Here is a 57671-nt window from a genome sequence, read left to right on the forward strand (position 1 = left end):
CGTATTTTTTGTATTCCAAACATCATTACACCCCTATTTTCTCCACCGTTTTTTCATGCTGACAATAGGCAATGACCGTAAAACCGGACAATGTACTTTTGCTATGCCCTGTATAAAAAAATCCGGTCACTGACCGGATTTCGTAATGTCTATGATTTCTTCATACTGGCTTTGATCGTGTCTACTTCAGCTTTTAGCTCCTTGTTTTCCTTGTCAAGCTGAATAAGGTACAATGTCAATTCTTCCACTTTTCGGAGGAGTTTGCTGTTCATCTCTTCCAGGTCAATGCCTTTCTCTTTCACCGCTTCCGCAGAGGGCATATCAGGCAAATGCTGATGCTGACTGATATATGCGTCCAGTTCCTGCAACGACGGCAGGCTGTAGTCTTTAGCAAATACATAATCCGGCCAGCGTTGCTGGTTCTTTACCACGATCCTTTCCGCTATCATATTACCGGCCACGGCCAACCGGTATCCTTTGGTATCGTGTACGCCTACCCCGACGTTACCTCCGTTAGGATTCAGGTATATGTTGCCTTGTTCTGCCGTAGGTGAAAAAGCCTGGATAAAACCACTGTTATCCTGGCCTACAGAAATCCCCAGCCCGCCCTGGAAATTAGGAGAGACGCAGGTGATATGATGGCCGCCGGAAAAGAGGTTCTGCTGGCTGGTGGGAACACGGATGGTCATACCGCCGGTCCTCCCTGTGCTGACAATTAGCGCATCCGATGTTGCCGGATAAATGGCCGGATACAAACTGGCGTCTCCCACCACCATACCGCCGGGCGCTGCTACCGGATCATATTGTTTAAAGGGTTGTACTTCCGTCACCTCTGTCGCTTTCGCCAGCTGTAACACAGGGTTTTGAACGTATCCTGTAAAGGAAAATTCAGTCAGCATAGAGTTATTGTCGATCATGACAGCCAGGTACTTCTGGCCGTTATAACGGAGTGTCACCAGAGAGGCCAGCTCATTGTAGCTGATAAGGCTTCCCCTGTCTGAATTATAGGCTGATGCGGTATTTACCTCTATGGTCCATTTCCGGTTCCACGACCCCATGTGGCCGCGTATACCGGTGATCTTTCCCATCACAAAACAGCCGTCCATAAGAGCACTGTCATAGGATTTATGTAGCAGGACGTAATTAAACCCCTGGCTGTCATCTGTACTGCCCGGGATTTCCGCATTCATCCAATAGGTCCTGGTGGGGGATGGCTGCCTGTCCTGTGTGATCGTATAGGTTGTTTGTGCATAGGTAGCAACCGAAAAAACTGCCATTAGCAGTAACGTACATGCAATTCTCTTCATGAAGTATAGGTTTGAAACAAAGAATAAAAACGGGTTTATCAGTTGTTGTTGGGTACTTTTATTTGCTGAACGGGTAACACAATAATAAAGGCAGTCCCTTCTCCTTCCACACTGGTAGCGGTAATAATCCCCTGGTGTTTGTCAATTACCTTCTTGGCAATGGCCAGTCCGATACCGGTGCCTTCGTAATGGTCTGCATTATGCAGGCGCTGAAAGATGGTGAATATTTTGGACAGGTACTTTTCATTAAACCCAATGCCATTATCGCGAATGGTTATACGGCAATAGTCGCCATCGGCCTGTGACAGACCGTCGACTGAACTTCCGGCTATGGTTTCAGCGGAGATATGAATTTCCGGGGCCAGGTCTTTCCGGGAAAATTTAAGGGCGTTACTGATGATGTTCTGGAACACCTGACGGATCTGCCCAGGAACAGCTTCAATATGGGGCAATTTTTCCACACGCACCACAGCTTGTTTCTCTGTAATGGTCAATTCAAGGTCGCTGATAATTTCCTGTACGACCACATTCAGGTCGGTTACTTCGTATATGCTTGCTGCCGACAACCGGGAATAGTTCAGGAGATCATTGATCAGCCGGGCCATTCTCTCCGATGAGCCTACGATCCTTTCCATATAGGACATAGCGCCGGGATCGGTTTTCAGGAAGCGGTCCCGCACAATGGCGCCAAACAGCTGTATTTTACGCAACGGCTCTTTAAGATCATGAGAGGCCACAGAGGCAAACTGTTGCAGATCGTGGTTACTGGCTTCGAGCGATTTGTTGATCTCCACCAGCTCTTCGGTCCTTTCCTTTACTTTCTGCTCTAATATTTCGTTGGTCTGTTTCTGATGGGCAATATCGGTGAAGGTGCCGATCCATTTGCTGATACCGGTATTTTCCCTCACAGGGATAATACGCAGCAGGTGACAGCGGAAACTATTGTCTGCCCTGTCTTTCAGGTAAACTTCCTTTTCCAGCGGCAGGCCGGCATACAATGTATCATCGAGGCATTGCCGCAGGCTTTTGTCCATTGGCAGGGTTTCCGGCAACAGCTGCAGGCTGTCGGCGTATTTAAACCAGTTGCGGTTGGCATATTCTATCTGTCCATCGGGGGTAACGGTAAAGGCTATCTGAGGCAGTACTTCGAGCATGGTATGCAGCTCGTTCACCTTTTCGCTGAGGGCGGCCTGCGCCAGCTTACGGACTTCCACTTCCTCCTGGAGCGATTGATGTATCTGCTTGAGCTCCTGCGACTGCTGGTAAAGGCGGGAGAACGTTTTTACTTTCATCAACAGGACGTCCGGATCTACCGGCTTGGTGAGATAATCGATACCACCGGAGTCGTAGCCTTTTACGATGAAACGCTTTTCTTTATTGACCGCAGACAGAAATATGATAGGAATATCCTTTGCCTTGCTGTAGCCGGAAATAGCTTCCGCCACCTCAAATCCGTCCATACTGGGCATCTGCACGTCCAGGATGATCAGGGTGTAGCTGTTTTTCAGTATTTTTTTTAACGCCTCTTCACCAGACAACGCCGTATCCACTTCAAACTGGTATAACTCAAGCGTTTTCCGGATGGATAAAATATTCTCAGGCTTATCATCAACAATCAAAATCATACATGAATTATTGGGCTGGAATTTTTTTTTCAATAACCATACCTCAACCGACCATCAGGCCGGCAAAACTATTAATAAAAGGCGCCATGTCGGCCGCTGCCAGCACGTAATCCACCGGCACAGCCTGTATGGCATGGCGTGGCATAAAATCCACGATGGCGGTGTCCGGGTCCTGTACGATGGTGATACCGCCGGCTTCATGCACATCTGCCAATCCTTCCACACCGTCGTCATTGGCGCCGGACAGCAACACGGCCATTGTTTGCGGGCCAAATACTTCCACTGCAGAAGTAAACGTAACGTCTATACTGGGACGGCTGAAATTTACTTTCTCGGAATAATCCAGGCTCAGCGTGCGATCTGTTTCTATCAACAAATGATAGTCACCCGGCGCAATGTAAATAGTGCCGGGCAGGAGCAGCTCTTTCTCTTCCGCCTCGCGGACAGGCAATGAGGTTTTGACGGCCAGTAACTCCGCCAGCACAGAATCTGAGCTGCTTTGCCTGTGCAGGACAATGATCACCGCTGCATTCAAACGTACCGACAGCCCCGGCAATAATGTCAGGATAGCCTGTAAACCACCGGCGGAACCGCCGATCAACACCACGCGGGAAGCTGTGTCCATAGTTATTTTGTTGATTACAGATGATGTTTCCGCCAGATCTTCTCTTTACCGTCCAACTGCCTGAACTGCCCTGACACAGTGGTAAAGTTAAGCGATTCCTTGCTGCCCAGCGCCAGGAAGCCCAGTGGCTCCAGGCTGTCGCAAAACAGCCGCAGCACTTTATCCTGCAGCATTTTATTAAAATAGATCAACACGTTCCGGCAGATGATCAACTGGAATTCATTGAACGAACCATCTGTGACCAGGTTATGGGGAGAAAAAATAATTTTCCCTCCAAGGTCCTGCCTGAACTTAGCATATTCGTAGTTGGCCGTATAGTACGATGAAAAATCCTGTACTCCGCCGGCTTCCATGTAATTGCGCGAATATTGCTGCATCTGTGAAAGCGGGAAAATACCGGTCCTCCCTTTTTCCAGCACACTGGTATTAATGTCTGTTGCATAAATCACTGATTTATGCAACAGGTTAGCCTCATGCAGCAAAATAGCGAAAGAATACACTTCTTCCCCTGTAGAGCAGCCGGCATGCCATATCCGGATAAGCGGATATGTGGCCAGCACCGGCAGTACCTGTTGACGAAGCGCATAATAAAACTGCGGATCACGGAACATCTCCGTTACATTTACCGTGATCTCCTCCACAAAACGCGACGCATAATCTGCGTCAGTAATAATACGATAGCGGAATTCTGCAAAGCTCGGGAAACGGTCCAGCTGAAAAAGATGATTCACCCGCCTGTTAATGGAGGCATGTGCGTACTCGGTAAAGTCATACCCATAACGCTCCAGCACATCGTTGAGTAACATGCTCACTTCCTGTTCACTAATATGATTCCTGTTCACAGCTTATACAGATAAGTATTGTTGTAGCTGCGAGAGCAACACATCTACATCAACTGGTTTTGAAATATAGTCGTCAGCACCCGCTTCAAGGCATTTCTCCCGGTCACCCACCATTGCTTTGGCTGTTACCGCAATAATGGGCAGATGCTTTACCCCTTCTTTGGCCCGCAGCGCCGCAATGGTTTCATAGCCGTCCATGTCGGGCATCATAATGTCCATCAGCACCACGCCTACCTGATGCCCACCGTTCAGCAGCGCCAGTCCTTCTGCGCCGGTAGAAGCAGCAATACAGGGTATCCCGCGGGAGCGCAACACAGCCTTTAACGCAAAAATATTGCGGGCGTCATCATCTATGATCAGTACTTTTTTCTGCTCCATATTATTTCATGCCTTTATCGTATAGCCATACACGTAATAACGAAATCAACTGGTCTACGTCCACGGGTTTGGAGATATAGTCTGACGCGCCTGCTTTCAGGCATTTCTCCCGGTCACCCATCATGGCTTTGGCCGTGACGGCGATGATCGGCAGATGGGCCATTGAAGGCTGCTTGCGAATAGCGGCAATAGCGTCGTAGCCATCCATTTCCGGCATCATCATATCCATCAGCACAATATCCACGGTATGTTCATTGAGTTGCTGCAGCGCCTCTTTTCCGTCTACCGCGGAAAGCACTTTCATCTGGTGCATCTCCAGCGCTTTCGTGAGCGAGAAAATATTGCGTACATCATCATCGGCCACCAGTACGGTCTTGCCTTTCAGCACTTCGTTGAGCAGCGACATTTTGCTGTTGCCGGTTTGTGCGGCCGCATTGTTTTCTGATACCAGGTGCAGGAACAGTGACACCTCGTCCAGCATGCGCTGATAGGAATGTGCCGTTTTTACGACGATGGAATCTGCGTACTGCCGTATCCGTTGTTCTTCCGCCCGCGAAAGGCTTTTGCCGGTAAATATAATGATGGGCAGGTTTTCCAGCCCTTTGATTTCTTTTACCGTTTCCAGTGTTTCATAGGCCTGCTGGTCAGGAATACCCATGTCCAGTATCACGCAGTCCACATCTTTCTGCTGCAGTAATTGTACACCGTCGGTAACAGTACTGCTGATTTCTGAATTCACCTGGTAGTTGCCCAGGAAATAGGCTAGCGCTTTGGCGTGTTTGGCATTCTCCTCCAGTATCAGCACCTTTTTGGTGGAACGTTGCAGAACAAATTCCAGCTTCTCAAAGATGTGCTGCATGCTTTCCATGGTGACCGGCTTGCTCACAAAGTCAACCGCGCCTTTCATCAGGCTTTCCTTTTTCGCTTCCAGCGAAGAGATGATGTGTACGGGTATCGGGCGGGTGACCGGATCATTTTTCAATTCTTCCATTACCTGCCAGCCGTCTTTCACCGGCAACTGGATATCGAGCAGGATGCCGACAGGCCGGTATTTGCGGGCCAGTTCACCGGCCATGTCGCCTCTGACAGTAACAACGCCTTTATATCCCCGCTGACGGGTAAATTCAAGCAGTGCTTTGGCAAAGTAAGTATCGTCTTCCACAATCAGCACAATGGAGTCCCCTGGTTGAATATGGTCACGGTCATCAGGGATATCACCGGGAATCAGTGGCGCCAGGTAAGACATGCCTCCTTTGGCAGCCAGCCCTTCGTCCACTACAGTAGGCTCTTTGATGGTTGTTGGTGAAGCTACCGGGGCTGAAGTGGTCTGTTCATATTTTCGTGCTACCGGTACCGTTACTGAGAATTCGCTGCCGTCTTCGCCGTTGCTTTCAAGGGAAATGTGGCCGCCCAGCAGCTTGGCCAGTTCGCGGCTGATAGACAGCCCCAGTCCGGTTCCACCGTATTTGCGACGGGTAGAGCCGTCAGCCTGCTGGAACGCTTCGAAGATCACCTGTTGTTTTTCCACCGGAATACCGATGCCTGTGTCTTTTACCACAAAGCGGATAGTACCGGCTATATCGCCCCGCTGTACTGATAGCGTAACAGAACCTTTGGCGGTAAATTTCAGGGCATTGGAGAGGAAATTTTTGAGTATCTGCTCCAGCCTTATCTGGTCTGTCTCTATTGATGCCGGCGCACCAGGCATGGCAGCCAGGTGCAGCGCCAGTCCTTTGTCCCGTGCAATCGGCTCAAACAGCGCCTGCATATTGGAGAGGATATTTTCAATGTATACCTGGCCATATTCCAGTTCCATCTTACCGGATTCTATCTTGGAGAGGTCCAGTATTTCATCTATCAGCGTCAGCAATCCTTTACCGGAGGAATTGATGACCTGCGCGTATTCCACCTGGTCGGCATTCAGGTTATGGTCATGGTTTTCAGACAATAACCGTGACAGCAGCAGGATGGAATTGAGCGGCGTGCGCAGCTCATGTGACATATTGGCGAGGAACTCTGACTTATACTTGGTGCTGAGTGCCAGCTCTTCTGCTTTTTTGTGGATATCGAGGTTTCGTTCCACGATGATCTGGTTTTTCTCTTCCAGCATGCGGCTTCTCTCTTCCAGTTCAGCATTGGACTGCATCAGTTCTTCCTGTTGCACTTTAAGTTCTTCTTCCGATACCTGCAGTTTCTGTGTTTGTGCTTCCAGTTCCGCGTTGAGGCTTTCCAGCTCGCTGTGTTGCACCTGTAGTTCTTCTGCCTGTGACTGTGTTTCCTCCAGCAGTTCCTGCAGACGTATGCGGCTGCGGGTGCTTTGAATGGCCACAGCTATACTGTGGGATGCCCGTGTCATATATTGCATGGCGCTTTCGCTGAAAGGAAACAGCGAACCGATTTCCACCACGCCTTCCGCTATGCCGGCGTGTATCAGTGGTATAATAAACACATGTCCGGGTTGTGCGGAGACTGACCCTCCGGCGATGTGCAGGAAATTATCAGGGGTGTCACGGAGGTGTATCGGCTTACGTTGAAGCAATGCCTGCCCCATCAGTGTTTTGCCGGCTGCCACTACGGGGGGAGCCGGATATTGGTCCGACAGCGCGTGCCCGGCGGAGAAATGCAGGTCGCCATTCTGGCGGATGTAGAGCACGCCTGTTTGCGCGCCGGTATATTGTACCAGATCGGACAAAGCGTCTTTGGTGAGGGACTGCATGTCCCTTTCAGTCAGCAGCGTTTCACTCATTTTGTTAAGCCCTGCCTGTACCCATATCTCCTGTTCATTTTCCTCGCGGAAGGCTTTCAGATCAGCCGCCATTTGTACTACGGCGTTACCGAGCGTATCTTCATTACTGCGGGGTTTCACGGCGATATTAAAATCTCCCTTGCCGATGCTGTCCGCTGCCATGGCCAGCTCCTGGCCGGTCAGATCAATAGCGGCGAGTGATTTTGACAAGCTGCCGATGGCATCCCTTGTACGGATATCGGGCGCTTCCCCGCTCATGCCTTTGGCTATTTTATCGGCCGCAGAACGCAGTATGTTCAGGCTTTCGGTAATCGTCTTGGCAGTGTAGGTAACGAACGCTATCACTAACACTACAATAAGCACCAGGAAAACAAGATAGCGTGTTTTGAGGTCATTTTCTTTCTGTGCAATGGTACGCGCCTCTTTGCTGACCTTGTCCACAATACTGCGTTGCAGCTGTTTGAGCTGGTCTACCGCCGCGCTGGAATTGTCCCACCATGAGTCTGCATTGAAAAGGGTATCTATCTTCCGGTTTTTGATAGTATTGCTGATAAAATCGGAGGTGATCACGTATTCGTTGCTTTTCTCTACTTTCAGCAGGGCAGCAGCATTGGCGGGGGATGATTTATCAAGGAATTCGGCCCGCAGCGAAGCATACATGTCGTTGTTGTTTTCGATGCGGGAGAAGTCGTCCGGCCACACTTCCTTTTTCAGGATGAAGTAGTAGAGGTCCATCCGTATGAGGCCCTGGTAGGCGGCCATCTGCGCCAGCAGGTACTGTGAATTAAGGTCCTGCTGCAGGGGCTTCAACACACTGATATCCGGTGTACTGGCGTGCGCCAGGTTGTTGAGCCGGAAGATCAGATTGGAATAATAATCCAGCACTTCCCGTTGTGGCATGCTCTTATTGTCGATCTCTTTTCTTTTTTTCGGGAGCGTATTGAGCAGCGAATAGGTAAAAAAACGGCTATCGGCCGCCAGCAGCCTGGATTTCACGGCATCGATGGCGAGGTCTGTTTTGGCCCGCTGCATCAGCAGGTCGTTCTGGGAGTAGTTGCCCAGCACGTAATTCACGCTGGAACGGCGTTCCATATGTATTTCATCGGCCACCTTCATCACGGTGGCGGCTGTACTTACGTCCTGTAGCAGGTTTTCGATGCTGCGGATATCCTCACTCTGTTTGTTGAATATCTGGATACCCAGATAAATAAGGCATATCAAGGGAACAATAGCAATCAGGAATAACTTCCTGGGCAGTGGCAGCTGCATAAAAAATTTCTTCATCCGCCTGAGCTCGTTTAATTTTTTTTCAGGAAAATATAAATGTTGGGTAATGGCATCACAAACCGTATACCTAACTAAACCAGTGCTATGAAAATACCAACAAAATCATAAATTTGTCTTTATTCTAAATCTCATATGGTGAGCAGCTGTAAATATTCCTCTGTACTTTTAATTGATGATGACGTGGACGACAGGATGATATTTGGCGACGTATTGAAAGAGTTGGTGCCGGATATTATTTACAACGAAGCTATCAACGGTGAAGATGCCCTTGCGCGGCTGGAAGAAGGTTTAGTACCTGATCTGATCTTCCTGGACCTCAATATGCCGCGGGTAGACGGTAAGCAGTTCCTGGCAGAACTACGGCAGATTGAACATCTTCGTCACATTCCTGTTATCATCTATACTACATCTTCCCATGAATCGGATAAAAAGGAAACCCGTGCGTTGGGCGCCTCCTATTTTATCACCAAACCGAATAGTCTGCACGAACTGAGTCAGCTGCTGAAGGGTATCCTGGAACAGACGATCCAGTATTCCCTGTAGCCGTACCGCATTAAAAAAGGCCTTGCAAGGAATTGCATGGCCGGATATTTATTATTGTTAAGATATTCGATTTTTTGTCGCAGGACAACCTGACAGGACCTTGGAAAGTTCACCCCAAAACACACACCCATGGCCCATCTCCTGTACAGGCAGTGTTGTATTACAGCATCCTGGTCAATCCAATAAATATATATAAACGATTTTAATATCCAGAAATTATTTATGAAGCTGGACAACCTGCTTCAAACTTAATAAATTGCACGTTCTAATCTAATGGTATTATGAATCTGGAAGAACTGGAAAGGTTATATCAGGAACAGGCATACACGGTAGCGACGATTGAACTGGAAACATATCTGGAAGAGCATCCGGCCGAAGCCGCCGCGTGGTACCTGATGGGCAAGTGCAGGCTTGAAATAGCCAAATCCGCCGAGGACAGGGAGGAAATGACCACTGCATACCAAACCGCATACGAAGCATTCAGCAAAGCATTGGAATACAACCCTCAACATGTCCAGGCGAGGGTCCACCGCGCTTATATGGGCGCCAATGTTATCAACGATAAAGTAGCAGAAACACTGGAAGATTGCCAGTTTATCCTTGATCAGGGTGATGAGGAACTGATCACCAAAGCGCTCCTGTACCGCTTTCAGATATGGGTGCTGCAAAATGAAACAGACAAAGCCCTGGCAGATATGCACCGCAATCTGGAAATCTACCAGTCGCTCTACCACGATGACCTCCCGCAGCTCAATGTGGCGCGGTTCCAGTGCTACACCCGCATAGGCGACGTATACTATCACAACGACAATAAACCTACCGCACTGGATTATTACCGGCAGGCATTCCAATGCACCGTATACAATAACCGCACCCTCTCCACCCTGCATTTTGCCCTCGAAATGGCAGACTACGACTTCGCCGCGGAAATGCTGCACATCGCCAGCACTTCGGGAGAACAGGAAGAGGAAGACATGCTGAAAATACTCCACCAGGTAAAAGCCCTGCTGGACCAGGGTGTACGGCACCCCGCACTGGCCAGGGAATTCTGCTGGGGCACCATCGACTTCTGGCACCAGTTCTACGGTGAAGATGAAGCGGAAGGCACGCTGGAACAGATATCCACCGGCAAACGCTTTATCTCCCTGTACCCGGAGGAGAGTTATTTTTATCACTTCACCGCTACCGCCCTCTTTAATATCGGCAGCTACAGCGAATCACTGCCGTATTATGAAAAGGCGATAGCCATGCGGCCTTACCCGTCCACCATTATCCGGTGGTACTATGCCCATTACAAAACACATGGGGAGTTCCCGGACAACTGGACCGATCTCGATTACCCTATTGCGTACGACTGGTATTCGGCCGGCGTGGTATGTAATGAACTGCTGCAGGAAGAGCAAGCCTCAGGGCCCCGTCAGATACTGACGCAACTGAAAAAATACCTCTACCAGAAAGCATACGCCCTGTATTATCCCTACTGGTACGAAAATACCGGTTCGTCTTACGCCGGCCATCCGCACCATTTTGCCATGTGCTGCAACAACTACGGCATCACGCTGTTTGAACTGGGCGCATATGAAGAAGCTATTCATATCCACAGCGTAGGGTATAACATGTCCCCCTTCTGGGAGCAGCTGGAATCCCGCGCCGACGCGTTTCATCAGCTGGGGAAATATGCCGAAGCCGTGGCCGACCGGCAGATGATCCTCAACACTTTTATCTCCAGCCTGCCGCTGGTATATTACGTGTCTATCCATGAACGGATCATTGAAGACCTCACCGCACTGGAACGCTATGACGATGCCATGGCCCTCTATAATAAGATCCTGACGGAATATGAAGAGTGGATTACCAACGATATGGACGAACTGGAAGAAGAAGAAAAAGAAATCATCATCTATAACATAGACCGCATCAAAACCGGCCGCGCCTTTATCAAAACAGACAGTCAGGACGACCTGCACGAAAGGATACAGGCCCTCGAAAAACATCTCGAGGAAAAACCCGACGACAGTGACGCCTACTTCAACCTGATGTACCTGTATTATGACAATGGCCAGTACGAACACTGCATCGGCGCTGTCAATAATCGTATATCCATTGGCGGTATAGCCAAACTGCCGCTGGTATCGCAGATGAAAATCTTCTACTTCAGAGGTAAAGCCGCACTTAAACTGAACAGGCACGAAGCTGCCATCCAGGATATGCTGCAAACCCTGGAAATCATGTCCCGTGGTGATGAATCAGACAATTCACCGAACAACCGCTGCGGCGTATATGCTTTCCTCGCAGAAGCGTACCTGGGACTGGAAGACTACGACAACAGCCTGCAATACGCCAATCAATGCGTGCAGACCTATAAAGACATGAACTGGAGCTGGGACGCAGAATCGTCCGCTTTCTATTACACGATGGCTTTGGCACAGGAAGGCAAGGGAGACCTGAGCGCCTGCCGCAAAACCATTGACCGTATCCTGGAAAAAGACCCGGGCTTTCAACCGGCAGTTAGTAAAAAGGCCGGATTGAAAAACGGCAGCGGGCTGTTTTCGTTTCTGAGGAAGAAGAAAGATTAATTAATCGTAATAAAAAAGAAAAAGCGCAGAGTTGACCTCCGCGCTTTTTCTTTCTATCGTGATTTGTTAATTGATCAGAACTTTATTCCGTACCAGCAGACACGCGCCGATGATACCAGACTTTTCGCCGAGGCCGGAGATACGCAGCTTGGTATCGTTGTTCACCAGACTGAGGGAGTATTTATTCACCGCGCTTTTAATAGGCAGCCGGATATAATCCTGTGTGGCTGCCAGGCTTCCGCCCAGGATCACCAGTTCAGGGTTGAAGATATTGATCAGCAGGGCGATGCCGCGGCCGAGGTTTTCTCCTATTTTAGCTATCAGCTCGATCGCGAGCACATCATCATGTATAGCAGCGTCAATAATATCTTCCAGCTGGATGTTGTCCGGCGCGCCGGGTTTGCGGCTCAGCATGGAGGAAGAGCCTTCCCGTAATTTGTCCTGGAACATGCGGGTAAGCGCCCATCCGGAGGCTTCTGTTTCCAGGCATCCTTTTTTCCCACAATGGCAGATGATTTCATTATCAAACAGCGGGATATGCCCCACTTCACCACTATAGCCTGATTTACCGTAATACAGCTGGCCGTCTATCAGCACGCCCATCCCAATGCCATAGTCGAGGTTCAGAAAAAGAACATTCCGTTCCCCATGTACCGCATCGGAGCTGAATTCGCCGTAAGCCATAGCACGGGAGTCGTTTTCCAGGAAAACACGGATACCGATTTTCGACTCGATAATTTTACTCAGCGGCTCTTCATCAAAATAGAAAAAGCTGTAACTATAGCCGGTGGCGTAATTGATACGACCCGAGAGATTGATGCCGATGCCCAGTATTTTTTCCCGCGGCACAGGCAGACCGTCGATAAAATTGCTGATAAGCGTACAAAGTTCTTCCAGGGAAGCTTTGTTGTTATCCAGTTTATAGGGAATATTCTCTTCCGTGCAGACCAGGTTCTTCTGCAGGTCAGACAGTCCCAGGTTAAGATGATGTTGTTTTACATCTACTCCTATAAAAAATGCGGAATCAGGTACCAGGCCGTACAGGTTGGGTTTCCGGCCGCCGGTAGATTCCACTTTTCCGTAATCTTTTACCAGGCCGTCCTGGATCAGGTCATTGAGCAGGGTGGTTACTTTGGGTGCGCTAAGGTTGAGCTGTTTGCACATATCGGCAATGGTGGCATTGCCGATGTTGGCGAAGTAGGCCAGTGCGGCCTTCTTCAGGTGAATGTTCTTATAGGCTACCCCGGTAAGATTTTCATTGTTCAATTCCTCGAAAAAGGTTTTAGCCATATAGTGTGCTTTACTTGATTGAGGGGCCAAGTTAATAACGTTATTCTTAATAATTATTAAAAGCAGGCGCGATCAAATCGATTATTTACATAAACGGACAATATTTCAAAAATTATTTTATTATTTAACAAGAATAAATAAAATTTATTAATTAGTATTAGCAGTTAGTAATTAATTTTTTTATTTTAGTCGTCTATCCAGCTCTTTTATGATTGATATCAGACGAATTATTATCAGCCAACTTCTTTGTCTTTTCGCCTGGCAGCTCAATGCCCAGTCGCTGCAAACCGACCTGCTCATTATCGGCGGCGGGGCCAGTGGCACCACAGCCGGCATACAGGCTGCCCGTATGGGCGCCCGCGTAACGATTCTGGAAGAAACCACCTGGCTGGGAGGCATGCTCACCTCCGCCGGCGTTTCCGCCATAGACGGCAACAATACCCTGCCATCAGGCCTCTGGGGCGAATTCCGGGAACAGCTGCACCAACATTACGGCGGCCCCCAGGCCGTAGCCACCGGCTGGGTAAGCAACACCCTCTTTGAACCATCGGTAGGCAATAGTATCCTGCAACAGCTGGCTGCCAAAGAAAAACAGCTGCAAATATTTTTTAACACCAGCTGGACAAGCGTCAAAAAAATCAACGGCCGCTGGCAGGTCAGCTTCATCCGCAACAACCAGCCAGGCACTATAGAAGCGCTACTGATCATAGACGCCACCGAACTGGGCGATATCATGGCCGCCACCCACACCGCCTACCGCACCGGCATGGACAGCCGTATGGAAACCGGTGAAGCCGTGGCACCGCTCAAAGCCAACAACTATATCCAGGTACTTACCTATGTGGCCACGCTTAAAGATTATGGCGCCGGCGCCAACAAAACCATTCCCCGCCCGGCAGGATATAATCCCGGTATCTTCCGCTGCTGCTGCGCCAATGATGATCCCTATAGCAGCAACGGTGGTAAAATGAACTGCGACCATATGATGCAGTACGGCAAACTGCCCAATCACAAATACATGATCAACTGGCCCGGCTGCGGCAACGACTACCCGCTCAACGTCATCGAAATGACCCGCGAAGCCCGCACCCAAGCCCTGCAACAAGCCAAACTACATACGCTCCGTTATGTCTACTACCTGCAAACAGAACTGGGCTACAAACATCTCGGTATCGCTGATGATGAATATCCTACTGCCGACAAACTGCCCATGATCCCCTACTACCGGGAGGCCCGCCGCCTCAAAGGCATCGCCACGCTTAGTTTTAACCATTTGGCTAATCCTTTCGGGCAACCGGAAGCCTATTATCGTACAGGCATTGCCGTAGGAGATTACCCGATTGATCACCATCAGGAAAAAGATCCGGCAGTACCGAAAATAGATTTCTCCAAAGCCAAAGTGCCCTCCTACAATATTCCGCTCGGCTCCCTGATACCCGCTACCACAGACGGACTGATCGTGGCTGAAAAAAGCATCAGCGTCACCAATATCGTTAACGGCGCCACCCGCCTGCAACCGGTCGTACTGCAGCTGGGCCAGGCCGCCGGCGCGTTGGCGGTCATCTCCCTGCAACAAAAAATACAACCACGGCAGGTAGCCGTCAGGCAGGTGCAGCAGGCCCTGCTGAAAGCAGGCGTATATCTCATGCCTTACATCGATGTGCCGAAAGAACACCCGCACTTCGCCGCCATACAACGTATAGGCGCTACCGGTATACTTCGCGGCACCGGCATACCGCATACCTGGGCCAATCAAACCTGGTTCTATCCACAGCGGCCCATCAGTGAATATGAATTTACACAGGGACTGCTCACCTACTACCCGGATGCGCGGAAGCTGACGCCCACCGGGCAGGACCTCACCCCTGCCTTTCTGATAAAAGCCTGGCAGACTGCCGGCATTACCGTCACCTACGACCAAATAGCGGCTGCATGGCATGAGCTGCAGCTCAGCACTGTCCTGCACGAAAGTCTGCCGCTTAACCGCGAAATGGCCGCCGTACTGACCGACCATTTCCTTCACCCTTTTGATATTCCTGTGTCCTTTACCGGCGCTGTTCAACCATAAAACCACCACATCATGAAAATAACAGGCACTTTCCTCGACGAGATCAGTCACGATATCCCGCACCAGAACTGGGGCCGGGCAGAATGGGACGCCGATTTCTCCCATATGAAAGCCGTTGGCATAGACACGGTATTTCTTATCCGCAGCGGGTTTCAACGCTGGCTCACCTATCCTTCCAAAGTTGTGATGCAGGAAGAAGGGGGCTATGAGCCTCCCGTAGACCTGGTAAAAATGTTCCTCGAACTGGCCGACAAACACCATATGAAATTCTACTTCGGCCTGTACGACTCCGGTAAATACTGGTGGAAAGGCGATTTCCAGAAAGAGGTCGACATCAACCTGAAAGTCATTGATGAAGTATGGAAAAATTACGGTCATTATAAATCCTTCCAAGGCTGGTACCTTACACAGGAAGTAAGCCGCCGCACCGGTAAGGTAATTGACCTCTACGCCAAACTGGGCAAGCATTGCAAGGATATCTCCAATAATCTGCCCACCCTCATATCCCCCTGGATAGATGGCAAAAAAGCGGTGATGGCCGCATCTTCCACTATCACCAGAGAAGAGGCGGTGTCACTAAAACAACATGAAAGCGAGTGGAGCGAAATATTCGATGGCATCAAGGGCGTAGTGGACGCTGTCGCCTTCCAGGATGGCCATATCGAATTCCATGAGCTGCCCGATTTCTTTGCCGTTAACAAAAGGATGGCCGACCGCTACGGCATACAATGCTGGACCAACGCCGAATCCTTCGACCGCGACATGCCCATCAAATTCATGCCCATCAAGTTTGAAAAACTGCGCATGAAGCTGGAAGCCGCACGTAAAGCGGGTTACGACAAAGCTATTACCTTCGAGTTCTCACATTTTATGAGCCCGCAGTCAGCTTACCTGCAGGCCGGGCACCTCTATAACCGCTATAAAGAATACCTCAAAACCCTCTGATCAATGAACAGAACAATGGAATTTCACGATTATGCCACGTTGTACCGCAACAACCTGTTGAACGATGTCATCCCCTTCTGGATGCAGCATTCACCAGATACACAATATGGCGGCTATTTTACCTGCCTCGACCGCGACGGTAAAGTGTTCGATACAGACAAGTTCATCTGGCTGCAATGCCGGGAAGTATGGTGTTTCGCGATGCTGTACAATAAAGTGGAACAAAAACAGGAGTGGCTGGACATGGCCGTCCAGGGTGCGGAATTTCTCCGGAAACACGGGCGCGACAAAGACGGGAACTGGTATTTCTCCCTTACCCGTACCGGCGAACCGCTGATAGCGCCTTATAATATTTTCTCTGACTGTTTTGCCGCCATGGCTTTCGGGCAACTGTACCAGGCCACCGGCAATGCAGACTACAGCGATATTGCCATCAGCACTTTCCACAATATCCTTCGCCGCCAGGACAATCCGAAAGGGCATTATTCCAAAGCTGTCCCTGGTACCCGGCCATTGCAGAACTTCGCGCTGCCCATGATACTCTGCAACCTGGTGCTGGAAATGGAGTCACTGCTTGATAAACAGCTGGTGGAAGATACCATCCGACAGGGCGTCCATACCGTGATGGATATTTTTTATCAGCCCGATGAAGGCCTCATCATGGAAAACATTACACCGGAAGGCCAGCTCTCCGATTCCTTTGAAGGCCGCCTGATCAACCCCGGCCATGGGCTGGAGGCCATGTGGTTTGTGATGGACCTCGCCACCCGCAACAACGATTCCGCGCTGATCACCAAAGCCAAAGACATTGCGCTCTCACTGCTGGAATATGGATGGGACCAGGAATACGGTGGCATCTTCTATTTCCTGGATGTAAAGGGATACCCGCCCCAGCAGCTGGAATGGGACCAGAAACTGTGGTGGGTGCACATAGAAACCATCATCAGCCTGTTGAAAGGTTACCTGCATACCGGTGATGAAAAATGCTGGCAGTGGTTTAAAAAAGTACACGATTATACCTGGAAACATTTCCCGGATCCTGAAAATGGTGAATGGTTTGGTTATCTTAACAGGCAGGGGCAGCCGCTGCTTCCGCTCAAAGGCGGTAAATGGAAGGGCTGTTTCCACGTGCCAAGAGGACTTTACCAGAGCTGGAACACGCTGCAGCAACTGGCAGCCAAACAAGCATTATCTACTCAACCTAAATAGCTATGGCGGTAATATCCACAACCAACCAGCCACAGGTCACCGTCTCCGGCAGCCGGCAATCTTATATGCCGGCCCTCGTTTCGCTGGCCGTACTGTATTTCATGATGGGTTTCATCACCTGTCTGAATGATACGCTGGTACCTTTTTTCAAGAAAGGGTTCACACTTACTTATTCCCAGTCGTCGCTGGTACAGTTTTATTTCTTCCTCACCTACGGCATCATGTCGGTGCCTGCCGGCAGGATCGTAAGCCGTACCGGCTACAAGAAGGGAATGGTGCTGGGTTTTGCCATTGCGGCCATAGGCGGGCTACTGTTTTATCCGGCATCCGTGTATCATCAGTATGTGCTGTTTCTGGCGGCGCTGTTTGTCATCGCCATCGGCATTGTACTGTTGCAGGTGGCCGCCAATCCCTACATTACAGCACTGGGGCCTGCCCATACCGCCTCTGCGCGGTTAACGCTGATACAGGGCGTAGGCTCTGCAGGCACCACTGTGGCGCCGTTGTTCGGCGCCCACTTCATCCTGGCCAGACTGGCAGAATCGCACGCCTCCAGCGAGGCCGTAAGATATCCGTACCTCGGCATAGCAGCGTTGTTGCTGCTGATCGCTTTTGTTGTTTCGCGTTTATCCCTTCCCGTTATCAGTACTACCGGAAGTGCCGGTAAAGCCGGGCATGATGACGGCAAAGGTGTCTTCTCTTACAGGAACCTGCGTTTCGGCATTATAGGCATTTTCGTGTATGTAGGGGCGGAGGTGGCTATCGGTACTTTCCTGACCAACTATATCACCGACCTGCTGGGTGTTCCGGAGAATGTGGCCAACAATTATGTGGCCTTTTACTGGGGAGGCATGCTGGTGGGCCGTTTGCTGGGCGCCGGCCTGTTGCGCGTGCTGCCGCCGGCCAGGGTGCTGGCCGTATGTGCCCTGGGGGCGATAGCGCTGATACTGTTGTCTGTCAGCACCTCCGGGCTGCTGGCCGTGTGGAGCATGATTGCGGTGGGGCTATGCAATGCGATTATGTTTGCCACTATTTTTTCTTTGTCGGTAGAAGGCGTTGGCCGTCATACTACTTCCGCGTCGGGACTGTTGTCTACCGCCATCTGTGGCGGTGCAGTGATCTCGTACGCCCAGGGACTGCTGAAGGACCACGCTACCTGGCAGATCGCTTTTCTGATACCGGTCATCTGTTATCTCTATATCCTGTTTTATGGCCTCAATGGGCATAAAGCATCAAAACAGCCTGTATGAAACGGAGAGATTTTTTAAAACGGTCGGGCATGGCTTCCGGTGCGCTGTTACTGCCCTCTTTTGTGCAGGCAGCCGTACGGGGTACGCAGCCGCCTGCGGGCCGCCGGGTAGTGTTTATCCGGCTGCAGGGCGGCAATGACGGGCTGAATACCATTATTCCCTATAGTCAGGAATGTTATTATCAACAGCGGCCGCAGCTGGCTATTCCGGCAGCGGAAGTGCTGCCGGCTTCCGGCGGCTGGGGCTTCCATCCGGCCCTGGAGGAGCTGATGCCTGTTTATGAGCGGCGACAGCTGCTGGTGCTGCAACAGGTAGGTTACCCTGGTACCGATCAATCGCATTATCATTCCGGCCAAATATGGCGTACCGGCTGCTGTCAGGGGCTGGGGGCCAATCATTGGTTGCCCGCGTCTGTGCCTGTAGCGGATTACGGGGAACAGGATTTTAACCTGTCGTTAGAGGATATCGCCCGCAGGATTATTCAGGGAGATGTGACCGCTGTTTATCATGTGTCCCTGGATGGCTTTGACACTCATCAGTTTCAGCGGGTGCAGCATGATCCGCTGCTGGCCGACTATGCGCGTGGCGTGCGGCGGCTGTTGCAACAGCTGGAGGAGAACGGCCAGCTGGACAATACGCTGGTGGTCACCTGGTCGGAATTTGGCCGTAGCCTGAAAGAGAATGTGCGCCGGGGAACTGATCATGGCGAGGCGAACCAGGTCCATATTTTCGGCAGCCGGCTGAAACAGTGGGGCATAGAAGCCTGTACGCTGGGCGATGGCCACCTGCCGGTGCGGACAGACTTCCGCAGCGTATATGCTACTATTGCCAGCCGCTGGCTGGCAGCAGACAGCAGGCTTAATGGCCGCTTTCCGGCCATGGCTTGGCTCTAGTGCCTATTTCAGGGGCCTTTTCGCGGGATTCCGTTCACAAATTTTTTTAATTCATAGAAAATAATACCTTTGCAGTCCTTTTTGAGTAAAAAAGGACTGCTTTTTTACTTATTTTCGCGCGGCCCTCCGGGGCTGGCGGCTGAAAGCAAAAGTTCTTATTTTTATCAGTTCCGGGTGTGGTGAAATTGGTAGACATGCCAGACTTAGGATCTGGTGCCGCAAGGCATGGGGGTTCGAGTCCCTCCACCCGGACATATACTATTAAGTGGCAATGTGTCAATATGGCAACGTGATAATGCTATGCTTTCCTTCACTTTCATTGTCACTGCGCTCCTATCTGACGCGCTCTCACCTAATCATTTGTCTTTTATTATTTTTTAATTTCCTGCCATTCCTGCTTGCCGTTGTGACTTCATGGCAGAAAATCAAACAAGGAATCATTATTGCTTCTTAAAGAACATTTTTATACAATTCAATTATGGCAACCGTTACCAGAGAAAACATTGGTTTATTGAACGATAAGATCACTGTGAAAGTGAGCCAGGAAGATTACCTTCCTAATTTTGACAAAGCAGTAAAACAATTCAGCAAAAATGCAAATATCCCCGGCTTCCGTAAAGGAATGGTACCTGCCGGTATGGTTAAGAAGATGCACGGTCCTGCCATTTTCGGCGACGAAGTGCTGAAAACCGTGGAAAAGGAGCTGATGGGTTATGTACAGGCAGAGAAACTGGATATTTTCGGTCAGCCGCTCTCTCTGGAAAAAACTGCTAAAAACCTCGATTTCGCTAATCCGGAAGAATATGCTTTCGAGTTTGAAGTAGGCCTGAAACCAACTTTTGAAGTTACTCCGCTCGAAAACGACAAAACTACCCTCACCCGTTACAAAGTGATCGTAACTGATGAAATGGTAAACGACGAATTACAGCGTTTACAGCTGAAAGGTGGCAAACCTTCCGAGGTGGAAGCCGTTTCTGTTGAAGATGACATCATCAATGTTACTTTCGAAGAAGCTGACGCTAAAGGCAACGTGGTAGAAGGTGGTATCACCAAAGAAAACAGCCTGCTGGTGAAATACTTCACTGACGCTGTTCAGGCTGAGCTGAAAGGCAAAAAAATCAACGACAGCATCGTGATTGAACTGGGCAAATCTTTTGATGAGCAACGTTTGGGCTGGGTCCTGAAAGACCTGGGCTTTGAAGCCGGCGATAAAGAAGCCGCTAAAAAGCACTTCAAACTGACGATCACCAAAATCACCCTGATCGAAAAAAGAGAATTGAACGAAGAATTTTTCAAAGAAGTTTATCCTGCTGACAGCATCACCACTGAAGAAGCTTTCCGCGCTAAACTGAAAGAAGAAATCGCGAAATACTGGGATTCAGAAAGCCGTAACCACATGCACAACGACCTGTTTGAAGTGCTGGTTCATGAAACGCCGATCGAATTACCAAAGGATTTCCTGAAACGCTGGCTGCAGGTAGGTGGTGAAAAACCTAAAACCGCAGAAGAAGCTGAAAAAGAATTCCCGGGTTTCGACCATCAACTGCGCTGGACACTGATCAGCGATAAACTGGTTCGTGAGAATAAACTGGAAGTTTCTTTCGAAGATCTGAGAGAAAACGCCAAACAAAAAGTACTGGGCTACTATGGTGGCGCCGCTGCTGACGGAGCTGAATGGCTCGACAGCTACCTGGACCGCCTGCTGCAGGACGAAAAATTTGTTGACCAGACTTACCGCGAAATGATCACTGCCAAGTTGTTTGACTGGGCTGAGACCAAGGTGAAAGTGAAAGAAGAGGAAATCAAAGCAGAAGAATTTGTTAATTTACCTCATAAACATCACCATCATGAACATTAATAACGACGAATTCAGAAGATATGCCATTAAACACCGCGGAATCAGCAGCCTGGTTGTAGACAGCTACGCAAAAAGCCACTCTATTAACAGCCTGACTCCCTACATCCTGGAAGAACGCCAGATGAATATGACGCAGATGGACGTATTCTCCAGGCTGATGGCTGATCGTATCATTTTCCTCGGCGACCCGGTAAATGACTATGTGGCGAACGTAATCACCGCACAGTTACTGTTCCTGGAGTCTTCCGACCGCAACCGTGATATTCAGATGTACATCAATAGCCCCGGAGGCAGCGTTTACGCAGGTCTGGGCATCTATGATACCATGCAGATCGTTTCTCCTGATATCGCCACTATCTGTACCGGTATGGCCGCCTCTTTCGGCGCTGTACTGCTGGTAGCCGGCTCCAAAGGCAAACGTACCGCCCTGAAACACGCCCGCGTAATGATCCACCAGCCTCACGGCGGTGCTGAAGGCCAGACTTCTGACATCGAAATCACTGCGCGTGAGTTCATTAAGCTGAAAAAAGAGCTCAATGAAATCATTGCCAGCCACTGCGGTCAACCCGTGAAAAAAGTGGAAAAAGACTCTGACCGTGACTACTGGATGACTGCTGATGAAGCCAAAGAATACGGCATCATTGACGACGTTCTCCAGAAAAATCCGAAAAAACAGCTGGATACTCCGCAGTAATTCGGTAGCAGGGAATCAAGACACAACAGATATAGCATAATTCTTAATTGTTAAATCCTGAGAACACTTGATTTATCCCGTAAACATCACAACATCCGGACTGATCAGGAACATCCTGGCCGGTTAAGATAACTTTAACAGTCCCGCCTGAGGCGGGGCTGTTTTATTTTCCGCCCCACCCGGATTTTTAGTGTAAATTTGTACCCCTGTAACGAGATTGCAGGCATTGAGATTCGTCGAAAAATAATTTATTCTGAAATGAAAGAATCGAAAATTCGTTGTTCTTTCTGCAGCCGCTCCAAAGATGATGTGCAGATATTGATTGCGGGTGCTGAAGGACATATCTGTGAAAACTGTGTGGCCAACGCACAGGAGATCATTGACGCGGAGCTCTTCACTCCCGGCAAAAAGTCTGCTGCCCCCGCCACCAGCGCTATGCCCAAAGTAGCCAAGCCCATGGACATGAAAAAGTTCCTGGACGAATATGTGATCGGGCAGGACGATGCTAAAAAAATACTGGCTGTAGCTGTTTACAACCACTACAAAAGGCTGAACCAGCAAATAGGAGACGATGAAGTGGAAATTGAAAAATCCAATATCATCATGGTCGGTGAAACCGGTACCGGTAAAACATTACTGGCCAAATCCATCGCCAAACAGCTCAACGTGCCCTTTACCATCGTAGACGCTACCGTATTTACAGAAGCAGGCTATGTAGGCGAAGACGTGGAGAGTATCCTCAGCCGCCTGCTGCAGGTTTGTAACTACGACGTGGAAGCAGCTGAACGCGGCATCGTATACATCGATGAAATCGACAAAATAGCCCGTAAAAACGATAACCCTTCCATCACCCGTGATGTAAGCGGCGAAGGCGTTCAACAGGGCCTGCTCAAACTGCTGGAAGGCGCCGAAGTACTGGTACCTCCGCAGGGCGGCCGTAAACACCCTGAACAGAAACTGATCAAGCTGAACACCAGCAACATCCTGTTCATCTGCGGCGGCGCTTTCGACGGTATTGACCGCATCATCAGCAGAAGAGTTCAGACACATTCCATCGGCTTCACTGTCAACAAAGACAAGGAAGAAGAGAACAGAAAACAGATCCTCCGGTATGTAAATTCCCAGGACCTGAAATCTTTCGGCCTGATCCCCGAATTACTGGGACGCCTGCCGGTAGTGACCTATCTCAACTCCCTGGACCGCGACACACTGAAAGCGATCCTCACAGAGCCGAAAAATGCACTGATCAAACAATACAAGAAACTGTTCGCCATCGAAAATATTGCCCTCCAGGTGGAAGACGAAGCGATCGAATATATCGTGGACAAAGCCATGGAATACAAACTGGGCGCCCGCGGCCTCCGGTCTATCTGCGAAGTGGTACTGAGCGATGCCATGTATGAACTGCCATCTGCCAGCGAAACCACTTTTGCGCTGACAAAAGAATATGCCCAGGCCAAACTGGAACAGTCTACCTTATCAAAGCTTAAAGTAGCGTAAGCAATTACGAATTACAAATTACGAGTGAAGGGTTTTCTATAACAAGGTTACTAAAGTAATTGCCCAATAGGAAGTTCTCAATTCGTAATTTGTAATTCGTAATTGCCTTTGTAATTAACCTTTAAAACCCACTATTATGCAGGAACTTATTCAGCAATTACAGGCCAAAGCAGGCCTCACTCCTGAACAGGCCGTCCAGTCAATTGAAGTGATCAAGGAATACGTGAAAGGCAAACTTCCTCCCTTTATTGCGGGTACTGTAGATACCTGGTTTGCCAATATGTCCGACAAACCCGGCGAAAAGAAAGAAGGCCTGATGGACAAAGCCAACGACTTTCTCGATGACGTAAAAGACAAAGCGGAAGACTGGAAAGATAAAGCAGAAGATTGGGCCGAAGACGCCAAAGACAAAATCTCCGACTTCTTCAACAAAGACAAAAAACAGGCATAACCAGCCACCCCAAAGATATACATGCAAAGCCCCATTGACGCACGGTCAATGGGGCTTTGCATTTGCAGGGCACTATAAAGCCTTCAGGTACAAAAACAACGCCTGTAACTCCTCATCAGAATATTGGGCCGTCATGCTCCACGGCATGTCTTCATTTTTAAGCTTTCGCCCTTCGGGGGTAATGCCGGTACGTAACGCCGTTATAAACTCCTGTGCGGTCCATTTGCCCACATTGCCTTTGGAGGTGATATCAGCCACCTTTTTACCACCGGGAATAGGACTGTCACCACCGGTAAATCGGGGATTATGGCACCCTGTACAGGACACTGACAGATATTCCCCGTACTCCCTGGTCACCGTCACAGGCATGGCTTCAGGCTGCCGATAGGAATGATCTATCTTCTCTGCCGGAAATAGCGGCAGCTTTCCCAATACCGCCAGTACCTTACCTACCGGGCCTATCTTCATGGGAGGCAGTGTCCTGTTGACCGCCGGCTGCGCTTTACAAAAAGCAATAATGGCCGCCATGTCTTTGTCAGACAACTTCGCGTATTCATAGGAAGGCATCAGCCTCAAGGTCTTGTTATCGGCGCCCAGGCCATGCCGCATGGCTTTGAGCCAGTCCCGGTCACTATATCCTGCCGGACGGCCTCCTTTTCCGCTGGTGAGGTTGGCCCCCGCCAAAACACCTACCGCCGGATCATTGAGAAAGATTTTGCCGCCCAGGTCAGCACCATGACAGTCGCCACAGCCTTTGATCGCATACAGGTGCGCACCCGCAGCTATCGACGCGGAATCGTGTGGAATCGCTATAGGCCGCACTTCTACGGCATATTGTTTATTCACATGCGTGCCGTACACATAAAAGAAAATACCGAAAACAATCAGTAACAGGACCGCAAGGCTCAGCAAAACAATGCCGGTCCATTTCAGGATTTTGGGGAACATCATATAACTATTGTTGGTTTAGGAATCAGCCGGTAAAATTAAAGCGGGGAATTGGGCCGGATATCAGTAGTAATACTCATTTTTAATATGGAAGAGGGCTGCTTTTAACGTATGAAAGCATAACGTGGATTACAGGTCGTAATACTATTCAATAAGATACATACAGGCTTTTCCGGTATAAGAAAGCACCCGTGTTAAAGGGTGCTTTCCAGTGCGTAAAAGTGTTTCAAATCTTTCTTTGATTTTGTGTTAAGGTTGATAAACGGTAAAGAGTGATGAATTAACCCAAATTTAACGTTCCTTTTGCAATATTAAATAACACTAAAGGGGTAATATTTCATTTTTTTGTCAAAAAAGATAAATGGTTTGCCGCTTATCTTTTTTTAAATTAAAAAAAATTCGCCTATCTCCTGCCTGTCAAAATCAATATTAAAAGACGCTGTAGTTATCTTAATGCTTCTCTGGCGATCACAATTTTCTGAATTTCAGATGTTCCTTCCCCGATGGTGCATAATTTTGCATCACGATAATATTTTTCTACAGGAAAGTCTTTTGTATAGCCATAACCACCGAAAATCTGCACGGCATCGTTAGCCACTCTTACTGCTACTTCGGAAGCGAAGTATTTCGCCATGGCTGCTTCCTTTGTCATTTTCACTCCGCGGTTTTTCATGTCCGCCGCCTGCAAAGTGAGCAGCGTAGCGGCTTCTATCTCGGTGGCCATATCCGCCAGCTTAAAAGACACACCCTGGAACGAAGCGATGGGCTGATCGAACTGGTGTCTTTCCTTAGCGTATTTCACGGCGGCGTCACGAGCGCCCATGGCGATGCCGAGCGACAGCGCCGCAATAGAGATACGTCCTCCGTCGAGCACCTTCATGGACTGTATAAAGCCGTCTCCTTCCGCTCCCAGCATATTGGCAGCGGGAATGCGGCAGTTATCAAAAATCATTTCGGCTGTTTCTGAAGCACGCATGCCCAGTTTATTTTCCTTCTTGCCGCCACTGAAGCCCGGTGTGCCTTTCTCTACCACAAAGGCGGTCATGCCATGGCTGTCACGCACATCGCCGGTACGGGCTATCACTACGGCCACATCACAGCTTTTACCATGGGTAATCCAGCATTTGGTTCCGTTCAATACCCAGTGGTCGCCGTCTTTTTTGGCCACGCATTTCATGTTCATGGCGTCGGAACCCGTGTTGGGCTCGGTGAGGCCCCATGCTCCTATCCACTCGGCAGTGGCGAGTTTGGGCAGGTATTTTTTCTTCTGTTCTTCATTGCCAAACTGGAGAATGTGCCCGGTGCAGAGGGAGTTGTGTGCCGCCACGCTCAGGCCGATGGCGCCGCAGAAGCGGGCGATCTCACTGACAACGGTCACATATTCCAGATATCCCATGCCGCTGCCGCCATATTCCTGCGGCACCAGCACTCCCATTAATCCCAACTCCCCCAGTTGTTTGAATAACGCTACAGGAAATTCCTGTGTTTCGTCCCATTCCAACACGTGCGGTACTATATGTGTTTTTCCGAAATCCCGGATCATTTGCGCGATCTGTTGCTGCATATCCGTAGGCTCAAAATTCATAACGTGCGGGTTTAAAAAGTGATTACAATGTAATGTTCAATTTTACGATAAATAACGTCATCCACCAACGGTAGCTGCCGAAGCTCCTCCACATGCCTGAAACCCCCATGGGCACTGCGATACTGTATGATAAGACGGGCCAGTTTATAACGTATATATGGATGTGCCGCCAAAGATTTTTCATCTGTGAGGTTGAGGTCTATTTTTTTTAGAGATCCGTTACCTATCTGCAAAAAAGGTTGAATTTTTTTAAAGGTGCTGTCGGGCAGGCCGTAACATTCGCTCACCTGGCTGATATCGTAGAAGCCTCCCAGCTTCTCCCGGAATGCCACGATACGCCTGGCAAAACCGGGGCCTATGCCCGGCAGCAGCTGCCATTCGGCCGTGTCAGCGGCATTTACGTCTATTGTCCGTGGCGGTGGTTTCCGATGATATGTACTGTAATGATAGGCCGTATCTCTGCGTTCCGCATGCATGATGCTGTCCGGCCTGCTATTGGCAACGGTACGCGTTATCCGCACATAGGGCTGGAGCTGCCGGCATAACGACGGAGATAGTCCGTATATACGTTCCAGGTCGGCGGCAGAGCGAAACCGTCCGCCTTTCTGCCGGTAGCGGTCGATGGTGGCGGCTGTCCGCGCGCTCACGCCCAGCCGCTGCCATCCTTCGGCAGGCAGCGTATTGGGATCGAAACAGAACAACGTGGCGGGTACAACGGCAGCGCCTACACGATCAACCGGCACATGAGATGGCAGCGGTTGATTGGCGGCAGCTGCAGTGGCTGCTTCCAGCGCCTGCAGGGCGGCGGCACAACCAGCGGTGTCCGGCGGGGCAGCCCCGTGTAAATGCACCCACAGGTCAGGCGCCCGGCTGGTGAGCCATACCAGTAGCAGCAGCAGGACAACACCCGCCTGCTCTTTCCGGGAGAAGCGGAATAATTCTTTCAGGGGAGTTTTATGCATATGGGGTTAATCGCTTGTCCCCAAGTTAATGCACAGCAGTCAGGAAAGTGTTAACGGGAAGTAAACGCGGCTATATTTCCAGCGTAAGGCCGTCATAGGCCAGTGCCATGCCGTCGGGCAGCTCTTTCATTACGTCATCATGCAGGCCCATCTGGTGACTGATATGCGTGAAATACACCTGTGGTACGTCCAGCTCACGGCCCAGCGCGATGGCCTCGTCCAGCGTAAAGTGAGAGATATGTGTTTCTTTTCGCAGCGCGTTCAGCACCAGTACTTTTGACCCGCGGATCTTTTCCTTTTCTTCCGGCGCAATAAAATTAGCGTCGGTGATGTAGGTGAAATCATGGACCCGGAAGCCCATGACCGGCATTTTATAGTGCATTACCTGTATAGGCGTGATCGTGAGGCCATTGATCTCAAAGGGCGTGTCATCGATGGTTTTCAGGTTAATTTCCGGAATACCGGGATACTTGAAATCCGCGAAAGCGTAGGCGAATTCCCGCATGATAACGTTCTGCGAGAAATCCGTCGCATAAATATCGATGGCGCCCTGCTGGAAATAGTTAAATGCCCGGATATCGTCCATCCCGGCTATGTGGTCTTTATGTGAGTGCGTGATCAGGACCGCTTCCAGGTGTTTTACCCGTGCCCGCAACATCTGGTAGCGGAAATCGGGGGTTGTGTCCACCACGATATTGCCTGCCGGCGAGGAAATAAAAATACTGCTTCTCAGGCGGTTGTCTTTGGGATTGGAAGATGTGCATACCTCACAACCGCAAGCGATGACCGGTACTCCCTGCGATGTGCCTGTTCCAAGAAATGTAACTTTCATCCTAGCATTAGTTTTCTGGTGCCTCTTCCCCGAGGGCCGCTGCATCGTCTGCATCCGGTACGGGCTTACTGTTCAGGATCTGCTTGTAGAGCTTGTGCGACTCTGCGGTGAGCAAATCCTCATCCAGCGGCAGCGTGGATAAAATATCCAGCAGCGTGTTAATACGTCCTTCCAGGTTCAGGAACTTATTGATCACCACAACCTTCCTGTCTTCAAGGATACAATAACCGGAAGTAAAAGAACCTTTTTCAAAACGCAGTATGTACTTGGCATCTTCAAAAATCTTCTCCAGCTTAGTCAGGTTATTGGGCGTGATCTTAATATTCATACCACAAATTTAAACAATTACTTGGATACCATTCTCACCACGGGCACGATCATCTCTTCCAGAGAGATGCCGCCATGCTGGAAGGTATTGCGGTAATAGTTCACAAAATAATTGTAGTTGTTGGGATAACACAGGTAACCATCGCCCCGGGCGAAAATATAGGACGAGTTGACATTGGGCTTGGGCAGGCCGGCATCTCTGGGATCGCGGAAAGCCAGTACTTCCTTCGGATCATAGTTGAGGTTGCGGCCATGCTTATATCGCAGGTTGGTGGTCGTTTGTTTGTCGCCGATCACTTTTACCGGTGTTTTTACCCGCACGCTGCCGTGATCGGTGGCGATGATCAGGTTGATTTTTTTATCACCGATACGTTTGAGCGCCTGGTGCAGCGGGCTGTGCTCAAACCAGCTGGCGGTAAGGGAACGGTAAGACGTTTCATCGCTGGCCAGTTCTTTCAGCACTTCCATTTCCGTGCGGGCGTGGCTGAGCATGTCCACAAAGTTGTATACGATGATGCTCAGCGGATAGTCCAGCAGGTTATGGATGTTACTGAGCATATGCTGTGCATCGGTATGGTTGGTCACCTTGGTGTAGGAAAAGCGGGCGTCCATTTTCATGCGCTGCAGCTGCGATGCGAAGAATTTCTCTTCATACAGGTTTTTGCCGCCTTCCTCGTCGTCATTCTTCCATTCTTCCGGGAATTTATGTTCGATATCTACCGGCAGCAGGCCCGCGAAAATGGCGTTGCGGCTGTATTGCGTACTGGTAGGCAGGATACTGTAAAAAGTGTCTTCCTCCACCATCCGGAACGATTCCTGGAAAATGGGCAGGATGGCCTTGAACTGGTCCAGCCGCAGGTTATCTATCAGCAGGAACACATTGGGCACATCAGGGTCCATAAAAGGAACGATCTTTTTGGCAAAAAGCGTATGAGACATCACCGGGGCGTCTGTCGATTTGGGATGCAGCCAGTTGGAGTAGTTACGGCTGATGAATTTGGCGAATTCCGTATTGGCCTCCGCTTTCTGCGCGTTAAAGACTTCCAGCATTTCCGGGCTGTTGGCTTTGGTCATCTCCATTTCCCAGTAGACAAGTTTTTTGTAGATGTCCATCCATTCGTTGTGGTCCGGGTTGGAATTGAGCGCCATAAACAGGGAGCGGAACTCCTGCTGGTAGGCTGTAGTGGTTTTTTCAGCCACCAGCCTTTTGTTGTCTATGATTTTTTTGAGCGATAACAATACCTGGTTGGGATTGACCGGTTTGATGAGATAATCGGTGATCTGTGAACCGATAGCGTCGTCCATTACGTTTTCAGCTTCGTTCTTGGTGATCATGACCACCGGTATCTGCTGGTCTATCTCTTTGATTTTGCCCAGTGTTTCCAGGCCGGTGAGGCCGGGCATGGACTCATCGAGCAATACTACGTCCACCACCTGGTCTTTGAGAAATTCCAGCGCATCGTAGCCGTTGGTGAGCGCCGATACGTTATAACCTTTGCTTTCGAGGAAAATAATCTGTGATTTGAGGGATTCTATCTCATCATCTACCCATAGTATGTTGATCTGGCTCATAGTTCGTTTTATGGTTGCGGAAAACAGGAAATTACCGCTAATTTTTGGCAAAAATCATTCCCCTGATCATCCATTCCGGTAATTATATGTTAAAAATGGGCTATGCGGACAAAATCCGGGATGGAAAAAGGTGTGCCGCTTCTTAAAGTTAATTACCTTCGCAAATAACATTTTTCTACCTGTAACCTACCAATTGTTTTTTACTGTAATAGGGGTTTTCTCTATTAAAAGCGTCATTATAAGTAAAAAAAATACATATAATTAATTCATAGTGTAGTTTTGCATAATGGCACTATGAATTTCAGGTGCGCTTAGGCATTTGAAATTGAACAATCTGATGCAATGACCGAACGCAAGCGAAAAATTGTTAATGATCCGGTGTATGGCTTTATTACCATAGATCACCCGTTGATTTTTAACCTCCTTTCCCACCCCTGTTACCAGCGTTTACGCCGGATACACCAGATGGCACTTGCGCACCTGGTTTACCCGGGGGCCATGCATACACGTTTCCATCACAGTCTCGGCGCTTATCACCTGATGACCATAGCCCTTCAGGAGCTGAAGAGCAAAGGCGTGGATATCACGCCCGAAGAAGAAGTGGCCGCCAAAATGGCTATCCTGCTGCATGATATCGGCCATGGGCCTTATTCCCATGCACTGGAAAACGGCATTATAGAAGGCGTGTCCCATGAAGCCATTTCTCAGTGGCTGATAGAAGACCTAAACCGCCAGATGGAGGGCGCACTGTCACTTACCCTCGATATTTTTAACGGCCGTTATCATAAACACTTCCTGCATCAACTGGTTTCCAGCCAGTTAGACGTGGACAGGATGGACTACCTCAATCGCGACAGCTTTTTCACCGGTGTGGCGGAAGGCACTATCGGGTACGATCGTATTATCAAGATGCTGACCGTACATAACGGAGAGCTGATGGTAGAGGAAAAAGGGATTTATTCCATCGAAAAATTCATCGTGGCCCGCCGGCTGATGTATTGGCAGGTATACCTGCATAAAACAGTGCTGAGCGCTGAAAATATGCTGGTAAAAATCCTGCAGCGGGCAAAAGTGCTGGCACAGGACGGCCAACAGCTGTTTTGTTCACCGGCATTATCCTATTTCCTGTACAATACTGTCAGCAAAGACAATTTTGAGCGGGAACCGGACTGTTTACGGCTGTTTTGCATGCTGGACGATTATGATATCATGGGCGCAATAAAAGTCTGGTCAGAGCACCCGGACAAAGTACTGTCACTTTTATGTAAATGGCTTATTAACAGGGAGTTATTCAAAGTGGTATTAACCAATGAACCGTTTGACAACAGTGTTGTGGACCAGCTTCGCCAACAGGTGGCACAAAAATGGCAGATCACTGACAGCGACCTGGATTATTTCGTTTTCACAGACGTAGCCTCACTGAGGGCTTATAATGTGAACGATGAAAAGATCAACATCCTGTTTAAAGACGGAACTGTAAAAGACATTTCCTCGATAGACAACGCATTGATTAGTCACACACTGGCTATACCGGTAAAAAAATTCTACATTTGTCATCCAAAAATCTAGGCTAACAAGGTTTTACAAGCTTTAAAACATTAAAGAATAAATTCATGCATTCCGGAGTAGGCCTGGAAAACATTACAAATATTAATTATGCAGTTTAGCGCATTACAGTTAGCGACCATGTTAGATGGTACGCTGGAGGGAAATCCGGACGTGAAGGTGAGCAACATCGCCAAAATCGAAGAGGCAGGCGAAGGCATGCTCAGTTTTATTGCCAATCCTAAGTATGAAGAGTTCATATATACGACGAAAGCATCCATTCTGATCGTGAATGAAAGCCTGGTGATAGAACGTCCTATCCATTCCACCCTGATCCGGGTAAAAGATGCTTACAGCAGCTTTGCCCTGTTGTTGGAAAAATACCGTTATCTGACCGGCAACAAGTCGGGCATCCAGCAGCCTTCCCACATTCCCCAGTCTGTAAAGATGGGGCAAAACGTATTTGTGGGCGCATTTGCCTACCTGGGCGAGAACGTAGTGCTGGGCAATAACGTAAAGATATATCCTGGAGTGTACCTGGGCGAGAACGTGGTAGTGAATGACGACGCGGTATTGTACCCGGGCGTAAAAGTATACGACAACTGCATCGTAGGCAGCCGCGCCATTCTTCATGCCGGTTGCGTGATCGGCGGCGATGGTTTCGGTTTTGCACCGCAACCTGACGGCTCCTATAAAAAGGTGCCCCAGATCGGCAACGTGGTGATTTATGACGACGTGGAAATCGGCGCCAATACAACTATCGACAGGGCTACTATGGGCTCTACGATCATCCGCCAGGGTGTGAAGCTGGACAACCTGATCCAGGTAGCGCACAACGTGGACATCGGCATCAACACTGTGATTGCCGCGCAGACCGGCGTTTCCGGCAGCACCAAAATCGGGCAGAACTGCGTCATTGGTGGCCAGGTAGGCATGGTAGGTCATATCCACATCGCTGATGGCACCAAGATCAACGCCCAGAGCGGACTTTCCAAGTCCATTACCGTTCCCAACAGCTCTCTCACCGGTTCCCCGGCCTATGATTATAAAAGTTCGCTGAAAAGTCAGGCAATTTTTAGAAATTTGCCGGATCTTGAAAAACGCGTGAAAGAATTAGAGGAGATGGTAAAACAACTGTTACAGGAAAGAGCAGGAGTTTAATTAAACTGAAGATCAAATAGTTATACATTAGTTAATATGATTGAAAATCAACAGTTGCAGAACCAGCATACCCTGAAAGGTGATATCAGCATTTCGGGCGTGGGTTTGCATACAGGAGCCAGTGTAAACATGACGCTGAAGCCCGCATCCCCGGGTTCCGGCATCAAATTCCAACGGGTAGACCTGCCTAACCAGCCCGTAGTAAAAGCGGACGTGGACTACGTAGTGGATACTGCCCGCGGCACCACGCTGGAACATAACGGCGCCCGTGTAAGCACGGTGGAGCACCTGCTGGCAGCGTTGGTAGGTACCGGTGTTGACAACGTTCTGATTGAGCTGGACGGCCCTGAAATTCCAATCATGGACGGCAGCTCCCTCCCTTTCATCGAAGCAATCGAAAAAACCGGGATACAGGACCAGGACGCCAAAAAGATCTATTATACTATAGACACCAATATCACCTATTACGACGAGCAGAAAAAAGTAGAGATGGTGGCCTTACCGGCACTGGACTACAGCATCACCTGCCTGATCGACTTCAATTCTCCCGTACTGGGCACCCAGCACGCGAAAATGAAGAGCATTGAGCACTTCAGGAACGAGATTGCCTCTTCCCGCACCTTCTGCTTCCTGCACGAACTGGAATACCTGCTGAGCAATAACCTCATCAAAGGCGGCGATATCAACAACGCTATTGTGGTGGTAGACCGCGCCGTGAACGAAGAAGACATGGCGCGCCTCGCCAAGGCCTTTAACCGCGATACTATGTCAGTACAGCGTGAAGGCATCCTCAATAACATTGAGCTGCGCTTCACGAACGAACCGGCACGCCACAAACTGCTGGACGTAGTAGGCGACCTGGCGCTGATAGGTTATCCGATCAAGGCACATATCATTGCCAACCGTCCCGGCCACGCTTCCAACGTGGAGTTTGCCCGTAAGATCAAGGCATATATCAAAAAGAACAAACACAATAAAGACGTTCCGGTATACGATCCCAACCAGCCACCGATCTTCGATACGCCCCGTATTGAAAGAACGCTGCCGCACCGTTTTCCGATGCTGCTGGTAGACAAGATCATCGAACTGGGTGAAGAAAGAGTAGTGGGCGTTAAGAACGTGACTTTCAACGAGCACTTCTTCCAGGGCCACTTCCCTGGCAACCCGGTGATGCCGGGCGTTTTACAGCTCGAAGCACTGGCGCAGGTAGGCGGTATCCTTGCACTGAACCGCGTATCTGATCCTGAAAACTATGATACCTACTTCCTGAAAATCGACAACTGTAAATTCAAACAGAAAGTCGTACCAGGAGACACCATGATCCTGAAAATGGAACTGCTGAGCCCCATCAGAAGAGGGCTCGTGGAAATGCGGGGAACGGTCTTCATTGGCAATAAAGTAGCTACCGAAGCCGACATGATAGCACAAATTGTAAAAACCAGAGAAGGCAAATAAAAGCAATGATCCACCCGCTTACATACATACATCCGGACGCCAAGGTGGCGCCTAATGTTAAAATTGATCCGTTTACCGTCATCCACAAAAACGTAGAAATCGGCGACGGCACCTGGATTGGCTCCAACGTAACCATTATGGAAGGAGCCCGCATCGGTAAAAACTGCCGCATCTTCCCGGGCGCTGTTATTTCTGCTATCCCTCAGGACTTAAAATATGCGGGTGAAGAAACCACTGTGGAAATAGGAAACAACACTACTATCCGTGAATTCGTGACCATCAACCGCGGTACGCGCGACAAGTGGAAGACCAAGATCGGCGATAACTGCCTGATCATGGCCTATGGCCACATTGCGCACGACTGCGAAGTAGGCAATCACTGCATCTTCTCCAATAATACTACCCTGGCCGGGCATATCACCGTGGGCGACCACGTGGTGCTGGCCGGTATGGTGGCCATCCAGCAGTTCTGTAAAGTAGGCGACCACGCCTTCGTTACCGGCGGCTCTCTCGTGCGGAAAGATGTACCTCCTTATGTAAAAGCCGCCCGTGAGCCCCTCTCCTATGTGGGCATCAACTCGGTAGGACTGAAAAGAAGAGGGTTCTCCCTGGAAAAAATCAATCAGATCCTGGATATTTACCGTGTGATTTTTGTGAAAGGCTATAAATTATCCAAGGCCATCAGCATCATCGAAGCTGAGTTTCCGGCCACTGATGAAAGAGACGAAATTCTGTCCTTCATCCGTGAGTCCGGCCGTGGTATTATGAGAGGTTACACTTCCCATTCCAATGATGATATCTCTTGACCAGACAGGTAAACGTTTCAACTACGACTGGATATTTCGTGGTGTGAGCCTTACCTTCCGGGAAGGAGAACGCTACGCGATTCTGGGGCCTAACGGTTCAGGAAAATCCACTTTACTACAGGTTATCAGCGGCGCCATTCAACACAATGAAGGCACTGTACAATACAGCACACCGGAAAAACCCATCGCCCCCGATGCGTTTTTCCGGTACTGTGCTATTGCTGCTCCCTATCTGGAGCTGATAGAAGAATTCACCCTCACAGAGATCATCACCTTCCATACCCAGTTCAAATCCCTGCTGCCCGGCATTACGCCTGCCATGGCCATGGAAATGGCAGGACTGGAAAAAGCAGCCCACAAACAACTCCGTAATTTCTCCTCCGGGATGAAACAGCGTATCAAACTGGCGCTCGCCATTCTCAGCGATGTACCCGTATTATTGCTGGACGAACCCTGCACCAATCTCGATGCTGCCGGTGTAGCGCTCTACCAGGGAATGATCAACCAATACGGAGGCAACCGCCTCATCATCGTCAGCTCCAACGACGAGCAGGAGTATTTCATGTGTAAACACCACATTCGTATCACTGACTACAAACAATAGTGCTGTCATATCGCGATTTTGTTATCTTCGTTGCCAACTAACCGCTTCGCGCTATATGATTACTGCCGGCAAAAAAGTACTCAACGGCTGGGCCATGTATGACTGGGCCAACTCCGTATACAATCTCGTTATCACTACCACTTTCTTCCCCATTTATTTCCTCGCCGTCACCGACGAGCACGTCTCCTTCATGGGCATGCGTTTCGTCAACTCTGCCCTGTATAACTACACTATGGCAGCGGCTTTTCTGCTGGTAGCGATCGCGTCTCCGATCCTGTCGTCTATTTCCGACACCCGTGGCAACAAAAAGAACTTCCTGAAATTTTTCACCATCCTGGGCTCTGTGTCATGCGCAGCGCTTTTCTTTTTCACCAAAAGCACGCTATGGCTGGGCGTATTGGCCTTTATGCTGGCCACTATGGGCTACTGCGGCGGACTGGTGTTCTACAACTCCTATCTGCCTGAAATAGCCGCTCCGGAGGACCGTGACCGTATCAGCGCCCGCGGCTACAGCATGGGTTACATCGGCAGTGTATTGCTGCAACTGGTAGGCTTCGCGCTGGTCATGACCCTGCCTTTCGGCCTGGATGAAGGCACGGCGGTAAGAGGCACCTTCCTGCTGGTAGGCGTATGGTGGCTGGGATTCGCCCAGATCACTTTTGCCACCCTGCCCGCCACCAAAGCCACTGTCAGCAAACACAGCAGCGGCGCGCTCACCGAAGGGTTCGGCGAGCTGCGTAAAGTATATGCCCAGGTAAAAACAATGCCGGTGCTGAAACGTTTCCTGCGCGGCTTCTTCTTTTACAGCATGGGCGTACAGACGGTGATGATGGCCGCTACTATTTTCGGCAGCAAAGTGCTGAACCTGCCGTCCGATAAACTGATCGGCACGGTGGTGATCATCCAGGTGGTGGCTATCGCCGGCGCCTGGGGCATGGCCCGCCTTTCCGGTATCTTCGGCAATCTTCGTGTATTGATTGGCGTTGTCATCGTATGGATCGGTATCTGCATAGCCGGTTACAAAATGCAAACCGCTACTGACTTCTATCTGCTGGCCACGGCGGTAGGCCTGGTGATGGGCGGCATACAGTCGCTCAGCCGTTCCACCTACGCCAAGTTAATGCCTGAAACACAGGACACGGCCAGCTTCTTCAGCTATTACGACGTTACCGAAAAGCTCTCAATTGTGATTGGTATGTTTTCTTTTGCTTATATTGATGATTATACAGAAAACATGCGCAACTCCGTCCTCGCCCTGGTCGTGTTTTTTGTGATCGGCCTGGCATGGATCATTTCAGCCCTGCGGAAACAACGGCAGCTGGCCGGGATGGAGACAGAAAAAGAAAAGCATTTAGTCATGTAGTTGCCCCGGCAACCCAATACACGAGCATATGAAATTATACACCATCGACACAGGTTTCTTCAAACTGGATGGCGGCGCCATGTTTGGCGTTGTACCCAAAACACTGTGGAACAAAACGAACCCTGCTGATGAAAACAATCTGTGTACCTGGGCCATGCGCTGCCTGCTCATTGAAGACGGCAACCGCCTGATACTGATCGATAACGGTATCGGCGATAAACAGGACGCTAAATTCTTCAGCCACTATTACCTGCACGGCGATGCCACCCTCGATAAATCCCTTGCGGCACACGGCTTTCATCGTAATGACATCACAGACGTGTTTTTAACGCACCTCCATTTTGATCATTGCGGCGGTAGTATTGTACGGGAAGGCGATAAGCTGGTGCCTGCCTTTAAAAACGCCACCTACTGGAGCAATGAAGACCACTGGAAATGGGCTACCGTGCCCAATGACCGGGAGAAAGCATCTTTCCTGAAAGAAAACATCCTGCCCATCCGGGAAAGCGGTCAGCTGAAATTCATCGCCCATCAGGAGGGCGTTGCTTTTACCGATCATATGAGTATCCGCTTTGCCAATGGCCATACCGACGCCATGATGCTGCCCCAGATCCGGTATAAAGACAAAACCATCGTATATATGGCCGATCTGCTCCCGTCTATCGGGCATCTGCCGCTCCCTTATGTGATGGCGTACGATATGTTCCCACTGACCACCCTTACGGAAAAGAAAAAGTTCCTGCAGGAAGCGGTAGACAATCAGTACGTATTGTTCTTTGAGCATGATCCTGTCAATGAATGCTGTGTACTGCAAACCACCGAAAAAGGTATCCGGGCAGGGGAAACATTTGCCCTCAGCGCCCTGTAGCACTGTCACTATGTCATTGCCCACAGCCCCGCATCATTTTTGATCAACATACATCATGGCTATACATATTACACCGGACAATAAACTAAAAAAACTGATCGTTGTTGGCGATCGTGTACTGATTAAGCCAACAACACCGCACGACCGTACCAAAAGCGGATTATACCTGCCTCCCGGTGTGCAATCCAAAGAAAAGGTACAGAAGGGATATGTGATCAAAACCGGTCCTGGTTACGCTATTCCTGTTCCCGTGGAAGACGAGGATTCCTGGAAGCCGGAAGAGGATAAAGTGAAATATATCCCCTTACAGGCCAAAGAAGGCGACCTCGCTATCTTTCTGCTCAGTGGTTCCACAGAGATAGTATATGAAGACGAAACATACTTCATTGTGCCACAGGGAGCCATCCTGATGCTGGAAAGAGAAGAAGACCTGTGATCATTTACAGATTTTGATATGTTGATATTTGGTTCCCGCCCGCTGGGCGGGATTTTTTATGGGGATTAATTTAAATATAGGGAGATGAATTCCGCCTTGCAGGCGGGATTTTTTGTTTATATTATCGGAAGATTATATTTCGTTCCGGGTATGCAAACTGCCATCCAACGGCAGCGATTGCAGCCTGTTTTTGTTATCTTCATAAAAAACAATTTACACCATGGCCAATCAAGAAGCATTTCTGGAGTCCATTAAGAACGGCTATACATTTAAAGGCGAGCATTTCAAGTTAGGATGTGCTATGCTGGATGGTGAAGTGATCAGTGGAGCAGATGTATTCCTCCCTCTGAAAACCATGAACAGGCATGGTTTGATCGCCGGTGCCACCGGTACCGGTAAAACCAAGACCCTGCAGGTGATCGCCGAAGGCCTCAGCGATGCCAGCGTTCCCGTATTACTGATGGACATCAAGGGAGACCTTAGCGGTATCGCTGCTGCCGGTACTGACAATCCCAAGATCCAGGAACGGTACCAGAAAATCGGCGGCTCCTGGTCACCCGCCGCATACCCTTCTGAACTGCTGTCCCTCAGCAACGAAAAAGGTGTCCGCCTGCGCGCCACCACCAGCGAATTTGGCCCCATACTGCTGTCCAAAATACTGGAACTGAATGATACACAGGCAGGCCTCGTAGCCATGCTGTTTAAATATTGCGACGATAACAAGTTCCCGCTGCTGGACCTGAAAGACTTCAAAAAAGTGCTGCAATTCGCTTCTGATGAAGGCAAGACAGAACTGGAAAAAGATTATGGTAAAATATCCACCACTTCCACCGGCACTATCCTGCGCAAAGTGATAGAGCTGGAACAACAGGGCGCTGATCTCTTCTTCGGGGAAAAATCATTTGAAGTAGATGACCTCATGCGCATCAGCGACGATGGCCGCGGCGTAGTCTCCATCCTGCGGGTGGCCGATATCCAGGACCGTCCCAAACTCTTCTCCACCTTCATGCTCAGCCTGCTGGCAGAACTGTATGCCACACTGCCTGAAGAGGGGGACCTCGACAAACCCAAACTGGTGATGTTCATCGATGAAGCGCACCTGATCTTCAATGAAGCCAGCGACGCGCTGTTGAAACAGATCGACACCATCATCAAACTGATACGCTCCAAAGGCGTGGGCATTTTCTTCTGTACCCAAAACCCTATGGACATCCCGGCTTCCGTGCTCGGACAACTGGGCCTTAAAGTACAGCACGCCCTGCGCGCCTTCACCGCCAACGACCGTAAAACCATCAAACAGACAGCCGAAAACTATCCGTTGTCTGACTTCTATAAAACGGATGAACTGCTGACACAGATTGGTATCGGCGAGGCGCTGATCACCTGTCTCAACGAAAAAGGCGTACCTACGCCGCTGGCCGCCACTATGCTGGTATCTCCACGCTCCCGTATGGACGTGCTCACCGACGCGGAGATAGATGCCCTCGTCAATAATTCCAAAATGGTGAAGAAATATGCCGAGACCATCGACAACGAAAGCGCCTATGAAATACTGACCGCCAAACTGCAGGAGGCAGCTGAAAAAACAGCGGCAGCCGCCAGTTCCGGCTCATCAGGCACCGGCAAACAAAAAGAAGAAAAAAGCCTGCTCGAACAGGTAATGGGCAGCTCTGCCATGCGGCAGGCAGGTCGTACAGCCGCCAGCGTTATCACCCGCAGCCTGCTGGGCGCACTGGGCCTCGGCGGCAGAAGCAAGAAGTCAATTTTTTAGTAGTTGCGCCAACCGGTTAGGATTGACAAACAAGGATTTGTACGGAAAAACTGATCGTTTTTTTATACTTTAATCCGGAATAATACTAACCGGCCGCTCGCCGATTTAAACGATAATTATGAGTAAAGTGATCAAAACGGGCATCTGCTCCTTCGGCATGTCCGGACAAATTTTCCATGCGCCATTTATATACGTGAACCCGGGCTTTGAATTCACCGCCGTAGTGGAACGTAGCAAGGACCTGGCCAGACAAAGATATCCTAACGTAAAAGTATATACGTCAGTCGCCGATATGCTGGCAGATAAGGAGCTGGAACTGATTGTTGTAAACACGCCCAACTACACCCACTTCGAATATGTGAAAGCCGCGCTGGAAGCAGGCAAGAACGTGATCGTAGAAAAACCTTTCACCGTTACGGCCGCCGAAGCGGAAGCCCTCATTGCGCTGGCGAAAGAGAAAAAACTGCTGCTCAGCGTATACCACAACCGCCGCTATGACAGCGATTTCAAAATCGTTCGTAAAGTACTTAACGAAGGCCTCCTCGGCGATGTCCTCGAAGCAGAAATCCACTACGACCGCTTCAAGGAAGAGCTCAGCTATAAAAAACACAAAGAAGTGGCCAATCCCGGTACCGGCAGCCTTTACGACCTCGGTTCACACCTGATAGACCAGGCGCTGCAACTGTTCGGTTTTCCCAAATCTGTTTGGGCTGATATACGGATCATCCGGAAAGATTCCGTTGTAGACGACTACTTTGAACTGGTACTTTTCTACGACACCCTGCGTGTACGCCTGAAATGCAGCTATCTCATCAGAGAAGCGCTGCCGTCCTATCAGATCCATGGGCGCATCGGCTCTTTCATCAAAACAAAATCCGACATACAGGAAGCGCAACTGCAAAGAGGCCTGCTGCCCAATAGTCCGGACTGGGGCGCCGAAGCGCCGCATGAATGGGGACTGTTGCATACTACTATCGACGGAAAAACCGTGAAACAATACCTCCCCGGCACCAGCGGCAACTACATGGACTATTATCAGGGCATCTATGAAGCCATCGCCAACAATGCGCCCAACCCGGTAGACCCGAAAGATGCGGAAAATGTGATCAGAATTATTGAAGCAGCCTTCCAGAGCAGTAAAGAAGGCCGTGTAATTTCATTATAATATTGGGCCATTTGGTTATTTGATTATTGAAGGATGGTAGGTATCCTTCAATAATCAAATAACCAAATGCTTTAATGACTAAATGCAGAGTTTCCCCTCCTCATCGCGGCGCAACAGCCCTTCTTCATTCATGAACTGTAACACGGCCATCAGATCGCTTCTGCGGATATCAGGCAATTGCTGGTACAATTCCGCAAACAGCAGCGGTTTATCTTTCAGTATTCCTGTAACGTTGTCAGCTATACGTTTAAACGATGCAGCATCCGGCGGGGATGATTTTTTCTTCAGGCATACATCACAGATGCCACAAGGCGTTGCGTCCTTCTCGCCAAAATAAGCCACCAGCTGCTGCGTACGGCAAGTATCACTGTTACGGGCATACGCAAACATAGCCGCCAGCCGGTCGGCATATATCTTTTTACGTACTTCCACCCGCGCCATATTGATACGCAGATTGGATGCCGACACCCTTTCCTGTAGAAAGCAGAGCTGTGGCTCGTCACGCCGGGCGTGATAATGGATAATGCCATATTGATGCAACTGTTGCAATAACGCAGCAATATCATCGTCCTCCATATACATGATCCTTCCTATCTGTCTTTCGTATATCGGCACAGCGTGATCAAAAATACCTTCATAGGTACGCAGCAACACCTTAATGATCTCTTCCAGCGCGGGATACGCATTTTCAAAAGCGTACAGCGATTCTTTATTGGTCACGAATTCCACCCGGGAAGGCAAGAACACGCTTTCACTCAATTGCAGCACCTCTTCCTGTTCCAGCAGTTTGATAGCGCTGTACACCATCGTCAGGTTGAGCTGGAAAGTGCGGGCAAAATCATTGATATCAAAATCAAAATAAACGCCTTCCGCGCTGCCTACCGGCACCTGGAGATAGTTCACCACGCATTGGTACACTTCCCGCACCTGTTCCAGCGTTGGGAACTGCAATGCGATGCGCTCCTGCATTTCAGCCAGTTCCTCTTCGTTGTACAGTAATACGGCATAGGCTTTTTGTTCATCCCTGCCTGCGCGGCCGGCTTCCTGGTAATAGGCTTCCAGGCCATCGGGCATATCGTAGTGTACCACGATGCGCACGTCCGGTTTATCGATGCCCATACCGAAAGCGTTGGTACAAACCATTACCCGGTTTTCATTATTGATCCAGGCTTCCTGCCTGGCGGCCCTTTCGGCCTGCGGCAGGCCGGCGTGGTAGTAACTGGCAGATATGCCCTGCAATTGCAGGAGGTCTGCTATTTCCCTGGTACGCTTGCGGTTGCGGCAATACACGATGCCACAGCCGGGCACGCGGTCCAGTATATGTTTTACTTTATCGATTTTAGTGGCCTCTTCCAGCACACTGTAGGAGAGATTGGCACGGGTGAAACTTTTGATAAACACTTTAGCCTCCTTCATCAGGAGCTTATCGCAGATGTCTGTCTGTACTTTGGGCGTGGCAGATGCGGTAAGTGCCAGCACCGGCGCCTCGGGGAAATAACTCCGGATATCTGCTATTTTCAGATAGGCAGGACGGAAATCGTATCCCCACTGGGAAATACAGTGTGCTTCGTCCACCGCGATCAGGTTCACTGGCAGGCCATCGCAATAGGTTTGAAACAGTTTACTTTGCAGTCGTTCAGGAGATACGTACAGGAATTTACATCCTCCTCTGCGGGCCGCTTCCAGCACACGTTCCACGTCTTTGTACAACATCCCGGAATAGATAGAATACGCCGTGATGCCTTTCTTTTTGAGGTTGGCCACCTGGTCTTTCATCAGGGCTATCAGCGGTGTGACCACGAGGCACAGCCCCGGTTTCATCATAGCCGGCACCTGGAAACAGATGGACTTGCCGCCGCCGGTAGGCAACAGCGCCAGTGTGTCCTGGCCTGCCAGGATATTGCTGATAATATCTTCCTGTAATGTGCGGAACTGGTTATAACCCCAGTATTGCTGCAATATGGCTACGGGTGTGCTCAAATTTTTTCGCTGAATAGTGCGTTCGCAATTTACTATTTACGACGCACTTACCACCCGTTTATACCGCAACCGGACAGAATTGACGGCCAGCACCACATCGGAGAGGCCCATCACACCGGCGCCCACAATAGGATTGAGCAATCCTAGCGCAGCTACCGGAATAGCCACCACATTGTAAACAAAGGCCCAGAAAAGGTTTTGTTTAATGGTAAGGTACGTGTGTTTTCCCAGTCCCAGCGCCAGCGGCAATGAGCCCAGGTGATTATTGAGCAGCACCACATTAGCGCTTTGCATGGCCACCTGTGTGGCGTCGCTGAGAGAGATGCCGATAGTGGCTTTGGAAAGTGCCGGTGCATCGTTGATCCCGTCGCCTACCATGGCCGTAGGGGACTGTCGCACGAAGCGGTCTATCTGCTCCAGCTTTTGTTGTGGCGACTGTTCGGCATATACCTCCGTGATGCCCAGCGCTGTGGCCAGTTCCCGGCATTTGCGGGCAGTATCGCCACTGAGCAGCACCGGCTGGATACCAGAGGTTTTCAGCTGCTGAATCACCGCCGCCGCTTCGGGACGGATTTCATCGGCAAAATCGAGCCATCCCATGAGGATGCCGTTGCATACCAGATAAAGGTTATGGCTATCATCATCTGTAAGTCCAGCTGCCATGCGGAAAGAGCCCAGCTCCCATTCATTACCTTCCTTGTCTTTGGCCCGCATGCCCAGTCCCTTGTGTTCGCGCACCTGCTGTAACGGCACTTCTCCTGCGGATTTCCACATAGCGGCCACAGAACGGGCAATCGGATGGGAAGAATATTTTTCCAGGCTGTAAACGATTTTACGGAAAGTCAGGTCTTCCATCGTGGTATGGTAGTGACGAAGGGTCAGCTTACCGGTGGTAAGTGTTCCTGTTTTATCGAATACAACGCGTTTGATGTCTTTGAAAAGCTCCAGGGTATGGCCTCCTTTGATCAGGATACCGTTGCGGGCGGCGCGTCCCAGGCCCACCATCACTGCTGCCGGCGTGGCCAGCCCCATCGCGCAGGGACAGGCTATCACCAGAACGGCTATACTGCGCATCATGGCAGTGCCGAAGGTAGTGTGACCGATAAAATACCATCCCAGGAAGGTAACGACAGCGATGCTCAGCACCAGCGGCACAAAGATGGCGCTGATACGGTCAGCCAGCCGCTGCATGGGCGGTTTGTCACTCTGGGCCTGTTTGACCAGCTCTATGATGTAAGACAGCACAGTGTCTTTACCTGTAGCGGTGATGTATACTTTGATACTCCCGTCTTCCAGGATGGTGCCGCCAATGACTTTATCTTTTTCTTTTTTGCTGACAGGATCGCTTTCCCCGGTGATCATAGATTCGTTGATATGACCGCTGCCCCAGTAGATGGTGCCGTCCATCGGTATTTTGTCGCCGGTATTGACCAGCACACAATCTCCCGGGCGGAGTGTCCGGTTGTCTACTTCATGGATATGTTCATGGCCATGGTCGGTATTGATGAGGCGGGCCATGGTGACCTGCATGCGGGCCAGTTCCGTGATGGCGGTAGTGGTTTGTCTGACTGATTTTTCTTCAAGCAGGTTGCCCAGGAAGACAAGGGTAATAATGGCGGCCGTGGTTTCGAAGAACAGGTAATCGGGGTTGCCGTTTACCAGGGCGCCGATGACACTGTAAATGAAGGCGGCTGAAGCGCCGAGGGTTACCAGCACGTCCATATTGGCCATGCGGTTCATCAGGGATCGGACAGCGCTCTTACCAAAATGCCACAGCCCGGTGATAAATACCGGTAGCGTAAGCCAGAACTGTGTCCATGGGTTATGCAGCCAGTGCCAGTCCACCCACATATGCAGCAACAGTGGCAGTGTAAATATTAAGCAAAAGAAAAATTTAAAGGTCAGGGTTTGGTAAACCGGTATCCTGGCCGGTGCCTGGTCGGGCAATACCACACGGAAACCGAGGTCGTTGATACCATTCAGCACTTCCGCCGAATCAGCGCCGGCCGGGGCAATGAAGCTCACCTCTTCCGTAGCGAAGCTGACATTGATATTTTCCATGCCTTTTTTCTCGAGGTATCGGGACACACTGAGCGCACAATTGGTGCAGTGCATGCCTTCCACCTTGCAACTTACTGATGTCATGGTGTTTCCTTTTTTCCGGTTACAAAATTACCCTATGACGCGCTACGTCCATCAAATATTAATGCAACAGCGTATAGATTTAACATATCCCTGCGGCGGCGAAAAACAGCCATAAATCGCTACATTTGCCTATGCAATGGACATTTACGCTGGAACAGCTGCCGGACGTAGCCGGTGCTTTCTGGAATTATTTTGGCGATAAGCAGGTATTTACGCTCAATGGCCCCATGGGTGCCGGTAAAACCACGATGATCAAAGCTTTATGTGCGGCCAAAGGCGTAGCCGACGCCACCGCCAGCCCTACTTTTTCCATTATCAACGAATATGGTTACCAGGACCCGCAGGGAAAAGCCCGCCGTATTTATCATTTAGACCTCTACCGTTTGAAAGATGAAAACGACGCGATCAGCGCCGGCGTGGAGGACACGCTCTACCAGGACGCCATCAGCTTTGTGGAATGGCCTGACGTCATAGCTCCCCTCCTGCCACCGGACACCATCCACCTTCAGCTGGAGGTGCTGCCTGACCAAAAAAGGGTGCTGCGCGAAATTTCCGCATCTGACAAATAGTGTATCTTTACAAATACAGAAAAACAATATTGACCGTTTTATGGAGCAAAGGCAAAAACCTGTAGTGAGTGCTGGCTTTACTTATTCACCACTGGAAGAAACGCTGGATATCCCACAAAAAAATTCCCGTTTATTCATCGGTATACCCAAAGAAAACTCCTTCCAGGAAAACCGTATTGCCCTGACGCCCGACGCGGTAAGCATCCTGGCTGCACACGGACATCATATCGTGGTGGAACATAAAGCCGGCGACGGTTCCCACTATTACGACACCGACTACTCAGAGGCCGGCGCTGAAATCGTTTACGATAAAAGGGAAGTCTTTAAGGCAGAGATCATCGTTAAATCAGCCCCGCTGAACGATGAGGAAATAGAGCTGTTACATCCTCACCAGATTGTTATCTCCCCCATCCACCTGGCTGCGCTGAAAGCGTTGCAGGTACAGAAGATGATGGACAAACGTATCACCCTGTTGTCTTTCGAAAACCTGAAAGACGATGCCGGCACCTATCCCATCGTAAGGGCGATGAGTGAAATTGCCGGCGGCGCTGTGATGCTCATTGCCGGTCAATATCTGAGCAATGGCAACAAAGGCAAGGGCATCCTGCTGGGCGGCATTACCGGTATCCCGCCTACCAAAGTGGTGATCATCGGCGCTGGCATCGTAGGCGAATTCGCCGCCCGTACCGCCATGGCACTGGGCGCATCCGTGAAAGTCTTCGACAATAACATCTACAAGCTGAAAAGGCTGCAAAACAATATAGGCGTACGGGTATTTACCTCCGTTATACAGCCTAAAGTGCTGGCCGAACAACTACGCAATGCCGACGTGGCCGTAGGCGCCCTCTCCTCGCAGAGCGGCCGTACGCCCATCGTGGTGACAGAAGCCATGGTCAGCAATATGAAGGCCGGCTCCGTGATTGTAGATGTGAGCATAGACCGCGGCGGCTGTTTCGAAACCTCTGAAATCACCAGCCACGAAAACCCGGTCTTCAAGAAATACGACGTGGTACACTATTGTGTTCCCAATATCCCCTCCGGCTTTGCCCGCACTGCCTCCGAAGCTATCAGCAACGTGCTGATGCCCCTGCTGGTGGAAGCAGCCGATGACGGCGGCTTTGAGAACCTGGTGTGGATCAAGCGCGGCGTAAGAAACGGGATCTACCTGTATAAAGGCGCGCTGACCAATTACCACCTCAGCGAAAAATTCAAGCTGAAATATACTGACCTGGAACTGTTACTGGCAGTCAAAGGGTAACAGGTCTGAAAGATAAAAGCGAAGCGCCGGTGATATGATATCACCGGCGCTTCGCTTTATAATGAATGAGAAATTATAATTTCTTGCCCATCAGGATGGCGGCAATGATGATGCCCCCCACGATGATACGATAGTAGCCCCACATCTTAAAACCGTATTTTTTGAGGGTGCCGATGAAGAATTTGATCGCCAGCATGGCCACCACAAAAGCTACGATATTGCCTACCAGCAGCAGCTTCAGGTTTTCCGGATGCGCCATCAGCAACTCTCTGCCTTTGAGCAGCTTATACCCTGTGGCGGCAGCCATGGTAGGTACGGCCAGGAAGAAAGAGAATTCGGCCGCTTCGCTGCGGGTAAGCTTCTGCTGCATACCACCGATGATGGAGGCCGCACTGCGGCTTACGCCTGGTATCAGTGCCAGGCATTGGAAAAACCCGATGCGCAGGGCGGAGAATATGCTGATTTTCTCATCGGAATCAATTACCGGATTACGGAACCAGTTGTCCACAAACAGCAGCACAATACCTCCCAGGAACAGGGTAATGCCTACAGTCAGCGGACTTTCCAGGAGTTCATCAATTTTATCGCTGAAGAGATACCCGGCAATAAGGGCAGGCACTACGGCCACGGCCAGCTTCAGGTAAAACTGAAACCTGTTTTTATCGAAAACAAGGAATTTCCGCCAGTACAATACCACCACGGCCAGAATGGCGCCCAGCTGTATCACTACTTCAAACAGTTTGGTAAATTCATCTTTGTTGATACCCAACAGGGAGCTTACAATAATCATATGCCCTGTGGAGGAAATAGGCAGAAACTCAGTCAGCCCTTCCACAATGGCGATAATGATGGCATGGAAGAAGTTCATTAAAAACAAGTATGGTTAAAATGTGATAAAAAAAGCGATGAGGGCATCATCGCTGTTATAATATGATTGTTGGCTCAAATTATTCTTTTGTTTTGGGGCGTGCCATGATGGCGTATACCTCTATCAGCAGGCCCAGTACAATCACAATGGGCGCCAGGGTGATACGACGGAAGCTGTACACCTCATTCACATCGAATGTATTGGGATCGTTGCTGTTTCCACCCATCATCAGGAGGAATCCGATCACAACTACTATAATCCCCGCTAACATGTACTTGTAGTTTTCTTTAGGAAAGATAGGCCGGCTGTCGGTCACCTGGGTATCTTTTGTCACAGTTGATCTGAGCGTTTCTTTAGCCATAGTGTTTATTTGTTAAGATGATGATGATATTGCATTAATAAAGATCGTCCAGTTTCAGCCGCAGGTATTTCATTACAGAGCGATGGGTACTGAACAGGGAGATAGCGATACCCACTACGATCATGCCCAGGAAAAGCAGGGCGATCATCATGTTGTCACGTAATCCATTCAGCTCCGGCAGCGCTTTGTCAGCAAAGGACAGGATGCCCACGAGGCCGGCGATGGCTATCAGCGCGCTGATAGCGCCGTTGGCGATACTACGGAGATCGAACGGCTTGGCGATAAACCAGCGGGTAGCGCCCACCATCTGCATGGTCTTGATCAGGAAACGGTTGCTGAACATGGCCAGACGGATGGTATTATCGATCAGGAAGATGACCACCAGCGCCAGCAGGCAGCTGATAATCAGGATCACCATCCCTATTTTATTGACGTTTTCATTCAGTTTCTGCACCAGGCTGCGCTGATAGGATATCTCCCGGACAATGTTCTGCTGGGTGAGATTGTTTTCGATGACCTTCAGGCTGTCTGTGTTCACATAGTTGGCGTTGGCCTTGATATTGATGCTGGCATACAGCGGATTGTACTGCAACAGCTGGATGAAATCTTCGCCAAAATCCTTCTTAAAGCGGTCTGCCGCCACGTCCTTCGATACGTATTCAATGGATTTGATATACGGTTTGTGAGCAATGGAATCACGGAGGGCCAGTGCCTGGTTCTCTTTCACATTATCTCTCAGAATCACCTGAATTTCAATGTTTTCCTTGAAATACTTGCTGAGTTTGCTGGCATGGATGACCACCAGGCCCAGTGTACCCAACGAAAACAATACCAGCGCTACCCCAATAATGGAGTAGATATAGGACGGTTTAGACTTCTTTGCTGATGATTTCCCGGATTGCGCCATTAATCTTGCAGTTTATCGGCGAAAATAATAAAAATTAGTAGTTATGTGTTTAATTTTGCCAGTCCAACCTGTCACCGGCAGCAATATATGTTAAGAAAACGGCAATATATAAAGATGTTGGGGGATGTCATTGCTGTATTAATATTTTTAACATTATTTTGCCGAAACGGCATCAACCGGTTTTAAATTTATAACTGATAACGCGCAAAACCCCGGATGTATTGTTTTACATCCTGATGGTTATCGCTCATCTACATTGAGATATGGAATACAATTTCAGGGCAATCGAAAAGAAATGGCAACAGCAATGGAAGGAGTCCCACGCTTATAAGGTAAGCAATGACAGCCCCAAGCCCAAATGTTATGTGCTGGACATGTTCCCCTACCCCTCCGGGGCGGGCCTGCATGTGGGCCACCCGCTGGGTTATATTGCAACGGACATCTATTCACGCTATAAAAGGCTAAAAGGCTTCAACGTACTGCATCCTATGGGATACGACGCCTTCGGCCTGCCAGCGGAACAATATGCCCTGGAAACCGGTCAGCACCCTGCAGTGACCACCGCCCAGAATATCAAAGCGTTCCGCGAACAGCTGGACAATATCGGTTTTTGTTATGACTGGGACCGCGAAGTAAATACCAGCGACCCGTCTTACTATAAATGGACACAATGGATTTTCCTGCAACTGTTTGAGAGCTGGTACAACCGCCTCAACGCCAAAGCAGAGCCTATCAGCACCCTGACCGCCATCTTCGAACAGGAAGGCAACAGCCGTCATGCCTGTCCGGGCGACCGTCAGCGCACCTTTACCGCTGCCGAATGGAAAAGCTATACCGAAAAGGAACAACGGGAAGTGCTGATGCAGTACCGCCTCGCCTTCCTCGACTATGCCGAAGTGAACTGGTGCGCTGCCCTGGGCACCGTACTGGCCAACGACGAAGTGATCAACGGTGTGAGTGAACGCGGCGGCTTCCCTGTCGTGAAAAAGAAAATGCGCCAGTGGTTCCTGCGTATCACCGAATACGCCGATCGCCTGCTCACTGGCCTCGAAACCGTTAACTTCAGCGACGCCATGAAGGAAATGCAACGCAACTGGATCGGTAAGAGCCAGGGCGCCGAAGTGACCTTCTCCCTGAAAGGCTCCAGCCACACCATCGAAGTATATACCACCCGCCCGGACACCATCTTCGGCGTGGACTTCGTGGTAATTGCGCCGGAACATGAACTGATACAACAGATCACTTCCGCAGAACAAAGAGCCGACATCGACAAATACCTCGAATACGTGCAAAGCCGCTCCGAAAGGGAACGTATGGCAGACGTGAAACAAATCACCGGCTGCTTTACCGGCGCTTACGCCATCAACCCGCTCAACGGCCGTGAAATACCGGTATGGACCGCAGAATACGTGCTGGCAGGCTACGGCACCGGCGCCGTAATGGCCGTGCCCTGCGGCGACCAGCGTGACTTCAGTTTCGCCCGCCACTTCAACATCCCCATCACCAACATCATCGGGGACGCGTTCAACGGCGAAGAAGCCAATCCCACCAAGGACGCCAAACTGCAAAACAGCGGCTTCCTCGATGGTATGGACATGAAACCAGCCATGGACGCGGTGATCAACAAACTGGAAGAAATGAAGATCGGCAAACGCCAGATCAACTTTAAAATGCGCGACGCCGGCTTCAGCCGCCAACGCTACTGGGGCGAACCATTCCCGATAGTATTCAAAGACGGCGTGGCCTACCCGCTGGATGAAAAAGACCTCCCACTGGAACTGCCGCACGTAGACCAATACAAACCAGGCGAAGAAGGAGAAGGCCCGCTGGCCAATATCACCGACTGGGTTAACGTGGCGCCCAATGTAAAACGCGAAACCAACACCATGCCCGGCTATGCCGGCAGCAGCTGGTACTTTCTGCGTTATATGGACCCGCATAACAGCACCACTTTCGCCGACCGCAAAGCCACCGATTACTGGAACCAGGTAGATGTGTACGTTGGCGGTACTGAACATGCAGTAGGGCACCTGCTCTATTCCCGTATGTGGACCAAAGCCCTCTACGACCTGGGCCACATCGGTTTCGATGAACCTTTCAAATCACTGATCAATCAGGGAATGATTGGTGGCAGCTCCAGACTGGTATACCGCATCCGCGGCACTCAGCAGTTTGTTTCCCATGGCCTGAAAGACCAGTATGAAACAGATCCGCTGCACGTAGACGTGAATATCGTAGACGGCCTGGAACTGGACCTGGAAGCCTTCAAAAAATGGAAAGCTGATTACGCTGATGCTACCTTCATCCTGGAAGATGGGAAATATATCTGCGGCGTGTTGTTGGAAAAAATGAGCAAACGCCTGTTCAATACTGTCAACCCGAATGATCTGGTGAACAAATTCGGCGCTGATACCTTCCGCATGTACGAAATGTTCCTCGGACCGGTAGAACAGTCCAAACCATGGGACACCAAGGGCATTGAAGGGGTACACCGTTTCCTCAAAAAGCTGTGGCGCCTGTTTGCAGACGAAAACAAAGGGCTCATTGTCACCAACGACGCTCCTACGCCGGAAGAGCTGAAAATACTGCACAAAACCATCAACAAAATTGATGGTGATACCAGCAGCTTCTCTTATAATACAGCTGTCAGCCAGTTTATGATTTGTGTAAACGAACTGGCCACCCTGAAATGCAGCAAACGCGCCATCCTGGAACCAGTGTTGATATTGCTGACTCCTTATGCGCCGCACTTCGCTGAAGAACTGTGGCACCTGTTAGGCAATACCACCAGCATCCTCGACGCCGCCTATCCGGTGTACGATGAAAGCTATACCAAAGAAAGCACCTTCAACTACCCCATCGCGGTAAACGGTAAAACCCGTACTGAAATGGGCCTCCCGCTGGATGCAGACAACAGCACGCTCGAAAAAGAAGTGCTGGCCAGCGAAGTAGTGCAGAAATGGCTTGATGGCAAACAACCGAAAAAAGTAATCATCGTAAAAGGCAGAATGATCAACGTGGTAATATAATCGCATAATCATCTCCCGACAAAAAAAGCGCGCAAAGCCATGGCCTTGCGCGCTTTTTCTTTATAATACACTTAGATGCCCAATATAAACCATCCGGTGATAAAAGCCACCAGCATAATGATAAACCCCGACAACAGCAATGCCAGCCCCTCCTCTTTGTCTTCCGATATCAGCAACATCACGCCTACAATGCCGTAAGCCAATACCAGCAATCCTAATAGGATCCCTGCTGCCTCCAGGTTATCACCTCTGCCGATACCCAACGCTATGAAAAAAATCAGCAATGGTATAGCAGCAAGGTAACCGGTCTTCCACCAGAAGTTGCGCATAAGCATCGTTTTTAAACATGGCTAGTGAACTCCGGCCAAGATAAGTCCACAGGTAGACAAACCTACCAACATAATAATACCCGCTGCCAGCACCAATGCCTTGCCGGCTTCCGCATTTGGCCTTGAAAATACAGCCAGCAATACGCCCACCACGAAATAAGCAGCCACCACAAACATCAGCAGCAAACCGGCACCCAGGATTCCTTCATCGCCGGAGAGCGCCATCACCAAAGCAATTGACAGTGGTACACCCAACATCCACAACAGCTTTTGAACAAAAGGTTTCATATATAACGTTTATGACTGAACGGATTCTCTTTCCTCCTGTAATGTTTTCAGATAGGCTTCTTTATCATCCCGGTAAAACAGGTTCATCGTTTCAAACGGAATAATCCGGCCGTCTTTATGTACAATATGCACACAGGACTTTTTAATGGCACGCACGTCAAAGTCATATGCATCAATAAACCGCATGATCACGATCCGGAACAGGTTGTTGTAATCCAGTCCGGGCGCCTGTATCTGTGGCAGGCAGCACAACAGTGACTGCATATCACAAACTGCCGCGTCCGTGGAGATACCGGTACTGAAAATTTTCAGCACATGCTGGTGCAGCTTCTCATCCTGTTCATATACAATAGTGTTTTTGCTATTGTTCAGCAATACGGCCGGGTCCACAAAACGGGTGAGCGGGAATGTCTTTCCGTCTATTTTCAGCGCGTAGGCCATGGCCAGTGCATCCGGGTTACAGGGAACCGGGATGATATCATGCTCGTTAAAAATGGGCGACTGCTCCAGTATCCGCTGACGTACTTCCGTCAACGTTATACGGTCGGTAGCCGGGTCAAAATCATCTGTGCGGCCCGCCACCTGTACCGGCTGAAAAGTAACGCCCCTTACGCACCGCTGTTGCAGGGCATAGTCAATGATGCTTCCCATCTCATCTTCATTGACGCCACGTTGCAGCGTCACCACCAGCGTGGTGCTGAGATTGACTTCATTCAGGTTTTCAATCGCCTGTTTACGGGTTTCGGTCAGATCTTTTCCCCGCATGCGTTCCAGCGCTTCCGGCCGGAAGGAGTCGAACTGCAAGTACACCTCAAAGTCAGGCATGTACGTTGCAAGCCGGGCGGTAAATTCCTTGTCCTTCGCAATACGTATCCCGTTGGTATTGATCATCAGGTGGCGGATAGGTTTCCGCTTCGCGATGTCCAGTATTTCAAAAAACTGCGGATGAATAGTCGGTTCGCCGCCGCTGAGTTGCACTACGTCGGGCTGGCCTTCATTATCCACGATGATGTCCAGCATCCGCTCTATCTCCTCCAGCGTACGGTGCCGCCCATAGTGAGGTGAAGACATGGCATAACAGGTAGGACAGGTAAGATTGCAGCGGTCCGTCACTTCAATCACCGAAAGGCAGGAATGCTGCTCATGGTCCTGACAAAGTCCGCAATCATATGGACAACCATAATGCGTGCGGGTGTTGGTTTTCAGCGGTGCTTCCGAAGGTTTGTTATAGTTCCGGGTATTTTTATAGTAGTCGATGTCTGTAGCGATCAGTACTTTTTCCCTTCCATGCGTGGGACAGTTCTTCACCATAAATACCTTGTTGTCTTCAAATATAACTTTCGCGTCTACACGTCGCAGGCAAGTGCTACAGATGCTTACCGTAAAGTCGTAATACGTGTAATTTTTCTCAGGCATATTGTTTCTCAATTAATCGTGATGGGAAAATAATAACGGGGGCGTAATAAATCAGTCCGGCCAGGCACGCCAGTTGTATAGCACCAAGGCCGAAAGGGAACCGGTAGCCGGGCTTGATAAAATCGAGCAGGAAACGGAATAATAAATATCCGATCATGAATAGTTGAAAGCGGGCGCCGCTCACCAGCCGGTAACGCCGGCCCACTATACGCAGCAACTGCCACAGCGTCAACAGGAAAACAATTTCATATAATGCCACCGGGTGCCGCATCAGGCCATCTCCCAGGTCCATCCCCCAGGACAAAGCAGTGGGCACTCCGTAAGTCTCTTCATAGATGCCCATGCTGAAACAACCTATACGGCCAATGATCATGGCCAGTATCAGCGGATAAGTAAACAGGTCGCCGGTTGATTGACGCTCCCCTACCAGCTTTTTGATGGTTTCCACCCCTATCAATCCTCCCAGCAGTCCACCTACAATGGTTTTATTCTGGTAGATATATAACAGTGGATTCGCAGCATGTAACAGCCCGGGAGGGTTCTCCAGTGCGCCCAGCAGACGGCTGCCCAACAAAGCGCCAAAGGTAGCGCCAATAACAGACCAGATACGGTTGTTACTGTCTACCTGGTCGCCCTGGCGCCGCCGCAGGAACAGGAAATACCGGAAACCGATGAACATGCCCAGCGTCTCCGTTATCACATGCAACGGAAGATGAAGAGAAGCAACAGACACATAGACAGGATACACCACGGGGCAACTGATTATTTTATACACAAATTAATATTTATATTTAGATGTACAGTTTAAGCTGACAAAATATGTTACAGGAGGTATTAAAACAACACCAATCCGCCTTCCACCCGGTGATCACGCTGCTCCAGCCCGACGAACAGCTGCTGGTCATGGACTTTACTGCCAATAATACGACCCTCACCAAACCTGTGCTGAACAATATAGACCGGTTCTGCCGTTACATTACCCGTACCCTCGCCTCCGGCGGCTGCCGGCTGGGCATCGGCGGTTATAATGAGCACCGCACCATCTATGCCGTAAGCCCGCATTTTGATGCCGGAGAAGAGCCACGCAGGCTTCATCTGGGCATCGATATATGGGGGCCTTCCGGCACGCCTGTGTCTGCACCGCTGAAGGGGCATGTGCACAGCTTTCGTTTCAATGACCACTTCGGGGACTATGGCGCCACCATTATCCTGCAACATCAACTGGACGGCTATACGTTCCATACGTTGTACGGCCACCTGAGCATTTCCAATCTGCAGGGGCTGTACGAAAAGATGCCCATAGCGGCCGGACAGCAGTTCGCCTGGTTTGGCACCCCTGCCGAAAATGGCGGATGGCCTCCACATCTGCATTTCCAGATTGTGACGGACATGATGCATTACCGCGGCGATTATCCCGGTGTATGCCGTTACAGTGAGCGTGACAAATACCTGCAAAACTGCCCCGACCCCGATCTTATCCTGCAACTGAACCGTAACACCCACGGATAAAAAAAGGCCGCCGGTAAATACCGGCGACCTGCTTTCGATGGTTGGTTTTAGTTTTTCCTATTTCGAGTTTTGCTGTAAAGACTTATTGTAAGCCAGTGCTTTCACAGAAAAAGGCATGATCCACATGAGTGATTCCGGCTTGATGGAATAGGTGTTGGTCCCTTCCAATTTGGTGATGGTAGCCTTATACTGCGGGTCATTATTGAAGCGGCGATAAGTAAGGTATGGCAAACCAGTACCGCGGTATTCGCATAACAGGTCGCGGCGTATCAGGCGGATGGCTTCTTCCGTGGTACCAGCCGTTACATCGGTATACACAGCCGGCAATATGCGCTTACGGCGAACGGTATTCAGCGCCGCCATAGCTTCGGCAAGTTTACCATTGCGCGCCAGGCATTCCGCTTTCACATAATACATTTCCGGTGTACGGATACCGCCTACGTTCACGTTGTCTGTTCTTCTGTACGCCCAGATCGTTTCTCCGTTGGCGCCCAGGCTCCTCGGAGCGAGGTTCACTATGCGGCGCACATCGCCATTGTCGAATTGTGCAGAATCAGCATAACGCACGGAAGAAGCATAAAAGCCCTGGTTCTGTACGATGCTCCCGCCGTAATGGAAAATGTAATTCTCCGGACTGGTGAATTCAAACTTCGGTACGGTAACGGAAGTCACAGGTTTATCAAATATTGTTTTGTTGTCATTATAGTACCCGATGTAGTCAAACAGCGCGCTGTTTTCGGCGAGTGCCAGGTCAGCAAAAGAGGCAGCCTCGCTGTAGTTTTTCATGAACAGGTGTACACGGGACAGAAAAGCATAGCCTGCGCCTTTGCTGGCATAGTAGCCGTTCTCCGCTACTTTGGGCAGGTCCGGCAAGGCAGCATTCACATCTTTCAAAATAAAATCATAAATCTGCTGCACAGACAACTGTTTCGGTTGGTCTTCCGTATCTCCGCTGATATTAAAAGGCACACCCGGATCAGTGCCTGCGGTAGCCGCATCATACATTTTAGCATAGGACGTGATCAGGTAAAAATACAACATACTACGACCGATACGCGCCTGTGCCACCAGCTGCGCCTTTTCCGCAGCACTGCCGGTAGTAGCATCGGGCACCTTGTTCACCAAAGTATTATAGATAAAAATACCAGCGTAGGCACCGTTATAAGCAGCGTCGTCAACGATCAGCTCTGCCCGGCTTTTGTCTTCCTGCCAGTTAAAATTGATGTTAGTGAGATTAATGGACACCTGTTGCTGCAACGGTGTATAAAACTCGTTGGCCACCAGGATTTGATTGGTATAGTCAAATGTGTGGACAGCTTTGCTTTCCATTAACGGCTTATAGTCGGCGAGCGTTTGCGGGACCTTCTCTCCCTTCGGCACGATCTCGAGGTATTTTTTACAGCCGGCAGCCCCTATCATCAGGCTTCCTCCCAAAACAAACGGCAAGATCTTTTTCATATACATATCTTTTGTGCTGATGATAATTAAAGTGTGATGTTAAACCCTGCATTATAAGCAGGCATAA

General features: G+C 49.9%; 49 protein-coding genes and 1 tRNA gene (1 of these 50 running past the window's edge). 26 read left to right on the forward strand and 24 right to left on the reverse strand.

The features are described 5' to 3' along the window. Positions 1-149: 149 nt before the first annotated feature. The 6 genes from ACTJJS_RS12225 to ACTJJS_RS12250 are packed head-to-tail and all read right to left on the reverse strand — an operon-like array spanning position 150 to position 8807. Positions 150-1307 carry a hypothetical protein gene (locus tag ACTJJS_RS12225; RefSeq protein WP_440663886.1) on the reverse strand — a complete coding sequence of 386 codons (1158 nt, stop codon included), beginning with the start codon at positions 1305-1307 and terminating at the stop codon, positions 150-152. 38 nt (positions 1308-1345) lie between these two features. Continuing rightward, on the reverse strand, positions 1346-2932 hold the full coding sequence (locus tag ACTJJS_RS12230; RefSeq protein ID WP_440663887.1) for a hybrid sensor histidine kinase/response regulator: 1587 nt from the start codon (positions 2930-2932) through the stop codon (positions 1346-1348). A 43-nt stretch (positions 2933-2975) separates the two neighbouring features. Next, positions 2976-3557 (reverse strand): chemotaxis protein CheB, encoded by a 582-nt coding sequence (locus ACTJJS_RS12235; RefSeq protein ID WP_440663888.1) that lies wholly within the window; start codon positions 3555-3557, stop codon positions 2976-2978. Positions 3558-3571: 14 nt separating this feature from the next. After that, entirely contained in the window at positions 3572-4399 is an 828-nt protein-coding gene (locus ACTJJS_RS12240; RefSeq protein ID WP_440663889.1) for a CheR family methyltransferase, read from the reverse strand. A 3-nt stretch (positions 4400-4402) separates the two neighbouring features. Then, positions 4403-4777, reverse strand: coding sequence for a response regulator (locus tag ACTJJS_RS12245; protein WP_440663890.1), 375 nt, complete (start codon positions 4775-4777; stop codon positions 4403-4405). A 1-nt stretch (position 4778) separates the two neighbouring features. Next, positions 4779-8807: a response regulator gene (locus ACTJJS_RS12250; RefSeq protein ID WP_440663891.1), complete on the reverse strand. Its 4029-nt coding sequence runs from the start codon at positions 8805-8807 to the stop codon at positions 4779-4781. A 135-nt stretch (positions 8808-8942) separates the two neighbouring features. Between ACTJJS_RS12250 and ACTJJS_RS12255 the strand changes: the two genes are divergently transcribed. Together ACTJJS_RS12255 and ACTJJS_RS12260 are read left to right on the forward strand one after the other, a co-directional pair. Then, a complete protein-coding gene (locus tag ACTJJS_RS12255; protein ID WP_440663892.1) occupies positions 8943-9353 on the forward strand; it encodes a response regulator in 411 nt (136 codons plus the stop codon). A gap of 281 nt (positions 9354-9634) precedes the next feature. Next, complete coding sequence (locus ACTJJS_RS12260) at positions 9635-11929, forward strand: hypothetical protein (RefSeq protein ID WP_440663893.1); 2295 nt, start codon at positions 9635-9637, stop codon at positions 11927-11929. Between the two features lie 66 nt (positions 11930-11995). Here ACTJJS_RS12260 and ACTJJS_RS12265 read toward each other — a convergent pair whose 3' ends face one another. Continuing rightward, positions 11996-13219 (reverse strand): ROK family protein, encoded by a 1224-nt coding sequence (locus ACTJJS_RS12265; RefSeq protein ID WP_168871372.1) that lies wholly within the window; start codon positions 13217-13219, stop codon positions 11996-11998. Positions 13220-13427: 208 nt separating this feature from the next. On the opposite strand from ACTJJS_RS12265, the gene ACTJJS_RS12270 reads away from it, so the two are divergent. The 10 genes from ACTJJS_RS12270 (at position 13428) to ACTJJS_RS12315 (ending at position 24087) form a co-directional block, all read left to right on the forward strand. Further along, complete coding sequence (locus ACTJJS_RS12270; protein ID WP_440663894.1) at positions 13428-15287, forward strand: FAD-dependent oxidoreductase; 1860 nt, start codon at positions 13428-13430, stop codon at positions 15285-15287. A gap of 12 nt (positions 15288-15299) precedes the next feature. Further along, a complete protein-coding gene (locus ACTJJS_RS12275; protein WP_168871370.1) occupies positions 15300-16232 on the forward strand; it encodes a DUF4434 domain-containing protein in 933 nt (310 codons plus the stop codon). Positions 16233-16235: 3 nt separating this feature from the next. Next, complete coding sequence (locus ACTJJS_RS12280; protein ID WP_440663895.1) at positions 16236-17441, forward strand: AGE family epimerase/isomerase; 1206 nt, start codon at positions 16236-16238, stop codon at positions 17439-17441. A gap of 2 nt (positions 17442-17443) precedes the next feature. Continuing rightward, the gene (locus ACTJJS_RS12285; RefSeq protein WP_440663896.1) at positions 17444-18691 is read left to right on the forward strand and encodes a sugar MFS transporter; all 1248 of its coding nucleotides are present in this window, start codon (positions 17444-17446) and stop codon (positions 18689-18691) included. Then, complete coding sequence (locus ACTJJS_RS12290; protein WP_440663897.1) at positions 18688-19584, forward strand: DUF1501 domain-containing protein; 897 nt, start codon at positions 18688-18690, stop codon at positions 19582-19584. The genes ACTJJS_RS12285 and ACTJJS_RS12290 overlap by 4 nt, the downstream gene beginning before the upstream one ends. A gap of 170 nt (positions 19585-19754) precedes the next feature. After that, positions 19755-19836 (forward strand) — tRNA-Leu (locus tag ACTJJS_RS12295). A gap of 226 nt (positions 19837-20062) precedes the next feature. Then, positions 20063-21442, forward strand: a complete 1380-nt coding sequence (gene tig, locus ACTJJS_RS12300; RefSeq protein WP_168871367.1) for a trigger factor — start codon at positions 20063-20065, stop codon at positions 21440-21442. After that, positions 21432-22136, forward strand: coding sequence for an ATP-dependent Clp endopeptidase proteolytic subunit ClpP (gene clpP / locus ACTJJS_RS12305; RefSeq protein WP_168871366.1), 705 nt, complete (start codon positions 21432-21434; stop codon positions 22134-22136). Before tig ends, clpP begins: the two co-directional genes overlap by 11 nt. 258 nt (positions 22137-22394) lie before the next feature. Next, a complete protein-coding gene (gene clpX / locus ACTJJS_RS12310) occupies positions 22395-23636 on the forward strand; it encodes an ATP-dependent Clp protease ATP-binding subunit ClpX (protein WP_211092588.1) in 1242 nt (413 codons plus the stop codon). 136 nt (positions 23637-23772) lie between these two features. Next, positions 23773-24087: a YtxH domain-containing protein gene (locus ACTJJS_RS12315; protein WP_168871365.1), complete on the forward strand. Its 315-nt coding sequence runs from the start codon at positions 23773-23775 to the stop codon at positions 24085-24087. A 72-nt stretch (positions 24088-24159) separates the two neighbouring features. On the opposite strand, the gene ACTJJS_RS12320 is transcribed toward ACTJJS_RS12315, so the two are convergent. The 6 genes from ACTJJS_RS12320 to ACTJJS_RS12345 form a co-directional block, all read right to left on the reverse strand. After that, positions 24160-25038, reverse strand: coding sequence for a c-type cytochrome (locus ACTJJS_RS12320; protein ID WP_440663898.1), 879 nt, complete (start codon positions 25036-25038; stop codon positions 24160-24162). A gap of 442 nt (positions 25039-25480) precedes the next feature. Then, positions 25481-26620 (reverse strand): acyl-CoA dehydrogenase, encoded by a 1140-nt coding sequence (locus tag ACTJJS_RS12325; protein WP_440663899.1) that lies wholly within the window; start codon positions 26618-26620, stop codon positions 25481-25483. Between the two features lie 11 nt (positions 26621-26631). After that, positions 26632-27582 carry a ComEA family DNA-binding protein gene (locus ACTJJS_RS12330; RefSeq protein ID WP_440663900.1) on the reverse strand — a complete coding sequence of 317 codons (951 nt, stop codon included), beginning with the start codon at positions 27580-27582 and terminating at the stop codon, positions 26632-26634. 70 nt (positions 27583-27652) lie between these two features. Continuing rightward, a complete protein-coding gene (locus ACTJJS_RS12335; protein ID WP_168871361.1) occupies positions 27653-28414 on the reverse strand; it encodes an MBL fold metallo-hydrolase in 762 nt (253 codons plus the stop codon). A gap of 7 nt (positions 28415-28421) precedes the next feature. Continuing rightward, positions 28422-28742, reverse strand: a complete 321-nt coding sequence (locus tag ACTJJS_RS12340; RefSeq protein ID WP_168871360.1) for a hypothetical protein — start codon at positions 28740-28742, stop codon at positions 28422-28424. 17 nt (positions 28743-28759) lie between these two features. Next, positions 28760-30313, reverse strand: a complete 1554-nt coding sequence (locus tag ACTJJS_RS12345) for a response regulator (protein ID WP_440663901.1) — start codon at positions 30311-30313, stop codon at positions 28760-28762. Positions 30314-30655: 342 nt separating this feature from the next. Between ACTJJS_RS12345 and ACTJJS_RS12350 the strand changes: the two genes are divergently transcribed. The 10 genes from ACTJJS_RS12350 to ACTJJS_RS12395 all read left to right on the forward strand — a co-directional run bounded on the left by ACTJJS_RS12350 (position 30656) and on the right by ACTJJS_RS12395 (position 41487). Further along, complete coding sequence (locus ACTJJS_RS12350; protein ID WP_440663902.1) at positions 30656-31882, forward strand: HD domain-containing protein; 1227 nt, start codon at positions 30656-30658, stop codon at positions 31880-31882. Between the two features lie 87 nt (positions 31883-31969). Beyond that, positions 31970-33019 carry a UDP-3-O-(3-hydroxymyristoyl)glucosamine N-acyltransferase gene (gene lpxD, locus ACTJJS_RS12355; RefSeq protein ID WP_168871357.1) on the forward strand — a complete coding sequence of 350 codons (1050 nt, stop codon included), beginning with the start codon at positions 31970-31972 and terminating at the stop codon, positions 33017-33019. A 36-nt stretch (positions 33020-33055) separates the two neighbouring features. Next, positions 33056-34474, forward strand: a complete 1419-nt coding sequence (locus tag ACTJJS_RS12360; protein WP_168871356.1) for a bifunctional UDP-3-O-[3-hydroxymyristoyl] N-acetylglucosamine deacetylase/3-hydroxyacyl-ACP dehydratase — start codon at positions 33056-33058, stop codon at positions 34472-34474. Between the two features lie 5 nt (positions 34475-34479). After that, positions 34480-35280, forward strand: coding sequence for an acyl-ACP--UDP-N-acetylglucosamine O-acyltransferase (gene lpxA / locus ACTJJS_RS12365; protein WP_168871355.1), 801 nt, complete (start codon positions 34480-34482; stop codon positions 35278-35280). Continuing rightward, complete coding sequence (locus tag ACTJJS_RS12370; protein ID WP_168871354.1) at positions 35264-35884, forward strand: ABC transporter ATP-binding protein; 621 nt, start codon at positions 35264-35266, stop codon at positions 35882-35884. The genes lpxA and ACTJJS_RS12370 overlap by 17 nt, the downstream gene beginning before the upstream one ends. A gap of 55 nt (positions 35885-35939) precedes the next feature. Then, on the forward strand, positions 35940-37247 hold the full coding sequence (locus tag ACTJJS_RS12375; protein ID WP_168871353.1) for an MFS transporter: 1308 nt from the start codon (positions 35940-35942) through the stop codon (positions 37245-37247). A gap of 28 nt (positions 37248-37275) precedes the next feature. After that, the gene (locus ACTJJS_RS12380) at positions 37276-38115 is read left to right on the forward strand and encodes an MBL fold metallo-hydrolase (protein WP_440663903.1); all 840 of its coding nucleotides are present in this window, start codon (positions 37276-37278) and stop codon (positions 38113-38115) included. A 55-nt stretch (positions 38116-38170) separates the two neighbouring features. Beyond that, positions 38171-38551 carry a co-chaperone GroES gene (locus ACTJJS_RS12385; protein ID WP_440663904.1) on the forward strand — a complete coding sequence of 127 codons (381 nt, stop codon included), beginning with the start codon at positions 38171-38173 and terminating at the stop codon, positions 38549-38551. A 220-nt stretch (positions 38552-38771) separates the two neighbouring features. Beyond that, positions 38772-40322, forward strand: coding sequence for a helicase HerA-like domain-containing protein (locus ACTJJS_RS12390; protein ID WP_440663905.1), 1551 nt, complete (start codon positions 38772-38774; stop codon positions 40320-40322). A gap of 118 nt (positions 40323-40440) precedes the next feature. After that, the gene (locus ACTJJS_RS12395; RefSeq protein ID WP_343744815.1) at positions 40441-41487 is read left to right on the forward strand and encodes a Gfo/Idh/MocA family oxidoreductase; all 1047 of its coding nucleotides are present in this window, start codon (positions 40441-40443) and stop codon (positions 41485-41487) included. A gap of 78 nt (positions 41488-41565) precedes the next feature. Here ACTJJS_RS12395 and ACTJJS_RS12400 read toward each other — a convergent pair whose 3' ends face one another. Further along, positions 41566-43467, reverse strand: a complete 1902-nt coding sequence (locus tag ACTJJS_RS12400) for a RecQ family ATP-dependent DNA helicase (protein WP_440663906.1) — start codon at positions 43465-43467, stop codon at positions 41566-41568. Between the two features lie 36 nt (positions 43468-43503). After that, positions 43504-45612 carry a heavy metal translocating P-type ATPase gene (locus tag ACTJJS_RS12405; protein WP_440663907.1) on the reverse strand — a complete coding sequence of 703 codons (2109 nt, stop codon included), beginning with the start codon at positions 45610-45612 and terminating at the stop codon, positions 43504-43506. A 131-nt stretch (positions 45613-45743) separates the two neighbouring features. On the opposite strand from ACTJJS_RS12405, the gene tsaE reads away from it, so the two are divergent. Further along, positions 45744-46181, forward strand: a complete 438-nt coding sequence (tsaE, locus tag ACTJJS_RS12410) for a tRNA (adenosine(37)-N6)-threonylcarbamoyltransferase complex ATPase subunit type 1 TsaE (protein WP_168871347.1) — start codon at positions 45744-45746, stop codon at positions 46179-46181. A gap of 40 nt (positions 46182-46221) precedes the next feature. Next, positions 46222-47439, forward strand: coding sequence for an alanine dehydrogenase (locus tag ACTJJS_RS12415; protein WP_168871346.1), 1218 nt, complete (start codon positions 46222-46224; stop codon positions 47437-47439). 73 nt (positions 47440-47512) lie between these two features. On the opposite strand, the gene ACTJJS_RS12420 is transcribed toward ACTJJS_RS12415, so the two are convergent. From ACTJJS_RS12420 to ACTJJS_RS12430, 3 genes are all read right to left on the reverse strand, one after another. After that, positions 47513-48307, reverse strand: coding sequence for an undecaprenyl-diphosphate phosphatase (locus ACTJJS_RS12420; protein WP_440663908.1), 795 nt, complete (start codon positions 48305-48307; stop codon positions 47513-47515). A gap of 79 nt (positions 48308-48386) precedes the next feature. Beyond that, on the reverse strand, positions 48387-48668 hold the full coding sequence (locus ACTJJS_RS12425) for a DUF3098 domain-containing protein (protein WP_168871344.1): 282 nt from the start codon (positions 48666-48668) through the stop codon (positions 48387-48389). Positions 48669-48702: 34 nt separating this feature from the next. Next, the gene (locus tag ACTJJS_RS12430; RefSeq protein ID WP_168871343.1) at positions 48703-49575 is read right to left on the reverse strand and encodes a cell division protein FtsX; all 873 of its coding nucleotides are present in this window, start codon (positions 49573-49575) and stop codon (positions 48703-48705) included. A 263-nt stretch (positions 49576-49838) separates the two neighbouring features. Here ACTJJS_RS12430 and leuS point away from each other — a divergent pair, with 263 nt between their 5' ends. Next, on the forward strand, positions 49839-52604 hold the full coding sequence (leuS, locus tag ACTJJS_RS12435) for a leucine--tRNA ligase (protein WP_440663909.1): 2766 nt from the start codon (positions 49839-49841) through the stop codon (positions 52602-52604). Positions 52605-52675: 71 nt separating this feature from the next. Here leuS and ACTJJS_RS12440 read toward each other — a convergent pair whose 3' ends face one another. Genes ACTJJS_RS12440 through ACTJJS_RS12455 form a run of 4 tightly spaced genes read right to left on the reverse strand, consistent with a single transcriptional unit; the run spans position 52676 to position 55412 of the window. Then, positions 52676-52933 carry a hypothetical protein gene (locus ACTJJS_RS12440; protein ID WP_168871341.1) on the reverse strand — a complete coding sequence of 86 codons (258 nt, stop codon included), beginning with the start codon at positions 52931-52933 and terminating at the stop codon, positions 52676-52678. Between the two features lie 21 nt (positions 52934-52954). Beyond that, complete coding sequence (locus ACTJJS_RS12445; RefSeq protein WP_168871340.1) at positions 52955-53221, reverse strand: hypothetical protein; 267 nt, start codon at positions 53219-53221, stop codon at positions 52955-52957. A 9-nt stretch (positions 53222-53230) separates the two neighbouring features. Further along, positions 53231-54637, reverse strand: coding sequence for a radical SAM protein (locus tag ACTJJS_RS12450; RefSeq protein WP_440663910.1), 1407 nt, complete (start codon positions 54635-54637; stop codon positions 53231-53233). Further along, entirely contained in the window at positions 54630-55412 is a 783-nt protein-coding gene (locus ACTJJS_RS12455; protein ID WP_440663911.1) for a prolipoprotein diacylglyceryl transferase, read from the reverse strand. Before ACTJJS_RS12455 ends, ACTJJS_RS12450 begins: the two co-directional genes overlap by 8 nt. 44 nt (positions 55413-55456) lie before the next feature. On the opposite strand from ACTJJS_RS12455, the gene ACTJJS_RS12460 reads away from it, so the two are divergent. Beyond that, the gene (locus ACTJJS_RS12460; RefSeq protein WP_440663912.1) at positions 55457-56146 is read left to right on the forward strand and encodes a peptidoglycan DD-metalloendopeptidase family protein; all 690 of its coding nucleotides are present in this window, start codon (positions 55457-55459) and stop codon (positions 56144-56146) included. A 57-nt stretch (positions 56147-56203) separates the two neighbouring features. Here ACTJJS_RS12460 and ACTJJS_RS12465 read toward each other — a convergent pair whose 3' ends face one another. Further along, on the reverse strand, positions 56204-57604 hold the full coding sequence (locus tag ACTJJS_RS12465) for a RagB/SusD family nutrient uptake outer membrane protein (RefSeq protein WP_440663913.1): 1401 nt from the start codon (positions 57602-57604) through the stop codon (positions 56204-56206). Between the two features lie 26 nt (positions 57605-57630). Continuing rightward, positions 57631-57671: the 3' end of a SusC/RagA family TonB-linked outer membrane protein gene (locus ACTJJS_RS12470; protein WP_440663914.1), read on the reverse strand. 3529 nt of this gene lie beyond the right edge of the window; only the last 41 of its 3570 coding nucleotides appear in the window; the start codon falls outside the window, past its right edge; its stop codon occupies positions 57631-57633.

Origin of the sequence: Chitinophaga sp. 22308, assembly GCF_052045305.1 — a bacterium.
Classification (GTDB): Bacteria; Bacteroidota; Bacteroidia; order Chitinophagales; family Chitinophagaceae; genus Chitinophaga; species Chitinophaga varians_A.

Excerpts from the sequence above, each read along its gene's own strand:
- ACTJJS_RS12225 (WP_440663886.1), bottom strand. The coding sequence starts at position 1,307 with ATGAAGAGAATTGCATGTACGTTACTGCTAATGGCAGTTTTTTCGGTT.
- ACTJJS_RS12230 (WP_440663887.1), bottom strand. The coding sequence starts at position 2,932 with ATGATTTTGATTGTTGATGATAAGCCTGAGAATATTTTATCCATCCGG.
- ACTJJS_RS12235 (WP_440663888.1), bottom strand. The coding sequence starts at position 3,557 with ATGGACACAGCTTCCCGCGTGGTGTTGATCGGCGGTTCCGCCGGTGGT.
- ACTJJS_RS12245 (WP_440663890.1), bottom strand. The coding sequence starts at position 4,777 with ATGGAGCAGAAAAAAGTACTGATCATAGATGATGACGCCCGCAATATT.
- ACTJJS_RS12250 (WP_440663891.1), bottom strand. The coding sequence starts at position 8,807 with ATGAAGAAATTTTTTATGCAGCTGCCACTGCCCAGGAAGTTATTCCTG.
- ACTJJS_RS12255 (WP_440663892.1), top strand. The coding sequence starts at position 8,943 with ATGGTGAGCAGCTGTAAATATTCCTCTGTACTTTTAATTGATGATGAC.
- ACTJJS_RS12260 (WP_440663893.1), top strand. The coding sequence starts at position 9,635 with ATGAATCTGGAAGAACTGGAAAGGTTATATCAGGAACAGGCATACACG.
- ACTJJS_RS12265 (WP_168871372.1), bottom strand. The coding sequence starts at position 13,219 with ATGGCTAAAACCTTTTTCGAGGAATTGAACAATGAAAATCTTACCGGG.
- ACTJJS_RS12270 (WP_440663894.1), top strand. The coding sequence starts at position 13,428 with ATGATTGATATCAGACGAATTATTATCAGCCAACTTCTTTGTCTTTTC.
- ACTJJS_RS12275 (WP_168871370.1), top strand. The coding sequence starts at position 15,300 with ATGAAAATAACAGGCACTTTCCTCGACGAGATCAGTCACGATATCCCG.
- ACTJJS_RS12280 (WP_440663895.1), top strand. The coding sequence starts at position 16,236 with ATGAACAGAACAATGGAATTTCACGATTATGCCACGTTGTACCGCAAC.
- ACTJJS_RS12285 (WP_440663896.1), top strand. The coding sequence starts at position 17,444 with ATGGCGGTAATATCCACAACCAACCAGCCACAGGTCACCGTCTCCGGC.
- ACTJJS_RS12290 (WP_440663897.1), top strand. The coding sequence starts at position 18,688 with ATGAAACGGAGAGATTTTTTAAAACGGTCGGGCATGGCTTCCGGTGCG.
- tig (WP_168871367.1), top strand. The coding sequence starts at position 20,063 with ATGGCAACCGTTACCAGAGAAAACATTGGTTTATTGAACGATAAGATC.
- clpP (WP_168871366.1), top strand. The coding sequence starts at position 21,432 with ATGAACATTAATAACGACGAATTCAGAAGATATGCCATTAAACACCGC.
- clpX (WP_211092588.1), top strand. The coding sequence starts at position 22,395 with ATGAAAGAATCGAAAATTCGTTGTTCTTTCTGCAGCCGCTCCAAAGAT.
- ACTJJS_RS12315 (WP_168871365.1), top strand. The coding sequence starts at position 23,773 with ATGCAGGAACTTATTCAGCAATTACAGGCCAAAGCAGGCCTCACTCCT.
- ACTJJS_RS12320 (WP_440663898.1), bottom strand. The coding sequence starts at position 25,038 with ATGATGTTCCCCAAAATCCTGAAATGGACCGGCATTGTTTTGCTGAGC.
- ACTJJS_RS12325 (WP_440663899.1), bottom strand. The coding sequence starts at position 26,620 with ATGAATTTTGAGCCTACGGATATGCAGCAACAGATCGCGCAAATGATC.
- ACTJJS_RS12330 (WP_440663900.1), bottom strand. The coding sequence starts at position 27,582 with ATGCATAAAACTCCCCTGAAAGAATTATTCCGCTTCTCCCGGAAAGAG.
- ACTJJS_RS12335 (WP_168871361.1), bottom strand. The coding sequence starts at position 28,414 with ATGAAAGTTACATTTCTTGGAACAGGCACATCGCAGGGAGTACCGGTC.
- ACTJJS_RS12340 (WP_168871360.1), bottom strand. The coding sequence starts at position 28,742 with ATGAATATTAAGATCACGCCCAATAACCTGACTAAGCTGGAGAAGATT.
- ACTJJS_RS12345 (WP_440663901.1), bottom strand. The coding sequence starts at position 30,313 with ATGAGCCAGATCAACATACTATGGGTAGATGATGAGATAGAATCCCTC.
- ACTJJS_RS12350 (WP_440663902.1), top strand. The coding sequence starts at position 30,656 with ATGACCGAACGCAAGCGAAAAATTGTTAATGATCCGGTGTATGGCTTT.
- lpxD (WP_168871357.1), top strand. The coding sequence starts at position 31,970 with ATGCAGTTTAGCGCATTACAGTTAGCGACCATGTTAGATGGTACGCTG.
- ACTJJS_RS12360 (WP_168871356.1), top strand. The coding sequence starts at position 33,056 with ATGATTGAAAATCAACAGTTGCAGAACCAGCATACCCTGAAAGGTGAT.
- lpxA (WP_168871355.1), top strand. The coding sequence starts at position 34,480 with ATGATCCACCCGCTTACATACATACATCCGGACGCCAAGGTGGCGCCT.
- ACTJJS_RS12370 (WP_168871354.1), top strand. The coding sequence starts at position 35,264 with ATGATGATATCTCTTGACCAGACAGGTAAACGTTTCAACTACGACTGG.
- ACTJJS_RS12375 (WP_168871353.1), top strand. The coding sequence starts at position 35,940 with ATGATTACTGCCGGCAAAAAAGTACTCAACGGCTGGGCCATGTATGAC.
- ACTJJS_RS12380 (WP_440663903.1), top strand. The coding sequence starts at position 37,276 with ATGAAATTATACACCATCGACACAGGTTTCTTCAAACTGGATGGCGGC.
- ACTJJS_RS12385 (WP_440663904.1), top strand. The coding sequence starts at position 38,171 with ATGGCTATACATATTACACCGGACAATAAACTAAAAAAACTGATCGTT.
- ACTJJS_RS12390 (WP_440663905.1), top strand. The coding sequence starts at position 38,772 with ATGGCCAATCAAGAAGCATTTCTGGAGTCCATTAAGAACGGCTATACA.
- ACTJJS_RS12395 (WP_343744815.1), top strand. The coding sequence starts at position 40,441 with ATGAGTAAAGTGATCAAAACGGGCATCTGCTCCTTCGGCATGTCCGGA.
- ACTJJS_RS12405 (WP_440663907.1), bottom strand. The coding sequence starts at position 45,612 with ATGACATCAGTAAGTTGCAAGGTGGAAGGCATGCACTGCACCAATTGT.
- tsaE (WP_168871347.1), top strand. The coding sequence starts at position 45,744 with ATGCAATGGACATTTACGCTGGAACAGCTGCCGGACGTAGCCGGTGCT.
- ACTJJS_RS12415 (WP_168871346.1), top strand. The coding sequence starts at position 46,222 with ATGGAGCAAAGGCAAAAACCTGTAGTGAGTGCTGGCTTTACTTATTCA.
- ACTJJS_RS12420 (WP_440663908.1), bottom strand. The coding sequence starts at position 48,307 with ATGAACTTCTTCCATGCCATCATTATCGCCATTGTGGAAGGGCTGACT.
- ACTJJS_RS12425 (WP_168871344.1), bottom strand. The coding sequence starts at position 48,668 with ATGGCTAAAGAAACGCTCAGATCAACTGTGACAAAAGATACCCAGGTG.
- ACTJJS_RS12430 (WP_168871343.1), bottom strand. The coding sequence starts at position 49,575 with ATGGCGCAATCCGGGAAATCATCAGCAAAGAAGTCTAAACCGTCCTAT.
- leuS (WP_440663909.1), top strand. The coding sequence starts at position 49,839 with ATGGAATACAATTTCAGGGCAATCGAAAAGAAATGGCAACAGCAATGG.
- ACTJJS_RS12440 (WP_168871341.1), bottom strand. The coding sequence starts at position 52,933 with ATGCGCAACTTCTGGTGGAAGACCGGTTACCTTGCTGCTATACCATTG.
- ACTJJS_RS12445 (WP_168871340.1), bottom strand. The coding sequence starts at position 53,221 with ATGAAACCTTTTGTTCAAAAGCTGTTGTGGATGTTGGGTGTACCACTG.
- ACTJJS_RS12450 (WP_440663910.1), bottom strand. The coding sequence starts at position 54,637 with ATGCCTGAGAAAAATTACACGTATTACGACTTTACGGTAAGCATCTGT.
- ACTJJS_RS12460 (WP_440663912.1), top strand. The coding sequence starts at position 55,457 with ATGTTACAGGAGGTATTAAAACAACACCAATCCGCCTTCCACCCGGTG.
- ACTJJS_RS12465 (WP_440663913.1), bottom strand. The coding sequence starts at position 57,604 with ATGAAAAAGATCTTGCCGTTTGTTTTGGGAGGAAGCCTGATGATAGGG.